We start from the raw sequence: 57,671 nt of genomic DNA, 5'->3' as shown, positions 1-57,671 counted from the left end.
CCTTCCGCCATCTTACGATAGTCCGTAATCTTACCACCAGCAAGGGTCAAGAGACCATTGTTATCACGTTCCAGACTGGAACCGCGGGACACGGCAGATGGATCCAAGTGTTTTTCAGACGTGCTGCTTTCGAGTTGCGTAACAGCCGCTTCAACATCCTCACGGGATTTTTCTTTAGCCAAATAGCTCTCAACAGTCGCAATCAGTGCATTGAAGCTTTCGTCGCTAATGGTACCGTTGTTTCCGCCATTGTAGTCAGAAGCGCTGTTTCCTGCAATCAGAGGACGCAGACCTGCCCAGCTGCTTTCGATGTCGTCAATTGTGATCTTTGCTTCTGGGAAGCGATTATTGACAATGCCCAAGAGGTAATCCACATCTTCTTGTGTTACTTTTGGATGCTCAAGGTCGCCAGTGTAGTCAGTGTCAGTCGTACCAAAGTAGGTTTTATTTTCACGTGGAAGAACAAAGACCATCCGGCCGTCTCCCAAGCCTGTATCAAAGTAGACTGGCTGAGAGACCTTGATCTTGCTAGAGTCAACAACCAAGTGAACACCCTTGGTTGGACGCATTTGAGAATATTGCTCACCGTCATTTGACAGATTGCGTACCTTGTCGCTCCAAGGTCCAGTTGTGTTGATAACTAGGCGAGCCTTGATTTCAAAGATTTCATCCGTCAAGAGATCACGCGCAATAACGCCTGTAATCTTTCCAGATTCATCAAAGAGGAAGCCTTCTGCCTTGACATGGTTGGCAATCAGGGCACCGTCTTGGTTGGCGCGTTTGATATTTTCAATTACGAGCCGAGCGTCGTTGTTGCGGAAGTCAAGATAGACACCGCCGCCGACCAGACCTTCCTTCTTGAGTTCAGGCTCCCGTTCTAGCACTTCTTCCTTGCTCAACACCTTGTTAGCAGCAGGAGTGTTGTTGACACCAGCCAAGAGGTCGTAGAGGTCCATAGCCACTTTGAGGCGGAAGAGGCTGAAAGTAGCGCCGTCTTCTTCGTAGACAGGAAGCAGCATAGGATCTGGTTTTGGAATATGGGGGGCAATTTGCTGTACCACAGCACGCTCAGAAACTGTATCTGAGACCACCTCTACGTCGAATTGCTTGAGGTAACGAAGGCCACCATGGACCAATTTGGTAGAGCGGCTAGAAGTTCCTTCTGCAAAGTCCTGCATTTCAATCAGACCGGTCTCCAGGCCACTAGCTGCAGCTTGCAAGGCTACCCCAGCACCGGTAATCCCACCGCCGATAATCAGGAGGTCCAAGGTGCGTTCCTGCATCTTTTTAATCGATAATTCACGTGTTTTCTTTGAAAATTCCATAATTACACACTTTCTAACTTAGTCATTTCATGTTTCTACTGACTTGATTATCAAAATCAGTCGTCGATTTCTGCAAAGACTTGAGTTGCCTTAACGGCTTTTTTCCATCCTTTGTAGAGTTGTTCCTTGCGGGATTCATTCATAGATGGTTCAAAGAGTTCTCCAGTTTCATTGAGGGTGCGGAGTTCGTCTAAGTCTTTCCAGTAGCCTACTGACAGTCCTGCCAAGAAGGCTGCACCAAGAGCAGTTGTTTCTAAGTTTTTAGCACGGGCAATATCGATTCCCAATATGTCAGCCTGGAACTGCATGAGGAAGTTGTTCATAGCAGCACCGCCATCGACTTTGAGGACTTGAATAGCAGTCTTGGCATCCACCTGCATGGTGTCGATGATGTCGCGTACTTGGTAAGCGATGGATTGCAGAGTAGCCTTGATAAAGTCTTCCTTGCTGGTTCCGCGGGTCAAGCCAAAGACAGAACCACGTGCATTTTGATCCCAGTAGGGAGCGCCCAGACCTGTAAATGCAGGTACGACATAGACTTCGTCATTGTTGTGAGAATTGAGAGCATATTTTTCAGATTCTGGTGAATTTTCAACCATCCGAAGACCGTCACGCAGCCATTGAATAGCACTTCCGGCAATGAAGATAGAACCTTCTAAGGCATAGTAAACCTTGCCATTAATTCCGTAGCCAATGGTTGTCAAGAGGTTGTTTTCAGACAGCTGCATCTCTTCACCAGTGTTCATGATGATGAAGGAACCAGTTCCGTAAGTATTCTTGACCATGCCAGGCTCAAAAGCTAGCTGTCCAAAGAGAGCTGCCTGCTGGTCACCAGCCATACCAGAGATTGGAACTTCTCCACCGTAGAAATGGAATGGAGCAGTCTTACCATAAATTTCTGAGTTAGATCGAACTTCTGGAAGCATAGCCTTTGGAATGTTGAGGATTTCCAAAATCTCATCGTCCCATTTGAGTTCCTTGATGTTATAGAGCATAGTACGGGCTGCGTTTGAGTAGTCGGTCACGTGAGCTGCGCCGTCAGTCAATTTCCAAACCAGCCAGGTATCAATGGTACCAAAGAGCAATTCGCCCTTTTCAGCTCTTTCTTGTGCTCCCTCTACATGATCCAAAATCCAGCGAACCTTGGTAGCAGAGAAGTAAGCGTCAATAATCAAACCAGTCTTTTCATGGAATTTTTCCACATAGCCTTGGCTTTTCAGCTGTTCAGCCAGAGGAGCTGTCTGACGAGATTGCCAAACGATAGCATTGTAGATAGGAAGACCTGTATTTTTATCCCAGACGACAGTTGTTTCACGCTGGTTGGTGATTCCGATAGCTTCGATTTGGTTAGGTTTGACTCCACTTTCGATGAAGGCACCGGCGATAACGGACTGCACAGAGTTCCAAATTTCATTGGCATTGTGCTCAACCCATCCAGCTTGAGGGAAAATCTGAGTAAATTCTTTTTGACTGGAGCTAACTTTTTCTCCTTTTTTGTTAAAGATGATGGCGCGTGAACTAGTAGTTCCTTGGTCGATGGCCATGATGTATTTTTCTTGTGACATGAACTGTCCTCCTGGTAAAAATCTTGAGGATGTTTCCTCTACAGTAACTAGTATATAAAATTAAACGCTTTCTTTTTTATCAACTTTTTTTAAATTTTAAAAAAATCTGAGGAGATTGTGCGAAAATCACAAAGAAACCTGGATTTCTCCAAGTTTCTTAATGAAATATCATGTGACGGATTTGAGCCAAATCTTCCAAATCCAAGTCATTTTTTAAATAATAGATAGGAACTTGCTGGGTCTGATGAATAGGATTGTTGGTGATGATGAGGTCATAATTTCTGGTAAGGTCGTAGGATTCAATCGTAATAAAACGATTGTACTCTAAATACCGTCTTAAAATGGCCGTCATCCTGGAAACAACGATAAAGCTATCTGTCAAGTCCATGCCTATCTTGATGACTTGACCGTCGTTTTCAGCAATGTACTCCATCAGCTGGAGCCATTCCCACAAAACCTTTTTATCCAGGGATGTTCCCTGTTGGAAAATAGGCAGTTTACTAAAAATAGTGTCTGCCACTTGTCGATAATCGTATTCGCTCCATAAGTAAGGATGGCGCAATTCCAGAGCGTGCTTGTATTTGTCTTGCAAGAGATGGCCTCGGAAAAGAAAGACATGAGCGCAGAGCTGACTGAGTTCGTAGGTCACTTGGTCTTCAATGTAGTCACCTAGCAAGTCCTGAGACTTCATCTCTTGGATCAGTTGCGTAATCAGACTGGCAATTTCACCGCCAAAGCCCAGTATATACTCCATGGTGTGCAGGGGTAAAATCCGATGGGAAAGCAGAAATGAAAAGAAAATCATCATTTCCCCGTCTTCCTGACTCAGGGTGATGTGCTGACCGGCAAAGAAATCATTTGTCCGGCGATGCAAGCGCTGGTAGAAGATACTTTCAAAATAGCCCTGCATTTTCTGCTCAATGTTTTGGAATTGACAGGCATTGACTCTTAGGCGCTGTTGGGTAATATGCGCCCAAAGGGCCAAGTCCAATCGCTGACCTTGAGAGAGTTGAGCTCCACAGAGTTCTTCTAAGACGGCAACTTCCTTCCTTCTTTCAGATTTTTGAAGTTCCTTTTCCCAATCTTGGCTGGACCAGACCTTGCGAAAGAGGCAGAAATAAAAATAGCGAATTTGATGCTCAGGCCCTTTTAAGCGGCCATTTTGGATAGAAATATCAAACTCTGATAAAATCTGATTTAGACCGGATATGTGACGGCCGAGTGTTGCTTCACTGATCATCAGCTCCTGAGCTAATTGATGAGCTAAAAACTGCTGATGATAGAGCAAATAGTTCAAGATCTGAAATTTAATAGCATTGCCCAAGAAAAGTCTGCGAATGTCCCGACCTTTGGTATCAGGTCCGACGGATAGTCTGAGCGTTTCGTCTTGAAGATGAATTGTTAAGTCTACCTTTTCTTCAATAGCTTTATCGTTGATCAGGCTAATGTACTTGGTCAAGGTTGCTTTCGAGAAGCCTGTTTCTGACATGACGGCCTTCAAACTGGATGTAGAATGCTGCTGTAAATAAGACAGGACAATAAACTGCCCCGCTTCACTCTTTTCCATTAAGTCTGCAAGATACATACGAAAACCCTCTCAATTCACTAATCTTAGCTTATCACAAAAGGAAAAAAAGTCGAAGCAATGTGCTTTATTTTTTCTTATCGTTGCCCGAGGCAATAATGGAAGTCAGAAATCTATCATCATGTCTATCTTAATTCGCTATTCCATTTCGTTTGAACAAGCGTAAGAGGAGCAGATACTCATGCTTTTTTGCTTTGAGGCAGATAGCTTTTTTATGGTATAATTATAGAAAAATGACGATGAGGGAGCAGCTATGGATAATGTAATTGATTTGTCTATCCCAGTGGCAGAAGTGATTGAGAAGCAGCCAGAAGTTTTGGATGTTTTGGTCGAGTTGGGCTTTAAGCCTCTGGCCAATCCTGTCATGCGCAATACAGTAGGGCGCGTGGTTTCTATCAAAAAAGGAGCTGCCATGAATGGAATTGACCTGAATAAAATCAAGCAAACTCTGGAATTAAACGGCTATGAAGTGGTGGGGATTTAGGCATGGCTACTGAACGCATTGAAGTCCTCAAGTCTATCTTGCTGGATCTACATAACGGAGCTTCTGCAGAATCTGTTCAGGAGCTTTTCAATGAGCATTTTGCTGGTGTGTCTGCTATTGAGATCAGCCTGATGGAGCATGAGCTAATGAACTCAGATACGGGAGTGACCTTTGAAGATGTCATGTCCCTCTGCAATGTCCATGCCAACCTCTTTAAAGGTGCCATTCAGAATGTGGAGGTGGCTGATACCGACCATCCAGGCCATCCGGTTCAGATCTTCAAGCAGGAAAATCTAGCGCTGCGGGCAGCCCTCATGCGGGTTCGTAGGCTCCTATCTACCTATGAAAGCACAGAAGATGAGGAGCTTCTACCTGAAATCCGCAAGGGACTCCAGCGTCAGCTGGGTTTGGTGGGGCAGTTTGATATCCACTATCAGCGCAAGGAAGAGCTTATGTTTCCTATCATGGAGAGCTACGGCCACGATTCGCCGCCAAAGGTCATGTGGGGAGTAGACGACCAGATTCGAGACCTTTTCCAAGAGGCTAAGTCTGCTGCAGAGCAGCTGCCGGATACTTCGATTGAGGAAGTTAAGGACAAGTTTGAGACTTTTGCTGCTGAGTTTGAAGCTATGATTTTCAAGGAAGAGTCCATCCTTCTCATGATACTCCTCGAGTCCTTTACTCAGGATGACTGGCTTAAGATTGCTGAGGAGAGCGATGCTTATGGCTATGCCATCATCAAGCCGACAGAGAAATGGATTCCTGCGCGTCACTCATTCTCGGAGGAGGAAGCTGGGGATGCTGCTGATGAAGGAAGCGAAGTGCCAGCAAGCACAGAGCAGACTAGTGATGGCAGATTTCAGCAGGTCATTGATACGCCAGATGGTCAGGTCACTATTTCTTTTAAGCCTAAGGAAAAGAAGGAGCAAGCCTTTAATCGGGAGTCCCAGCAGCCTTTTGGTCATGGCTATCTGTCGGTGACGGAGGCCAATCTGATTTTGGACCATCTGCCCATGGAGATTACCTTTGTCAATAAGGACGATATTTTCCAGTATTATAATGACAGCGTGCCGGCAGACGAGATGATTTTCAAGAGGACACCGTCCCAGATAGGGCGCAATGTCGAGCTCTGTCACCCGCCCAAGTTTTTGGATAAGGTGCGGCGGATTTTCAAGGCTTTGCGTGAGGGAGAGCGGGACAAGTTTGAGATGTGGTTCAAGTCGGAATCGCGGGGCAAGTTTGTCCATGTGACTTATGCAGCGGTGCGGGATGAGGCCGGTGAATTTCAGGGGGTGCTGGAGTATGTACAGGACATTCAGCCCTTCCGTGATATTGACAGTGATTTCTACCGAGATTTGGACTAGGTATTTGCAGTTAGAAAGTGAGAAACATGAGTTACGAACAGGAATTTTTGCAGGAGTTTGAAGCTTGGGTCAAGACCCAGGTCATGATTAACGAGATGGCGCTCAAGGAGAGCCAGGCGGTCTATGAGGCGGACCAGGATGAGCGTGCTAAGGAAGCAGCCATTCGTTATGAAAGTCGTCTCGATGCCTACCAGTTCCTTTTAGGGAAATTCGCCAACTATCAGGCGGGCAAGGGATTTCATGACCTGCCAGACGGATTTTTGGGTGAGAGAAATTATTGATTTTTCGCTGGAAAGGTGATAGAATAGGTTCATCAGAGGTGTTTTGAGTCAAGCATTTTACAGAAAGTGGCGGTGCTGAGAAGTCCATAAGTGTGTCAAAACTGGTTGCTGATGGATAAAAAATGAAATAATTTTGTCTTTTTATTATAAAGACGAGAGTTGCGGGCTTTGCCCGAAATTGGGTGGTACCGCGGATAAACTCATTCGTCCCTGTCATGTAGATGGCAGGGGCTTTTTTATGGAAAGTGAGGTAGGAAGATGAAGCAAGCACAATTACCAGAACGATTAGAAACGGAGCGCCTCATCTTACGAGTCCGTACAGTGGCAGATGCCGAAGATATCCATGCCTACGCCAGTCTGCCAGAAGTCTCCTACCCAGCAGGCTTTCCGCCCGTCAAGACCTTGGGAGATGAGATTTACTATCTGGAGCATATTCTACCTGAGCGCAATCAAAAGGAAAATCTCCCAGCAGGCTACGGGATTGTCGTCAAAGGAACGGATACGATCATCGGATCTGTGGATTTCAACCATCGGCACGAAGATGATGTCTTAGAAATCGGCTATACCTTACACCCAGACTATTGGGGGCGAGGATATGTACCAGAAGCCGCGCGAGCTTTGATAGATGTGGCTTTTAAAGAATTGGATCTTCACAAGATAGAACTGACTTGCTTTGGCTATAACATTCAAAGTCAACGAGTTGCAGAGAAGCTTGACTTCACCCTCGAAGCTCGCATTCGAGACCGCAAAGATTCTCAGGGCAATCGTTGTGATGATTTGAGGTATGGCTTGCTGAAGAGTGAGTGGGAAATAGAAAGGTAAATAGATAAAATGAATAAATTAAAAACGATGTTGAAATCAGAAAAACTTCACTCGACGGAACGGTATTATGTAACAAAAGCAGATGAGTTTTCACATGTAGTAAATAGTGCTTTATTTTTATCATCTAAGAAAACTAAACGTAATATTGCTTACAGTTTACGATATTTAGAATTTTTGAAAATTCAATTAGACGAAATGGTCTTAGATGATTTAATAAAAAAAATGATATGGAAGAATTTCATTATTACTTCTATATCTATAATTGAAGTAATAATGCAGGATAGAACTAACAACAATAAATTTGGTGAAAAATTATTAAAAGAATTTAAAGAAAAAAATCCATTAGATCTTAGTGAGAAAGACTTAGATAAATTAGATGATTTCAGAAAGTTAAGGAATCGAGTGCATATTGAAATTAAATATGATGATGATGACACAGATTGGTTCATGTTTGGAGAAAAAGAATATTTGGAAATGAAAAATTTACTGTATAATTTTTTAACAAGTAAAAAAATGTTTAATTCTGCGTACATAAAGAACATAGATTTCTTAAAATCATAAAGGAGAACACAGATGTCTAAACAACTTTCACCTAAATACAATCCAGCTGAGGTTGAGGCTGGTCGCTACCAAAAATGGCTTGATGCGGATGTTTTCAAGCCTTCAGGAGATCAAAAGGCCAAGCCTTATTCGATCGTCATTCCACCACCAAACGTTACTGGGAAACTTCACCTTGGTCACGCTTGGGATACGACTCTTCAGGATATCATCATCCGTCAGAAACGCATGCAAGGTTTTGATACGCTTTGGCTGCCTGGGATGGACCACGCGGGAATTGCGACTCAAGCTAAGGTCGAGGAGCGCTTGCGGGAGCAAGGCATTTCCCGCTATGACCTCGGTCGTGAGTCTTTCTTGACTAGGGTCTGGGAATGGAAGGACGAATATGCGACGACTATCAAGGAGCAATGGGGCAAGATGGGCCTCTCTGTGGACTATTCTCGTGAGCGCTTCACGCTAGATGAAGGTCTGTCAAAAGCTGTCCGCAAGGTCTTTGTCGAGCTTTACAAGAAAGGCTGGATCTACCGTGGTGAGTTTATCATCAACTGGGACCCAGCAGCACGCACAGCCCTGTCTGATATCGAGGTCATCCATAAGGACGTGGAAGGTGCCTTCTACCACATGAACTACATGCTGGAAGATGGTTCACGCGCCCTTGAAGTGGCGACCACTCGTCCTGAGACTATGTTTGGGGACGTTGCCGTTGCGGTCAATCCAGAAGACCCACGCTACAAGGATTTGATTGGTCAAAACGTTATTCTGCCAATCGCTAATAAACTAATCCCAATCGTGGCTGATGAACATGCGGATCCTGAGTTTGGGACAGGTGTCGTGAAAATCACGCCGGCTCACGATCCAAACGACTTCTTGGTTGGTCAACGTCATAACTTGCCACAAGTTAATGTGATGAACGACGACGGAACTATGAACGATCTAGCCTTCGAATTTGCGGGTATGGACCGCTTTGAAGCTCGCAAAGCTGTTGTCAAGAAACTGGAAGAAATCGGTGCCCTCGTTAAAATCGAAAAACGTGTCCACAGCGTTGGTCACTCAGAGCGGACTGGCGTTATGGTTGAGCCGCGTCTGTCTACCCAGTGGTTCGTCAAGATGGACCAATTGGCTAAGAATGCCATTGCCAACCAAGCTACAGATGACAAGGTAGAATTCTACCCGCCACGCTTCAACGATACCTTCCTCCAATGGATGGAAAATGTCCACGACTGGGTAATTTCCCGTCAGCTCTGGTGGGGTCACCAAATCCCAGCTTGGTACAATGCTGAAGGTGAAATCTATGTGGGCGAAGAAGCGCCGGAAGGCGATGGTTGGACTCAGGACGAAGACGTCTTGGATACTTGGTTCAGCTCTGCCCTTTGGCCATTCTCAACCATGGGTTGGCCGGATATAGACTCAGCAGACTTCAAGCGTTATTATCCAACATCAACCTTGGTAACTGGTTATGATATTATCCCGTTCTGGGTATCTCGGATGATTTTCCAAGGTTTGGAATTTACTGGCAAGTCGCCATTCAAAAATGCATTGATTCACGGTCTCATTCGGGATGAGGAAGGTCGCAAGATGTCCAAGTCTCTCGGTAACGGGATTGATCCGATGGATGTCATTGACAAATACGGTGCTGATGCCCTGCGTTGGTTCCTGTCAAACGGCTCTGCCCCTGGCCAAGACGTCCGCTTCAGCTATGAAAAGATGGATGCTTCTTGGAACTTCATTAACAAGATTTGGAACATTTCCCGCTATATCCTCATGAACAATGAAGGCTTGACGCTGGATGTAGCGCGTGAGAATGTCGCTCAGGTAGCGGCTGGTCAAGCTGGTAATGTTACTGACCGCTGGATTCTCCACAACCTCAACGAAACCATTGGCAAGGTCACTGAGAACTTTGACAAGTTTGAGTTTGGTGTGGCTGGCCACATCCTCTACAACTTCATTTGGGATGAATTTGCTGACTGGTATGTGGAGCTGACCAAGGAAGTGCTTTACAGCGACAATGACGACGAGAAAGTCATCACTCGCTCCGTCCTCCTTTACACGCTGGACCAAATCCTGCGCCTGCTTCACCCAATCATGCCTTTCGTGACTGAGGAAATCTTTGGACAAATCTCAGAAGGCACCATTGTGACAGCGGCTTATCCAGTGGTTCGTCCAGAGTTTGAAAATGCCGAGGCAGCAGCTGGTGTGGAAGCCCTCAAGGACCTGATCCGTTCGGTGCGCAATAGCAGAGCTGAGGTCAATGTGGCGCCAAGCAAGCCAATTACCATCTTGATTAAGACGACAGACAGCGCGCTGGAAACCTTCTTCAAGGATAATGTCAACTACATCAAGCGCTTCACCAATCCTGAGCATTTGGAAATTGCGGCAGATCTTGCCGTGCCAGAGCTGGTCATGTCTAGTATCATTACAGGCGCAGAAATCTATCTGCCGCTGGCAGACCTCCTCAATATCGAAGAAGAACTGGCTCGTCTCGAAAAAGAACTAGCTAAGTGGCAAAAAGAACTGGATATGGTCGGCAAGAAACTCTCTAACGAGCGCTTCGTAGCCAACGCCAAACCAGAAGTCGTCCAAAAAGAACGAGACAAACAAGCCGACTACCAAGCTAAGTACGACGCGACCGTAGCGCGGATTGATGAGATGAAGAAACTTGTGAAATAATACCTAAAACCTAACCCTTAGGGTTGGGTTTTAGGTATGAGAATGTTATAATAAGAAGCAAGAAATTTTAGGAGTATGCTATGGGGAAAATTGTTGCTATTGATTTGTTTAGTGGTGCAGGTGGAACTACAAGTGGACTTAAAAAATCAGGTATAAATGTTCAAGTTGCTATTGAAATAGATCCTGTAGCAGTTAAAACATATAAGTTAAACAATCCTGAAGTGTATGTAATAGATAGAGATATCAAATTAGTATCAGGGGATGAAATAAAACAGCACCTTAAAATTGGTTCAGACGATAAGGTAATGCTTGTGGCGTGTCCACCTTGTCAAGGTTTTTCAACTATTGGGACTAATAATGAAAACGATGAGAGAAATCAACTTGTTTTTCAATTTCTACGTTTGATTAATGAATTGAACCCAGATTTTTTATTAATGGAAAATGTTGTAGGTATGATTAGAGCAAAAAATAAGAATATCTTTAAAAGTTTTTTGACATCAATCAATAATGCTTATAATGTTAACTATGATATTGTAAATACAGCTGACTATGGAGTTCCTCAATTAAGAAAAAGGTTAGTATTACATGGGATAAAAAAAGAACTTCTAGATCAAACAACACTGACTTTAAATTTACCTCCTAAGACACATTCAAATATACCAGAGTTAAATCTTCTGCCATGGGTTAATGCAGACGTTATAATGGATTTACCACCAATTAACGGGGGTGAAGAGTTTATTGGTGAGGGTATCTACAATCATGTTGCTAATAAATTATCAGATTTAAACATTGAAAGAATTATTCATATTAGAAATAATGGTGGTAACAGGAGCTCGTTACCAGAATCATTAGTGTTAAATTGTCATAAAAATATTTCAGGGCATAAGGATGTGTACGGAATCTTAGATATTACAAAACCCTCTATTACAATTACTGGTGGATGTATGACATATTCGAAAGGTAGATTTGGCCACCCGACTCAAAATAGAGCTTTGAGTGCGAGGGAAGCTGCAAGATTACAATCTTTTGATGATGACTATATTTTTGTTGGAAATAGAGGTCAATTAGCTAAGCAAATTGGTAATGCAGTTCCAGTGAAATTAGCTCAAGCTAGCGGAAGTTACTTTATGTCAGTTTTTAGGGAGTTGAATGAATGAGTAAAGATACGATTGAATTGTTAGAGAATTTATCTAAGAAGTTTACTCTTAATAAAGAGTCATTTTATCCTTTTATCGAGCATATTAGATTTCCAAAGTATAAGTCGTTAGTACCAAATTCTAGGATTGATTTTACTTATCCAATAACACTATTAGTTGGTCAGAATGGAGGAAATAAAACCTCAATTTTACAGGCTCTATATGGTTCTACTGATGGCAAAAGTATAGGAGATTACTGGTTTAGTACGGATGTTGACAAAATACAGTCTGGATATGGTGTAGACAGGCAGTGTTTTATCTACGGGTATTATTTTGAACCTGCAAATAAAGTTGTTGAGATTTTGAAGACCAGAATTCTTAGAGAAAATAATCCTGACTATTGGGAACCTGCAAGACCTCAAAGAAGCTATGATATGGTAATTGAAAAGGATTATAAAGCATTAGGTAGCTCATCAGCTACTCGTTGGGATGTACTGAAAAAAGAGGTGGTTTATTGTGACTGTAAAGAATATGTTTCGGCTTTTGATCTTTTCTTTTATCATTATGATTTTCAACCTACACTTAGACAAAGAAGTAAGCAGGATTTTATTAGATTAAGATCTAAAAAGCTAGCTGAAGTAATTGAAAACAACTTAGATGAATATGAGTATCAGAAAAAAGATAGAGTGCAGTTAAATGAAGTTGTATCAGAAGAAGTATGTTTAGCGGTCAGTAAAATAATGGGGGAAACGTATGACGAAATAAAAATAATTACTCACGATTTTTACTCTAAGCAATCGGGAAATAAACCTTCTAAGACGATATGGGTTCGAAAAAACGGTCAGGCTTATTCAGAAGCATTTGCAGGAACTGGAGAAGCACGAGTCATTCTTTTGGTAAATGATATAATTAAAGCTCCTAAAAATTCATTACTGTTAATCGATGAACCTGAAATATCGTTACATCCAAGCGCGGTGTATCGCTTTAAAGATTTTTTAATTGAAATTACTTTAAGGAATAATCACCAGGTCGTCATCACCACTCACTCAACTCAACTATTAAAAGATTTTCCTAAAGAGGCAATAAAAACCGTTTCAAGAGTTGATGAACAAATTAAAATAACTGAGAATATTGACTATCAAGATGCCTTTTTTGAGCTTGGTGATATATATCGGGATAAGAAAATGGTTTATGTTGAAGATAAGTTAGCTAAATATATTTTAGATTTTGTTATTAATAAATCAGATAGTGATAATTTAAAACAAAACTTAGTTGTTAACTATATTCCAGGTGGAGCGAATCAGATAATTTGTAATAATATTTTAAACTCTTCGTATTTAGATTCTGATAACCATTATTTTTGGCTTGATGGGGACCAAGATACGAAAGTAAAAGAGTCAGCTGATTTACAGCAGTATCTTGAAAATGGGTTTGTTATATCAGATAAAATTCCTGAGGCAGATAATAAAAATCTTGATGAAATTATCCAAGAGATAACAGGATGTTCAATTAAATTCAAAGTTTCAGGTAGCCAAGGTCAAAGAAATTATACTGAATTGATTGAAAAACAAAGAAGATTTATAAATTATTGGTCTAAATATGTTTCCTACCTTCCTTTTCAAACTCCAGAACTTTATTTGGCTAAGCTATGCGACAGCGTAGATAGTGAGGATTATGACTTTTCTACGGATGAAAACGGAAAAGAATATTTTAGAATAAAAACTAAAGAAGCATTGGGAATAGAAGATATAACTTCTGAAGATGTTTTTCAGGAGCAGAGAAGAGCTGTTTCAAAATTACAATCGGATCCAGAAATGTTTCAGTGTATCAAAGAAAAATTAGAGGCATTGTTTAATTCCTTAGATTAAGTAACTACATGACAAATTCTGTAAGTTCGAACCGACCTGAGAAGTACAAAATTCCAGCTTTCTTCTCAGGTGTTTGGGGAATTGAGTTGAGATTTGGATAGATCAACGAGTTATGGATGACGTAAATTAATTAGTTTATTAGTGTTTCACATCAGACTTATTAATAAAATTATCTAGATACCTATTTTGGTAGTCGTGATATTCATGCTGTTCAGCAAGAAGGTATTTCCAACAAGGCATTTTGAAACTACTATTAAAGCTTCTGCTTTAATTAAACTCCCACAACCAAGTTCAGTTAGATCTGTACTTGGTTTTTCTATCCCTTCCTCTTTCATCCCTCACCGACTTAATACTTTCTTTTAAGTCTTAAAAATGATAAAATAAGACAAACAAACTATAGGAGAACATAATGACTAAAGCAAATTTTGGTGTTGTTGGTATGGCTGTTATGGGCCGTAACCTTGCTCTAAATATCGAATCTCGTGGCTATACAGTTGCCATCTATAACCGCTCAGCAAACAAGACAGAGGATGTTGTTGCCTCTCATCCTGAGAAAAACTTTGTACCAAGCTATGATGTGGAGTCTTTTGTGAACTCTATCGAAAAGCCACGTCGGATTATGCTGATGGTTCAAGCTGGTCCTGGTACAGATGCGACTATTCAGGCGCTGCTCCCTCACTTGGATAAGGGTGATATCCTGATTGACGGTGGGAATACTTTCTACAAAGATACCATTCGCCGCAATGAAGAGTTGGCTAACTCTGGCATCAACTTCATCGGTACAGGTGTTTCCGGTGGTGAAAAGGGCGCATTAGAAGGGCCGTCTATCATGCCAGGTGGTCAAAAAGAAGCTTATGAGTTGGTAGCGGATGTCTTGGAAGAAATCTCTGCCAAAGCTCCTGAAGACGGTGCCCCATGTGTGACCTATATCGGTCCTGATGGCGCTGGTCACTATGTAAAAATGGTCCATAACGGGATTGAATATGGAGATATGCAGCTGATTGCTGAAAGTTATGACCTGATGCAGCACTTGCTGGGGCTTTCAGCTAGTGAAATGGCTGACATCTTCACAGAGTGGAACAAAGGCGAGCTAGACAGCTATCTGATTGAGATTACAGCAGATATCTTGACACGCAAGGACGATGAAGGTCAAGATGGTCCAATCGTTGACTACATTCTGGATGCCGCTGGCAATAAAGGGACTGGTAAATGGACCAGTCAATCTTCACTGGATTTAGGTGTGCCGCTGCCCTTGATTACTGAGTCAGTCTTTGCGCGTTACATTTCTACCTACAAAGATGAGCGCGTGGCTGCCAGCAAGGTATTGCCAAAACCAGCTGCTTTCACCTTTGAAGGAGACAAGGCAGAGTTGATTGAGAAGATCCGCCAGGCTCTTTACTTCTCAAAAATCATGTCTTATGCTCAAGGATTTGCTCAATTGCGTGTAGCTTCTAAGGAAAATAATTGGAATCTGCCGTTCGGAGAGATTGCTTCTATCTGGCGTGCTGGCTGTATCATCCGTGCCCGCTTCCTTCAGAAAATTACAGATGCTTATGGTCGTGATGCTGACCTTGCAAACCTACTCTTAGATGAATACTTCATGGATATTACGGCTAAGTATCAGCAGGCGGTCCGTGATGTTGTCAGCTTGGCTGTGCAAGCGGGAGTACCAGTGCCAACCTTCTCTAGTGCCATTGCTTACTTTGATAGCTACCGTGCGGAAAATCTGCCGGCAAACCTGATTCAGGCTCAGCGTGATTACTTTGGTGCTCATACATACAACCGTAAAGACAAAGAGGGTACCTACCACTATTCTTGGTACGACGAAAAATAGGATAGGCCTATGGCAAAGCGAATTTTACTAGTAGAAAATGAAAAAAATCTTGCCCGATTTGTGAGTTTGGAATTGCAAAAGGAAGGCTTTCTTGTAGATTTAGCTGAGACTGGTCAAAAGGGACTGGCTCTGGCTAAAGATGTGGACTATGACTTGCTCTTGCTCAACTACAATCTTCAAGATATGACTGCCAGCGATTTTGCTAAGCAGCTGAGCTTGATTAAGCCAGCGTCCGTCATTATTGTTCTGGCTAGTCGCGAAGAGATTGCAGAGCAGCAGGAAGCAATCCAGCATTTTGCTGTTTCCTACGTAGTCAAGCCCTTCATTATCAGTGATTTAGTGGAGCGTGTCTCTATTATTTTCCGCGGGCGCGACTTTATCGACCAGCACTGCAGCCTCTTGAAAATTCCGACCTCTTACCGCAATCTGCGAGTGGATATTAAAAATCATACGGTTTACCGTGGTGAGGAAGTCATTGCGCTGACGCGGCGGGAGTATGATCTGCTGGTGACCCTGATGGGCAGCAATAAGGTCATGAGCCGTGAGCAACTGCTGGAGCGTGTCTGGAAGTACGAGAGTGCAACCGAGACCAACGTTGTAGATGTTTATATTCGTTATCTGCGCAGTAAAATTGATGTGGAAGGGCAGCCAAGCTATATCAAAACCGTTCGCGGTGTTGGTTATGCCATGCAGGAATAGAAAATTAAAGACTCTGTTCTCTTTAGGAGATGGAGTTTTTTATGCGCTTGTTACAGTATTGATAGGAGAATTAATGCGAATTTTTAAGTTTTTCTATGCAATCGTTTTCGTTAAGATATAGCAAGAATATGGCTGGTAAAGAGAAATTTTAGCCTTTGGGATGCAAAAAAAGAGAAAATATTTTTATAAAAGCCTTTACAAAATAAAAAATCGTGCTATAATAGATGTATCTAAATGCAAACGATTTCACAAAAACGAACTGGTTTGCAAAAAATATAAGGAGGTCTGAATGATGAAAGATTCATTCAAGAACATTTTTAGCTTTGAATTTTGGCAAAAATTCGGTAAAGCTTTGATGGTGGTCGTTGCTGTTATGCCGGCAGCAGGACTGATGATTAGTATCGGTAAGTCTATCCCGATGATTAATCCAAATCTAGGTGTTTTAGTCACTATCGGTGGTGTTTTAGAGCAGATTGGTTGGGGGGGTTATTGGTAACCTGCATATCCTCTTTGCTTTGGCTATCGGTGGAAGCTGGGCAAAAGAACGCGCTGGCGGTGCCTTTGCTGCAGGTCTGTCCTTTATCCTGATTAACCGTATTACTGGTGTCATGTTTGGTGTTACCAGCGATATGCTCTCAGATAAAACAGCTGTAGTTAAAACAATGTTTGGCGCATCTATTAAGGTTTCTGATTATTTCATCAGTGTTCTGGAGTCACCAGCTCTGAATATGGGTGTCTTTGTCGGAATTATCGCAGGTTTTGTCGGAGCAACAGCTTACAACAAATACTATAACTTCCGTAAATTGCCAGATGCCTTGTCATTCTTCAATGGTAAGCGTTTTGTACCTTTCGTTGTTATCTTGCGTTCAGCTATCGTAGCAATTATTTTGTCATTTGTATGGCCAGTTGTTCAATCAGGTATCAACAGCTTTGGTGTTTGGATTGCTAACTCACAAGATACTGCGCCAGTTTTGGCACCATTCATCTATGGTACTTTGGAACGTCTCTTGCTTCCATTTGGTTTGCACCACATGTTGACCATCCCAATGAACTACACAGAACTAGGTGGTGTTTACCACGTTATTACTGGTTCTGGTGCGGGAACAACTGTAGCTGGTCAAGATCCACTTTGGTTGGCTTGGGTAACTGACTTGGTTGGTACGAAATCAGCTGATCCTTCTACTTACCAACACTTACTTGAGACTGTTCACCCTGCTCGCTTCAAAGTTGGTCAGATGATTGGTTCTTTCGGTATCCTTATGGGGGTAGCAGCAGCTATCTATCACAATGTGGATGCTGACAAGAAACACAAATACAAAGGTATGATGATTGCGACTGCTTTAGCAACCTTCTTGACAGGGGTTACTGAGCCAATCGAGTACATGTTCATGTTTGTAGCAACTCCTCTTTACCTGATTTACTCAGTTGTTCAGGGTGCTGCTTTTGCAATGGCTGACATCGTCAACCTTCGCGTACACTCATTCGGTTCTATCGAATTCTTGACCCGTACTCCAATGGCAATCAATGCTGGCTTGGGGATGGATATCATAAACTTCATCTGGGTAACGATTCTCTTTGGTGTTGTGATGTACTTCATTTCTAACTTCATGATTAAGAAGTTCAACTACGCAACTCCAGGACGTAACGGCAACTATGAAACTGCTGAAGGTTCAGATGAAGCTTCTTCATCAGAGTCAACTGGCGGTAAAGTTGCTGCAGCTTCTCAAGCGGTAAATGTTATCAATCTTCTTGGTGGCCGTGCTAACATCGTTGATGTAGATGCATGTATGACTCGTCTGCGTGTAACTGTCAAAGATGCTGAAAAAGTTGGAACAGAAGAACAGTGGAAAGCTGAAGGCGCTATGGGCTTGGTTATGAAAGGCCAAGGTGTTCAAGCTATCTACGGACCAAAAGCCGACGTTCTCAAATCTGATATCCAAGACTTGCTGGACTCTGGTGAAGTGATTCCTGAAACACTTCCTAGCCAAAAAGCAGAATCAGCGGCTGCCGAAGTTTCTTACAAAGGTGTGACTGAGGAAGTTGAAACTGTTGCGGACGGTCAAGTCATTGACTTGGCAGATGTTAAAGATCCAGTTTTCTCACAAAAAATGATGGGTGACGGATTTGCAGTTGAGCCTGAAAACGGTAAGATTTATTCACCAGTTGCTGGTACAGTAACTAGCGTCTTCCCTAGCAAGCATGCTATCGGTCTTGTGACAGATAACGGCTTGGAAGTCTTAGTACATATTGGTTTGGAAACTGTTAGCCTTGAAGGTAAACCTTTCGAAGTTCATGTTTCAGAAGGTCAAAAAGTTGCAGCTGGAGATCTTCTTGTAACGGCTGACTTGGAAGCAATCAAGGAAGCAGGACGTGAAACTTCAACAATCGTAGTCTTCACAAATGCAGCAGCTATCAAGTCTGTAACAGTAGAAAAACTTGGTCAAGCATCTGCTAAGACAGTTGTTGCTAAGGTTGAATTGTAATATAGAAAAGAGAAATCATGGCAAAATTCCTGACATTAAATACTCATAGTTGGATGGAAGAAGAGCAAGAAACCAAGCTTAATCAGCTTGCAGAGCGCATTCTTCAAGAAAAATATGATGTCATTTGCCTGCAGGAAGTCAATCAATTAACGGAGTCTGAACAGGTTGTTCAGGCTCCTTTCTATCAGGCGGTTGAAGGAGCGATTGCGATTCATCAAGACAACTTTGCTCTATGTCTGGTAGAAAAGTTGGCTGAGGCAGGACTGGACTATCATTGGTCCTGGGCCTATAATCATATTGGGTTTGATATTTACAACGAAGGAGTGGCAATTCTATCTAGAAATCCTATGACTCCTAGAGAAGTCCTGGTATCAGAGGCTAATGATCCTACGGATTACCATACCCGCAAGGTCTTGCTAGCCGAGACTGAGGTAGAAGGTCAATTGCTGACAATTGCCTCCTGCCATCTGTCTTGGTGGGACAAAGGCTTTCAGGGGGAATGGGCTAAGCTTGAAGCAGATCTGCTAAAAGCAGAAAGTCCTCTGGTCCTGATGGGGGACTTCAACAACCCGGTTGGCCAGCAAGGCTACCAGACCATCTTAGCTAGTCCGCTGAAGCTGCAGGATAGTCATACCGTTGCAAAAGAAGCTAGCGGAGAGGCGACAGTAGAAGGGACTATCGCAGGCTGGGATGATAATAAGCATGCTCTGAAGATAGACTATGTTTTCACTAGCCAAGGGATGGACGTTGAGCGCTCCGCTGTCGTTTTTGACGGGAAAGCAACACCTGTTGTCAGTGACCATTTTGGTATAGAAGTGCAAGTGACATGTTAGTATAATTAAAAGCAGTTCAATCTGAACTGCTTTTAATTATTTCTCACATCCGATACCATCACCATCTCTATCAAGGTGACGACCATATCCAGGTTGTCCTTGGTAAACGGGCGCAGCACCAGCTGCTCTTACTTCGGAGCAGTTTTTGTAATAAACATTAGGTTGGGGCTGTTCTTGAGCTACTTGAGCATCTGCTTCCTCTTGTTGCTTTTGAACCTCAGCGGCAGCTTCTTCTTGCTGCCTTTGAACTTCCGCAACTTTTTGAGCTTCTTCTTGCGCTATTCTTTCCTGTTCAGCTTTTGCAGCAGCTTCTTTTTCTTCTTGGTCAGTCTTGGCTTTTTCTGCTTTCTCTATTTTGGCTGAATCATTTTGTGTAGATGAACTACTACTTGATGAGCTAATACTTGAAGAAGATGACGAGAGGCTAGGAAGAGCTTCTGTATTATCTGTGTCTGAAGAGCAAGCAGCAAGAGATGCGCAAGCTAGCAAGATGCAAAAGTAGGCGACGATTCTCTTATTTATTAATATCATAAAAATCTCCTTTATGTATAATGATAGCGTTTCCAAATCTATTGTATAAAAATTTATATAGAAAAAGAATAACAGATTGCTATTAATTGTCTAATTTCTATCAAAATAACTTACAAAAAAAGATTTTCTCAATTGTTATTACATCAAACGGCTGTCTTTTGTTATTCTTGAAAACGTGTTATAATGAAGTATTAGGATTCTAGGAGGAAATGGTATGCGTTGTCCGAAATGTGGTGGGAATAAATCAAGTGTAGTTGATAGCAGACAGGCAGAAGATGGAAATACAATCCGCCGTCGTCGTGAGTGTGAGGAATGTCAGCACCGCTTCACGACCTACGAGCGCGTCGAAGAGAGAACCCTAGTGGTTGTCAAAAAGGACGGGACACGTGAGCAATTTTCTCGAGATAAGATTTTTAACGGTATTATTCGCTCGGCTCAAAAGCGGCCAGTATCTAGTGACGAAATAGAGGAGATTGTCAATCGAATCGAGCAAAAGGTCCGCAGTCAGAGCGATAATGAAATCAATAGTGAATATATTGGATCCTTAGTCATGGATGAACTGGCCGAGCTGGATGAAATCACCTACGTTCGTTTCGCCAGTGTTTATCGGAGTTTCAAGGATGTGGGAGAGCTAGAAAGCCTGCTCAAGCAGATTACCAAGGGGTCCAAGAAGAAAAAGGACAAATAAATGAAACCAAACCATCAGTTTTCTTTCTTGCGCAATAATGCAGTCAGCCCTGATATTGCTATCTTGACCAAGCTCTATCTGCCGATTTTGGGGAGAGAAGCGGTAACACTTTATCTTTATCTGCTGTCTTTTGTGGATAATGGGCAAAAACAGCACCTCTTCAGTCAGATTCTCAATCATTTAAATTTTGGACTTAATATTTTAGAAGAAAGTTTTGAGCGTTTGGCGGCGATTAAGCTAGTGGACCTTTATCAAACAGATGACCATTATCTGATTCAACTCTACCCGACCTTAACGGCGGAGGAATTTTTCAGCCATAATGTGTACAGCCGGCTCTTGGAAAAGAAAATCGGCGAAGCTGCTGCAGATGCCCTGCGACCAGAAAATCCTAGTGGAGAGAAATTGGTCAAGCCTTTTATGCAGGTGTTTGGTATGGAAGCTGAGCAGCCAAGGGCAGTGCGAAAGTCCAATGATTTTGACTTGGAGTATTTCAAGCAACGGATGGCTCAGGACAATCTTCGTTTTGCCAATGAAAAGGAAGATTTATTAGAATTGTTTGCAATTGCTGAGCAGAAAAAGTGGACTTGGTATGAGACCTACGTCTTGGCGAGAGAAACTGCTGTTTCTCAGGTCATTTCTACCAAGCGGATGAAGCAAAAGCTAGCTCAGAAGCCGGCAGAAGGCCAATTTTCTAAGCAGGAGCTGTCTATTATCCAAGAAGCGAAACGAACATCGCCAATGGTCTTCCTGGCAGAAATCAAAAAAACCCGTCAGGCTGCCATTACGCGGACGGAGAGAAAGCTTTTGCTGGATTTAGCTGAATTAGGCCTTTTGGACGAGGTTATCAACGTAATCTTGCTCTTGACCTTTAATAAGGTGGATTCAGCCAATCTCAATGAAAAGTATGCTCTCAAGGTAGCCAATGATTTTTCTTATCAAAAGGTGACGACAGCTGAGGAAGCTGTCTTGAAAATCCGTGAGCGCAACCAGCAGCCCCAGAGTCGTCCAGCTAAATCTGGACAAGGTTCTACCAAGAGCAACGTACCTGACTGGAGTCAGCCAGATTATAAAAATGAAACGAGTGCAGAGAAGCAGGCCGAGCTAGAAGAGCAGAAACGTCGGCTCTTAGCCAAACTTGAAGGAGGAGGCGAATAAATGGAGAAAATAGGACAGAATATGCCTCATATGAATAGGGTGCGGCAGTTTGATTATCAGGAGCTAGTCAAGCAAATCATGGCGGACCCAGATGTAGCAGCCTTTATCCAGCAGGAAAAGCTGACCCAAGCTGAGATTCAGCGCAGTGTCTCCAAGTTTAACCAGTATATTACGGAGCGCAACCGCTTTTTGCTGGGGGACGAGACCTATATTGCCAAGGGTTATAAGCCAATCTTGGTGAAAAATGAAGGTTATGCGGATGTTGCCTATGAAGAGACGCCTGAGTTGATTGAGCAGGAGAGACAGGAGGCCATTAGAAGCCGTCTCAATCTTATCAGTCTACCAGCCAGTCTTAAGGAGGCCAGTCTAGCTCAGGTGGATTTGGATGATGTTGGTCGCTACAAGGCTTTTGAACTGTTGACCAACTTTGTTGCGGAGTTTCCTCATTATCAGAAGGCTGTTTATCTCTACGGGGATTTTGGAGTCGGAAAAAGCTACATGATGGCTGCTCTGGCGCATGATTTGTCAGAAAAACGCAGTGTTTCAACGACTTTGCTCCATTATCCAAGCTTTGTTTTGGATGTTAAGAATGCGATTAGTTCCGGCTTGGTCAAGGAGAAGATTGACCAGGTCAAGACATCTCAAGTGCTGATTTTGGACGATATCGGTGCAGAGCAGTCTAGCCCCTGGATGCGCGATGAGATTTTGCAGGTCATTCTCCAGCACCGTATGCAGGAAAATCTGCCAACTTTCTTTACTTCTAACTTTAGTTTTGCGGATTTGGAGCGTCACTTTGCCAGCTCTAAGAATGGCGATGAGACTTGGCAGGCCAAGCGGGTTATGGAGCGAATTAAGTTTCTGGCTCAGGAGGTGCGACTAGAAGGAGAGAACCGCCGATGAATGAAACGATTAACTTAATGAAATCTCATACGTCTGTTCGCCGCTTTACGGAGGAGCAGATTTCGGATAAGGAATTACGGACGATCATTGATGCCGGACGGGCTGCGTCCAGCTGGAAGAATTTCCAGTCCTATTCGATCATTGTGGTGCGAAGCAAAGAGAAAAAAGAAGCCCTCTTTGACTTGGTCCCCCAAGAAGCCATTCGGCAGTCTTCGGCTTTCCTGCTTTTTGTTGGCGGCCTCAATCGTGCTCAAAAGGGCGTTCACATGCATACGGAAGACTTTTATCCTGAGGGACCGGAGAATCTCCTGATTAGCTCGGTAGATGCTGCTTTAGCAGGTCAAAATACTCTCTTAGCGGCTGAAAGTTTAGGCTACGGAGGGGTAATCATTGGACTGGTTCGTTATGCTGCTAGTCAAATAGCAGAGCTTTTCAAGCTGCCGGACTACACCTATCCGGTCTTTGGGATTGCTCTGGGAACTCCTAATCAGAACCATGCAGTCAAACCGCGCCTGCCTTATGAAGCAGTAGTCTTTGAGGAAGAATATCGTGAACAGGATCGTTCAACTATCCAAGCTTATGACCGCGTACAGACTGAATATGCAGGCGAGCGAGCTAAGGAAACCTGGAGTCAGCGCCTAGCTGCCCAATTTGGTCAGGAGCCTAATCAGGCTATTGCCAAATTGTTCAAAGAAAAGAAATTAGAAAAATAGGGCGGAGTTTGGTTCTGTCCTAAAGAATGAAAGAGGAAAAACATGGCCTTACCAACTATTGCCATTGTCGGCCGTCCCAATGTCGGCAAGTCAACGCTCTTCAATCGGATTGCCGGTGAGCGGATTTCTATTGTGGAAGATGTCGAAGGGGTGACCCGCGACCGAATCTATGCAACCGCAAACTGGCTCAACCGTAAGTTTAGTATCATTGATACGGGCGGAATTGATGATGTTGACGCACCTTTTATGGAGCAAATCAAACACCAAGCTGAGATTGCCATGGACGAAGCGGATGTCATCGTTTTTGTCGTGTCTGGCAAGGAAGGTATCACGGACGCGGACGAGTATGTGGCTCGCATGCTCTATAAGACTCATAAGCCGATTATTTTAGCGGTCAATAAGGTCGACAATCCTGAAATGCGCAATGAGATTTTTGATTTCTATGCGCTGGGCTTGGGTGATCCATTCCCGGTTTCCTCAGTCCACGGGATTGGTACAGGGGATGTTCTTGACGCTATTGTTGAAAACCTGCCAAATGAAGAAGTGGCTGAAAATCCTGATATGATTAAGTTTAGCTTGATTGGCCGTCCTAATGTCGGAAAATCTAGCTTGATCAATGCTATCTTGGGGGAAGACCGAGTCATTGCTAGTCCAGTGGCTGGTACAACGCGTGACGCTATTGATACGGTCTTTACAGACAGTGAAGGTCAGGAATTTACCATGATCGACACGGCTGGTATGCGCAAGTCAGGCAAGGTCTATGAAAATACGGAAAAATACTCTGTCATGCGGGCTATGCGGGCGATCGATCGCTCAGATGTCGTTCTCATGGTGCTGAATGCTGAAGAAGGAATTCGTGAGTACGACAAACGAATCGCTGGCTTTGCCCATGAAGCAGGAAAAGGTATTGTTATCGTTGTCAATAAGTGGGATACACTGGAAAAAGACAATCATACCATGAAAGACTGGGAAGAGGATATCCGAGACCAGTTCCAGTACTTGTCTTATGTCCCGATTATCTTTGTTTCTGCCCTGACCAAGCAGCGTCTCCATAAGCTGCCGGACATGATTAAGCAAATCAGTCAGAGTCAGAATACCCGTATTCCATCAGCAGTGCTCAATGATGTCATCATGGATGCCATTGCGATTAATCCGACACCAACCGATAAGGGTAAACGTCTCAAGATTTTCTATGCGACTCAGGTAGCAACTAAACCTCCGACCTTTGTCATCTTTGTCAACGAAGAAGAACTCATGCACTTCTCTTACCTGCGTTTCTTGGAAAATCAAATCCGCAAGGCCTTTGTCTTTGAAGGAACCCCGATTCACTTGATTGCAAGGAAGCGGAAATAGAGTTGGAAAATAGCAATTTGACAAACATACGTTTATATGTAAAAATGAAAGTAAGCATAAGAGCTTGCTTTTCTTTTTTTATGTCGAAAGTATGGTATAATGGTGAGATAAATGTAAGGTGGTAATTATGGCAAAATTAATTCCTGGTAAGATTAGGACAGAAGGAATTGCCCTGGTTGAAAACAATAAGGTAGTAATCCTTGAGGTCAGTGATTCACTTTTATATGCTCGTGTGGATGAGTGCAATCTGCGCTATAGCTTGGATGATGATGTCATCTTTTGTTATTGCGACTTTTTTTAGAAGAAAAAATATTGTGCCCATCTGGCAGCCTTAGAGTATTATCTGAAAAATGCCCCATCGGGAAAAGATGTGCTAAAGAGTATGGAAGAAGAGGAGTTGACTAGTCAGGAGACCCAAGAGCTGGTTTCTTTCGGAAGCTTGTTCTTGGATAAGGTCTTGCCGGAGAAATCCGATCAACAGGTTCGTTATGAGCTTTCAGCTACTGGTCAAGAGGATTCTTATACAGGACAGTTTCTCTGGAGTCTTCGGATCAGTCGCTTGCCGGACGAGCGCTCTTATGTTGTCCGAGATGTTCTTTCCTTCCTTCGGACCTTGGAAAAGGGCGGGCATTATCAGATTGGTAAGAGTTACTATGAGGCTATTCATTTGGAGGATTTTGATGAAGCCAGTCAAGATTTGCTCGTTTTCCTGCAGGGGCTAGTGCCCGACTATCAGGGGCAAGATTCTTCTTTGGTTTTCCCAAATGCTGGGCGCAATCTTTTCTTCCCAGCCAGCATCTTTGAAGAGGGAGTTATCTTCCTGATGAATCTGTCTTCTTTCCGCTTAGAGTACAGCCTTTACGACTACAGTGAAGTCTTTTTCCAAGATTTACATGAAGAGGCAGAAGTTTATACTTTCCAAGTAGAAGAGCATGAAGAGCATTTTGAGCTAGTCATTGCTGAGAAGAATTATAAGCTGCTTTATGATGGCCAGTTTATCTTTTATGGAGATACTTTCTACCAGCTTAATCCTCAGCAGATTAGACTGATGAAGTCTTTACGGGAGCTGCCTATAGAGCATGATCGGTTGAAGCGCCTGCAATTTGACTTGTCAGAGAGAACGAAGCTGGCTTCCAGTTTGTCTGAGTTTAAAAAAGTTGGCCGGGTAGAAGCACCTGAAAGTATGATGATTCATGACTTTACAGCCAAGTTTGACTTTGACATCGGTCCTGATAAGCGTCTGATTTTGGACACTGTCTTTGATTATGGAGACAGGAAGGTGACGACTCGCAAAGATCTGGAACGTCTGCCTTTTGCGGGTAATTTTGAGCATGAGCAGCAAGTCTTTAAGCAAATGCTGCAAGCAGGTTTTGTGGCAGACTTTTACAGTCAGCGACCGCCTCTGAAGCCGGAAGAAATTTATCATTTCTTCTCAGAAGTCATTCCCAACTTTGAGGCTTTGGGCCGTGTCAGCATGACAGAAGAGTTAGAGGCGTTGGCACAGACAGAAAGTCCAAGGATCTCTGTCAAGATGAAGGGCGGCCTCTTAGATGTTGGTTTCGATTTTGCCGGCATTGAGCAGTCAGAGATAGACGCAGTGCTTGATTCGCTCTTTAAGGAGCAGGACTTCTTTATCAGCAAGTCCGGCCAGGTCTTGATTTTCGATGAAGAGACCAAGGAGATGAGTCGGACTTTGCAGCAGCTGCGGAGTAAGCGGACTAAAAATGGCTTCATTCAGACCAGCAGTCTGGCGGCTTATCAGCTGGCTGAATTTTTCAAGGGCAAGGATAGGGTACAGTTTTCAAAAGATGTGCAGCAACTGGCCTTTGACCTGACTCACCCAGAGGAATTCCCTCTTCCTGAGCTGCAAGTCAAGGCTGACCTTCGGGATTACCAAGAGACGGGTGTCAAGTGGTTATCTATGCTGGATAAGTATGGATTTGGTGGAATTCTGGCTGACGATATGGGACTAGGGAAGACCCTGCAGACGATTTCTTTTCTGAGTTCGCGTATAGATGATTCTAAGAAAGTTTTAATCTTGGCACCATCCAGCCTGATTTACAACTGGAGCGATGAGTTCGCTAAATTTGCTCCGCATTTGGATGTGGCGGTGGTGTATGGTCTGAAAAATGTTCGTGATGAGCTGATTGCGGAGAAACATCAGATTACCATTACCAGCTATGCTTCTTTCAGGCAGGATGTGGAAGAATACCGGGACAACCACTTCCAGTATCTGATTTTGGATGAGGCTCAGGTAATGAAGAATGACCAGACCAAGATTGCCCAGTATTTGCGGGATTTTGAAGTGGAGCATACCTATGCCCTTTCTGGAACACCGATTGAAAATAATCTGGGGGAACTTTGGTCTATTTTCCAGATTGTCATGCCAGGACTTTTGCCAAGCAAAAAGGAATTTTTAAAACTGCCGGCTGAGAAAGTCGCCCGCTATATCAAACCATTTGTTATGCGGCGCAAGAAAGAAGATGTGCTGCAGGAATTGCCTGATTTGATTGAAGTTGCCTATCGCAATGAGTTGGCAGATAGTCAGAAGACTATTTATCTGGCTCTGCTCAAGCAGATGCAGGACAGAATTATCCATGCGACAGAAGATGAAATCAATCGCAGCAAGATAGAGATTCTGTCAGGTCTTATGCGTCTCCGACAGATCTGTGACACTCCGAAGCTGTTTATGGAAGATTACGAGGGCGAGAGCGGTAAGCTGGAAAGTTTGCGGGAATTACTTGAACAGATACAAGATGGTAATCGCCGTGTCCTCATATTTTCACAATTTCGTGGTATGCTGGATATTATTGAGAGTGAGCTGGACAAGATGGGCATGGAGTCCTTTAAGATTACTGGCTCTACTCCAGCCAAGGAGCGTCAGGACATGACAACAGCCTTCAATGAGGGCCGGCGTTCGGCCTTTCTGATCTCCCTTAAGGCTGGTGGTGTTGGTCTCAATCTGACCGGTGCTGACACAGTCATCTTGGTTGACCTCTGGTGGAATCCAGCAGTTGAGGCTCAGGCCATCGGCCGTGCCCACCGTATCGGTCAGGAGCGCAATGTCGAAGTCTATCGGATGATTACACGGGGCACGATTGAGGAAAAGATACAGGAGTTGCAGGAGAGCAAGCGCAATCTGGTTTCGACCATTCTTGATGGAGCAGAAGCCAAATCCAGTCTCTCTGTGGAGGAAATTCGAGAAATTCTGGGAATTTCGGCAGAATAGCTTGAAAAATAGCCTGAATAGTTTATAATAATGAAGGGTTGAAAGGAAAAAGATATGACTGATAAACAATTTCCTCTGGTGTCAGATGATGAAATCATGCTGACGGAAATGCCGCATATGAATCTTTATGATGAACTGGATCTCATTAGCAACATTACCGGAGACTATACAGACCGTAATTATTTGGAATGGATGCCGATTGTGGACTCCAGCAGGCATGCTCCTATCGCTGCCAGTCAGGCTATCAGAAGACCGCTGCAAAAGCAATCTGCTTTCAAGGATTTTAAAAAGCCGATTGATAAGAAAGATCCGGCCATTCGTTATGCTGAGCAGGCACGCGAGGAAGCTCGGGCAGATTTGAAAAAGAAGCGTTCAGCTCCTTATCTGACCAGCGACCTTCCGACTAAGGTCCGCAGCAGAAAGCTTCCAACAGCTTCTAATGCGGAAAGACCGAAACCAACAGCTCCTTTTCAGAAGAATACATCAGGGGAATTTACGAAGTTTGGCGATAGGCTTCAGCAGGATAACTATATTTTGGCGGATATTCAGCCTGAGTATAGCCCTCAGCCGCAGGAGCCGGAAGAAAAGCCTAAGAAGAACAATTATGATTTTTTAAAAACCAGTCAGATCTATAATCAGGATAGAGCTAAGGAGGAGCAGTTGAAGCATTCTAAGGCTCAAGAGCTGAACTTGACAGGCTTGGACAGCGATTAAAGCTGGCTTGCTCAAGTCTTTTCTGCCTGCAATTTTCTGATGTTTATAAGGAAAATTGCTAGTTGATTATGTAAATGTAAAATTTATCTGCATATAACATCCATCATCGGTTGAAGAAAATCGATGCTAGAAGCTGGGACTTACTGATTGGTCCGGCTTCTTTGGTGTTTTGGTGGTGCCTAAAAGCTTGTAAAGAAAGAAAATCCCTGCGGGCTAATTAGGGTCTGCGGAGATTTTCCTCTTTGGACTTGCTTTTATGGCCTTGTATCTTAAGGAGTAATCATGACGAAAACCTATCATTTTATCGGGATTAAGGGCTCTGGTATGAGCGCTTTGGCTTTGATGCTGCACCAGATGGGCCATAAGGTTCAGGGCAGTGACGTTGATAAATATTATTTCACTCAGCGAGGTCTGGAGCAAGCTGGCATTTCCATCCTGCCTTTTGATGAAAAGAACATCCAGCCAGACTATGAAATCATTGCCGGCAATGCCTTTCGTCCAGATAACAATGTAGAAATTGCCTATGCAGACGCAAACGGTATTGGCTATAAACGCTACCATGAATTTTTAGGTGGCTTTATGCGTGACTTTGTCAGCTTGGGAGTGGCTGGTGCCCACGGGAAGACTTCTACAACGGGTATTCTTTCCCACGTTCTCTCCAATATCACGGATACTAGCTATCTGATTGGGGATGGTACTGGCCGCGGTTCTGCCAATGCCAAGTACTTTGTCTTTGAGTCAGACGAGTACGAGCGTCATTTCATGCCTTATCATCCAGAATATTCGATCATTACCAATATCGACTTTGACCATCCGGATTATTTCACGAGCCTGGAAGATGTCTTTAACGCTTTCAATGACTATGCCAAGCAGATTACCAAAGGACTCTTCATTTATGGAGAAGATGAGCAATTGCGCCGGATTACGTCCAATGTCCCGATTTACTACTATGGCTTCAAGGAAGAGGGCAATGACTTTGTGGCTCACGACCTCTTGCGTTCTACCAGCGGTTCAGGCTTTAAAGTTTCTTTCCGAGGGCAAGAGCTGGGTGAGTTCCAGATTCCAAGCTTTGGTCGCCACAACATCATGAATGCAACAGCAGTAATCGGTCTCTTGTATACTGCAGGTCTTGATTTGAATCTAGTTCGGGAGCATCTCAAGACTTTTGGCGGAGTTAAGCGCCGCTTTACTGAAAAGATTGTTAACGAAACAGTTATCATTGATGACTTTGCTCACCATCCGACGGAAATTATTGCGACCCTGGATGCAGCCCGTCAGAAGTATCCAAACAAGGAAATCGTGGCAATCTTCCAGCCACATACCTTCACTCGGACCATTGCTCTCTTGGACGAATTTGCGGAAGCCCTCAATCAGGCTGACTCAGTTTATTTAGCTCAGATTTACGGATCTGCGCGTGAGGTGGACAATGGCGATGTCAAGGTTGAAGATTTGGCTGAAAAGATTGTGAAGCGGGCCAAGGTCATTGACGTGGATAATGTTTCTCCGCTTCTTGACCACGATAATGCTGTTTACGTCTTTATGGGAGCTGGAGATATCCAGACCTATGAATATTCCTTTGAACGTCTCCTGTCCAATCTTACCAGCAACGTTCAGTAGGAGGAGACTTGATGGAAGCACCGATTCGAATCAGACAGGCTGACTTGGGCGACCGGGAAGAAATTCTTGCAATCGAGCAGCTGAATTTTCCAGCAGAAGAAGCAGCCAGTTCAGAAGTTCTCAAAGATTGGATTGAGCAGATTCCAGCTACTTTTTTGCTAGCAGAGCTGCATGGTCAGCTTGCAGGCTATATTGTTGGACCAGCTGTTCTGGAGCGATATCTGACAGATGATCTCTTTAGCAAGGTGGGGGCTAATCCTCCAGAAGGTGGCTTCATTGCTGTCCAAAGTCTGTCCATCCATCCTGATTTTCAGAGGCAGGGGGTCGGAACCTTGTTGCTTGCAGCTCTCAAGGAGACAGCTGTTCAGCAAAATCGACAGGGCATTAGCCTAACCTGTCATGATGAGTTGATACCTTATTATGAGATGAATGGTTTCGTTCACGAAAGGATTTCTGACTCAACTCATGGTGGAGCTATCTGGTCTGATATGGTGTGGGAAAATCCTAATTTTAAGGAGAAGTGATGATTATCCGTCAAGCTCAAATGGCTGACTTAGATGCCATTTATGCTATCGAATTGGAAAATTTCAGTCCAGAAGAGGCTGTTAGCCGTGAAAGTCTAGCAGCACATATCCAAACCCTATCTTCAACTTTTTTGGTGGCAGAAAAGGACGGTAAGATTTTGGGCTATCTGGAGGGACCTGTCCGTCCAGAACGTTATTTAAAGGACATTTCCTTTACAGAGGAGATTGAAGATTATGGTCATCTGGACGGTGGCTTTATCTCTCTGACCAGCCTTTCTATCTCGAAGGATGCTCAGGAGATGGGAGTCGGTCGCAAGCTACTGGAAGCTATGAAAGAAATTGCTATAGCAGATGAACGCCACGGCATCAATCTGACTTGCCACGACTACCTCACCGCTTACTACGAGAAGCATGCCTTTGTAAATGAAGGTTTGTCACAATCAACTTATGCAGGCGCTACTTGGTTTGATATGGTCTGGGAAAATCCTAGACTCAAACTGCAAAAAAACCAATAATAAGCTAGAAAATCCTACTCTTATTGCATTTATCTGACTTTTAAGATATAATGTTAGGGATTATGATGAAGGAGGTCAAATTTTTGACTGAAAAATCACAAGACAAAGAGAAGAATCTGAGCTTTAAAGAGCAGATTTTGAAAGACTTAGCTGGAGAAAAGGAAGAACAAACTCCCTCTTCAACTAGCCAATCAGAAGCGGACTCTGCTTCTGCAAAAGAAACAGCAGCTGCGGCTGACTTTGAAGCTAGACCGGCATCGGTAGATGTTTCCTACAAGGTTGCAGAGAATGAAAAGGCTCACCCTCAGGTCTATGGCCGAGTGGATGAGGAAGATAAGAAGCCCAATGAGGTTCTATCTCGGGCTAATCGGGCCAACAACACGGTCAAGAAAAAACGTCAAAACACATTAGCCCGCAGGATTATGACAACGGTTCTGCTGATTGTCCTGCTGGGACTTGTGGTCACAGGAGTTGTCGGCTACACTTATGTATCTTCAGCTCTTAAACCTGTTGATGCAAACGCAACAGAGTATGTGACGGTTGAAGTACCAGAAGGTTCAAGCTCTAAGCAGATTGGAGAAATCCTCGAGAAAAAGGGGCTGATTAAAAATGCCCAAGTTTTTAGTCTCTATTCTAAGATTAAAAGCTTTAACAATTACCAGTCTGGCTATTACAATCTCCAGAAGAGTATGGACCTTGATACCATTGCTCGGCAGCTTCAGGAAGGCGGAACAGATACGCCGCAACCACCAGTTGTTGGCAAGGTTACTATTCCTGAAGGCTATACACTGGAGCAGATTGCAGAGGCTGTGACGGTTAATGCAGCTGCAACTTCTAAGAAGACTAGCAAGACACCTTTTAGTAAGGACGATTTCCTAGCTAAAGTACAGGATGAAGCTTTCATTTCCAAGATGGCGGCTAAGTATCCACAGCTGCTGGGCACATTGCCAAGCAAGGACAGCGGAGTCAAGTACCGCTTAGAAGGCTATCTCTTCCCTGCCACTTATAACTATGGTGAGGATGCGGATTTGGAAAGCTTGATTGACCAGATGTTGGGCGCAATGAATACCAATCTGTCTTCTTACTACTCTACTATTGAATCAAAGAACTTGACGGTTAATGAAGTTCTGACACTTGCTTCTCTGGTAGAAAAAGAAGGTTCGACAGATCAGGACCGCAAAGATATTGCCAGCGTCTTTTACAATCGTCTCAATCAAGCGATGCCGCTTCAGAGTAATATTGCTATCCTTTATGCTCAAGGCAAGCTAGGAAAGAAAACGACTCTGAAAGAGGACGCTGAGATTGATACTAATATCGACTCGCCTTTCAATGTCTATAAAAAAGAAGGGCTTATGCCTGGGCCAGTTGATAGTCCGAGCCTATCTGCTCTGGAGGCTACCATTAATCCAAGTAAGACGGACTACCTCTACTTTGTGGCAAATGTTGAAACAGGCGCTGTTTACTTCGCCAATACTTATGAGGAACACGCTAAAAATGTTGAGGAGCATGTCAATAGTAAGCTCACTCAATCCAGCAGCAGTTCTAATTAGACTGCTGTCATTGCAGACGAGAGAAAGCTAGCGCATTTTGTTCTAGCTTTCTCAGTCCTGCTATATAAAAAAGGGACTGATACAGACTTGTCTCAGCCTCTTGTTTTAGTTTTAAAATAAAAGAAAATAAAAGAAAAGAGAAAAAATGGCTGAAAAAACTTATCCTATGACCCTAGAGGAAAAGGAAAAACTAGAAAAAGAATTAGAAGAATTGAAATTGGTGCGTCGTCCAGAAGTGGTAGAGCGTATTAAGATTGCTCGCTCCTACGGCGATTTGTCAGAAAACAGTGAATACGAAGCTGCTAAGGACGAGCAGGCTTTTGTGGAAGGTCAGATTTCTAGTCTGGAAACCAAGATTCGCTACGCTGAGATTGTAAACAGTGACGCTGTAGCCAAGGATGAAGTAGCTATCGGAAAAACAGTTACAATTCAAGAAGTAGGCGAAAGCGAAGAGGAAGTTTATATTATCGTTGGTTCTGCAGGTGCAGATGCTTTCGCAGGCAAGGTATCCAATGAAAGCCCGATTGGTCAAGCTTTGATTGGCAAGAAAACAGGTGATACTGCAACAGTCGAAACACCGGTTGGCAGCTACGATGTTAAAATTCTCAAGGTTGAAAAAACCGTTTAATAAATACCAAAAGGAACTGGCTAGAAGACTAGTTCTTTTTTCGTTTCTTTTAAGACAGAGAGTGTAGGCTAGATAAGAAGAGCAGGGGAAAAATAGAGAAAAGACAGATGGTTATGCTATAATGAGAATAAGCTAGAAAAGTAGGAGAACTGTATGCAAGAGCAAGATATTTATGGGAAATACGGCGTCTACCTGCCAAAGATTTTAGATGATCTTAGTCAGCGTATTCAAGAGGCTAATGATCGAGTCAAGCAGGAAACGGGGCAGAAGCTTTTTGAGCATTTTAATGCACGAGTTAAGCAGGCAGCCAGTATGGAAGAGAAATGTCAACGCAAGAATTTGCCTAGGGCGCCAGAGTCAGCTCTGAAAGAAATTCGTGATGCGATTGGGATTCGGATTGTTTGCGGTTTTATTGAGGACATCTATCAGACTATTGAGGTGCTTCGTCAGCTGGAGGGTTGTGAGATTGTTCTGGAAAAGGACTATATCCGAGCTGCCAAGCCCAATGGGTATCGTTCCTACCACTTGATATTAGAGGTGGAGACTCCTTACGAGGACTGCCATGGTCAAAATCCCGGCCGCTATTTTGTAGAAATCCAGCTTCGGACCATTGCTATGGATTCTTGGGCCAGCTTAGAGCATCAGATGAAGTACAAGCATGAGATTAAAGACAGCAAGCGGATTGTTCGCGAGCTGAAACGCTGTGCAGATGAGCTGGCGTCCTGTGATGTGACCATGCAGACCATCCGCAATTTGATTCGAGAAAGTGAGTGAGATGATGAAGATTTTATTAGCTGAAGATGAGCAACAGCTGTCCCGTGTCTTGGAAACAGCGATGACCCATGAAGGCTATCAGGTTGATATAGCCTTTGATGGGCAAGAAGCTGTGGACTTGGCCAAGGAAAATGCTTATGATTTGATGATTCTGGATATCATGATGCCGGTCAAGACAGGCATTGAAGCATTGAAAGAAATCCGCCAAACCGGCAATACGACCCATGTCATCATGCTGACAGCTATGTCTGAGGTAGATGACAAGGTCACAGGGCTGGATGCCGGTGCAGATGATTATCTGACCAAGCCCTTCTCTCTGAAAGAGCTTCTGGCTCGCCTGCGGTCTATGTCAAGACGGGTAGCGACATTCACCCCCAATTTGCTGCAGATTGGCCAAACCAGTCTCAATGTCGGAGAACATGAACTCATTAGCTCCAACTCTATTCGACTAGCCGGTAAGGAATCTAAAATGATGGAATTTCTCATGCTTAATGCCCAGAAGAGTCTTTCTACTCAGGAAATCTTCCGCCATGTTTGGTCCAAAGACGAGGATGAGGATTTGGACGAAGGCTTCGTCTGGATTTATATTTCCTATTTGCGTCAGAAGCTGAAGGCTATTCATGCTGATCTTGCTATCTTGGGTGAGGAAGGTGGCAGTTTCACTTTGGTGCCGCTGGAAGGAGATAGCCATGTTTCGGAAGCTTAAAATTCGGTTCATTCTGCTGGCTTCGGCGGCTATTGTCTGTATTTTGCTGACCATGATTGCTGTCTTAAACTCCGTTCGCTTTCTGCAGACCAACGGAGAAATCCAAGCCGTTCTCAATATTCTATCTGCCAATAATGGAGATTTTCCCAGCGTAGAAGAAACGGCAGAGAGCTTGCAAAACGACCGTATAACCATTGACACGATCTACCAATACCGCTATTTTAGCGTGGTCTATAACGAGGACAAAACACTTTACTCCTCTAACTTGGACCATCTGTCCAATCTATCGAAGGAACAGGCGCTCAGTTATGCAAATAAAGCGATCAAAGACAGCCGCAGCAGTGGCGTTTTTAGAGTAGGGAGTCAGTTTTATTCCTACCAGATAACGCAGGATTCCAAGACCAAGCGCTATTTACTGGTGGTCTTAGATTCGACTAATTATCTCGAAAGCCGCAATGACTTTTTCTGGCTGTCTATCCAGTTGTGTTTCTATAGCTTTATTTTCTTTGTCTTAGTCGTGTCTGGATTTTCCAACTTTGCCATCCGTCCCTATATCAAAAACTATGAAAACCAAAAACGTTTTATCACTAATGCGGGACATGAACTGAAGACGCCATTGGCAATCATCTCAGCCAATACGGAGCTGCAAGAGCTGATGACTGGCGAAAATGAATGGACAGAAAGCACCAAGGACCAGGTCAAGCGTCTCAGTAATCTAATCAATCAAATGGTCGTTCTGGCCCGTCTGGAAGAGCAGCCAGATGTTACCTTGGTAGATGTGAATTTCTCAGAAGTTGTCAAAAAAGTGGCTGGGAACTTCAAGTCTGTCATCGATAAGGCAGGCAAGAAGTACGAGATCAAGCTGCAGGAAGATATCCATGTCAAGGCAACTGAAGATGAACTTTATGAATTGGTTAGTATCCTGATTGACAATGCCTGCAAGTATTGTGACGAAGATGGGCAAATTTTTGTCACTCTGACCAAGGCTAAGCGGGGGAAACGAGCCCGTTTGACGGTAGCTAATAGTTACGCGGACGGCAAAAATGTTGATTACAGTCGTTTCTTTGACCGTTTTTATCGCGAGGATGAATCGCACAATCAGAAGCAGCCTGGCTACGGAATTGGTCTATCCATGGCAGAAAGTCTGGTGCGGATTTTCAAGGGCAGGATTTGGGTTTCATATAAGAAGGGCTTGATTGGCTTTACCGTTTTACTGTGATAGAGTCACCTCGTTCATCAGTTATTGCTTTGTTTGCTGAGTTTTTTGTATCGATTACGCTGATCCTTACTCGAGATTAAAAAAATTCTTCTAGTATTAGCTAGAAGAATTTTTCTTTATCTTGACCGTTGCTTACCAGCATTGCGGTTCTTTTTCTTTTTGTTCTTTTGCTCAATAGCCGGCTGAGCTTTTGGAGTAACATCTTTAGCCCGGCTAGCTTTTTTCAAACCTTTAGGAGGATTTTTTTCAAATTCCTCTGCTACCTGTTTTCTCAGGCGAGGTCGAATGATATAGTTGATGATAAATTGCTGGATGATTTGGATAAATCCACCGACTACCCAGTAGAGAGTGACTGCGGCAGGTGAGAAGAAAGAGAAACCGACAATCATGATAGGACTCATATAAGAAGCCTGTTTCATGCTGTTTCTTTGAGTTTCATCTTCAATACCATGCAGAGAGAGCACCGACTGGATATAGTAGAGGATACCGACAATGGCAGTCAAAGCCAAGTCGCTTTTGGCTAGGTCTTTAATCCAGAGGAAGGAACTGCCTGCAACTCCTTGAGTATACTGGGCTGCAAAGAAGAGGGCTGAGAAGAAAGGCATTTGGATGAGCAGAGGCAGACAGCCTATACCGCCAAACATGCTGAGTCCATTTTCTTTTTGAGCAGCCATCAGTTCTTGCTGAGCCTGCATTTTCTCTTCCTGAGTCTCAGCATTTTTGATTCGCTCTTGGATTGGGGCAAAAATCGGCTTAAAGTAGTTCATCTTTTCAGACTGAAGCGTTGCCTTCCAAGACTGATAGATTCCCAGCGGAAGAATGATAATTCGCACGATAAGCGTAACGATGATAATCGCCAGACCATAGCCTAGGCCTGAATTCTTGGCGAAAAATTGGATACCATCCGCCATAGGCTGACCAATCACGTCCCAGATTAGACCAGAAGGATTACCAGCCTTGTCACGGCCTACACAGCCGGACAGGAAAAGAAGGGCAGCCAGTCCCATACCGGAGAATAAAAAGCGTTTGAAATGTTTCACGAGTTCATATCCTTTGTTTCTAAAAAATAATACCTATCTATTCTACTGTTTTTTTGCAAAATATACAATAGTTCTGCAGACCTAATTTGAAATTTTAAAGTCAGGATAGGAGTCGAAATTAGCCATGGTTACGTCCAAATAACTGACCTTAGAAAAAGGTGTCGGTCCCTTTCGGATTTCCTGGATAAATTTGGCCATCAAAGCTGGGTCATCAGCCTGAGCCAGAATGCCAACAGTGCCGTCGTCGTTGTTCCAGACACGGCCGGTAATACCTCCGATTTCCAGCGCTAGAGAATAGACTCCCCAGCGGAATCCAACCCCTTGTACCCGTCCTTGGGCTGTCATTTTCACTTTTTGCATGGCATCCTCCTTTAGTGAGCGGACCGAGGGGATTTAAGCCCTCAGTATGAGTGCAAGTCTGCTAAATTGTGGTATAATGTTCTTATGAATATTATAACCTCAAAAGCCAATAATGTGGTAAAAAAAGCTAAGAAACTTCATCACAAAAAATACCGCAAGGATTCTTATTTGATCGAGGGCTGGCATTTATTTGAGGAAGCTGTCAGCAGTGGGGCAGAGCTGATTCGGATTTTTGCTTTAGCGGAATACGCAGAGCGATTAGCTGATTTTTCTCAGGTGATTTTTGTTAGTCCAGAGATTTTATCAGATTTGGCTGATAGTAAGACGCCACAGGGGATTGTCGCAGAAGTGGCTTTTGAAAGGGAAGAGATACCGGCGGAGTTAAGTGGACGCTATCTTTTCTTGGAGGACGTTCAGGATCCGGGTAATGTCGGTACCATCATTCGGACAGCTGATGCAGCTGGCTTTGATGGAGTCTTCATCTCTAGCTCGTCAGCGGACATCTATAACCTAAAAACGCTGCGCTCTATGCAGGGGAGCCATTTTCACCTACCAGTTTATCGGATAGATACAGCTGATTTTATTAGGCTGGCTCGTTCTTCCAGTCTGCCAATTCTGGCGTCAACCTTGTCGTCAACATCTATCGATTACAGAGAGGTGGATAGTAAAGAGAGCTTTGCTCTAGTCATGGGCAATGAAGGACAGGGAATTAGTCCAGAAATGACAGAAGCAGCTGATGTTCTGGTCCATATTTCCATGAAGGGACAGGCAGAAAGTCTCAATGTTGCCGTCGCAGCTGGTATTTTAATCTTTCATTTAAGCTAAAAATCAGAAAAAGAGATATAATAGTGACAAGGGAGGTGATTCTATGCCTTACAAAAAGGACGAGGAATTTATGGCCTATGTTGGGCACTTGATTGAAAAGCCCAATGTTCAGCGCCTGAAAGAAATTCCCCATCATATTCATTCCAATAGACTTGAACATTCCATCAATGTAAGTTATACTAGTTACAGAATTGCCAAAAAATTTGGCTGGAATGCCCGCAGTACGGCACGCGGTGCCCTGCTTCATGACTTATTCTACTATGACTGGCGTGTGACCAAGTTTAAGAAGAGTCATGCTTGGGTTCATCCCAGGCTGGCAGTTCGCAATGCTCGCAAGATTACCAAGCTCAATAAGGTCGAAGAGGACATTATCGTCAAGCATATGTGGGGCCTGACTTTGGCACCGCCTCGCTACAAAGAATCATTCGTTGTGACGATGGTGGACAAGTATTGGGCCGTCAAAGAAGCGACGGCACCTTGGAGACGCAAGGGCGGTAATCGCAAGCTCTTTCATCGAAAGATGCTGAAATCGTAAATGTTTTATTATAAAAGGAGTAACTATGAATCATTCTATTATTCAAGATCAATCAGATATTAATTCTTTCTATGCCAAGATTTATTCTATCGTTGGTGTTGGTATTGGAATCTCAGCAATCGTGTCTCTCTTGATGCTAAACTTCTTTCAGGACATTATTATCTCTGTTCTGACAGGCTCCACCTGGATTTTCTATGCGGCTATTGCAGTTGAGTTTATCCTTGTGTTGGTAGCATCTGGAACTGCTCGGAGCAATAGTCCGGCGGCGTTGCCTATGTTTTTAGGATACTCAGCCATCAATGGTTTTACCTTAAGTATTATCATGGCGCTGTATCTTCAGTCAACTGTTCTCTTAGCCTTTCTGACAACGACCGTTATGTTCTTTGCTATGGGCTTCATCGGCAAGGTGACCAAGAAGGATCTTTCTGGAATGGGCAGAGCTTGTATGGCCGGTTTGATTGGTATTATCGCTGCTAGCGTCCTTAATATCTTCTTGAGAAGCAGTGGCTTGGACTTTATCATCAGTATCGTTGGTGTCCTTATTTTCTCAGGGCTTATCGCTTGGGACAATCAGAAAATCCGCTATGTCTATGAGCAGACCAATGGCAATCCAGGGAATGGCTGGGCAATTTCTCTGGCTCTGCATCTATATCTGGACTTCATTAATCTCTTCCTCAGCTTGCTGCGTATTTTTGGAAGAAACAAATAACTCAGCTAAATAAGACTCAAGCATTGGACGTTTGCTCCAGTGCTTTTTGTTTCTCCTATGGATTTATGGTATAATAAATCCAGCAAATAGAAAGCGAGAATAGTATGAAAACTCCTTTTGTTAGTCGTGAAAAGTTAGCCGAGATTACGGCGCAGTTTCCAACACCTTTCCATCTTTATGATGAGAAGGGGATTCGGGAAAGAGCGCGTGCCTTGCATAAGGCCTTTTCTTGGAATCCAGGTTTTAAAGAGTATTTTGCCGTTAAGGCCACTCCCAATCCTGCTATTTTAAAAATCCTCAAAGAAGAAGGCTGTGGGGTAGATTGTGCCAGTTATGTCGAACTGCTCATGAGCCAAAAGCTGGGCTTTGCTGGACAGGATATCATGTTTTCGTCCAATAACACACCAGCTGAGGAATTTCAGTTTGCGCGTGACCTTGGAGCGACTATCAATCTGGATGCCTATGAAGATGTGGCTTTTCTAAAGGAAGCCGCTGGTATTCCCAAGGTCATTTCCTGCCGTTACAACCCTGGTGGTGTCTTTGAGCTGGGAACTAGCATTATGGATAATCCAGAAGAAGCCAAGTTTGGTATGACCAAGGACCAGCTGATTCAAGCTTTCAAAGAGCTCAAGGACTTGGGAGCTGAGAAGTTTGGGATTCATGCCTTCTTGGCCTCTAATACTGTCAGTAATGACTACTATCCCGAACTGGCCCGTCAGCTTTTTGAGCTGGCTGTGGAAGTAGTGGTTGAGACAGGAGTTGAACTGGACTTTATCAATCTCTCTGGCGGTGTCGGTATTAATTATCAGCCTGAAGGTGAGGAAAATGACATTGCGGTCATAGGTCAAGGAGTTCGTCGGGCCCATGAAGCTATTCTGGCACCTGCTGGTCTAGGACAGGTCAAGATTTATACGGAGCTGGGTCGCTTTATGCTGGCGCCTTATGGCCTGCTGGTCACCAAGGTTACCCATAAGAAGCAGACCTACCGAACCTATCTAGGGGTGGATGCCTCTGCAGTTAATCTGCTGCGTCCTGCTATGTATGGCTCTTACCACCATATTACCAATATGGATCGACCTGAGGGTGAGACAGAGGTTGTGGATGTTGTCGGCAGTCTCTGTGAGAATAATGATAAATTCGCCATTAATCGCCCGCTGCCTGTCAGCCAAATCGGTGATACTTTGGTGATTCACGATACGGGTGCTCATGGTTTTGCTATGGGTTATCAGTACAATGCCAAGCTCCGCTCCAGCGAAATTCTCTTGGAACAAGATGGCAATGTTCGCATGATTCGTCGGGCTGAAAAACCAGAAGATTATTTTGCGACACTATATGGCTTTGATTTTGAAAAATAAAGAAAATTTGATATAATGAAGAGCAATGTAAAAATGGAAATAGAGGAGTTCTCGATATGAATTTAGTTTTAGCAATTTTCTTGATTATGGCAGCATTTGCTGGAGGCGTGATTTTGGGTATGTATTTGCTTCGTCGGCAAGTTGAGAAGGAATTTGCAGAAAATCCGCGTCTGAATGTAGAAGCAGTTCGGACCTTGCTGAGCGCTAGCGGCCAACGGCCAAATGAAGCGAAAGTGCAGCAAGTCTATCGTCAAATTATCAGCCAGCAGAAAGCTGCGCTTGCTAAGAGCAAAAAGAAAAAATAATTTTCTAGTGGCTGGCTGTTAATACCAGTAGAGAAAATCTATAAAAAAATGGGGATTTGGAATCTGCTTCCAGTCCCTTGTTTTAGAAAGAAGACCTTATGGATAATCGACCAATCGGTTTTTTAGACTCAGGAGTGGGCGGTTTGACTGTAGTCCGTGAGCTCATGCGGCAGCTCCCCCACGAAGAGGTCATTTATATCGGAGATTCAGCGCGGGCTCCTTACGGTCCTAGGCCTGCTGAGCAGATTCGCGCTTATACCTGGCAGTTGGTCAACTTCCTCCTGACCAAGGATGTTAAGATGATTGTTATCGCCTGCAATACTGCGACTGCCGTTGTCTGGGAAGAAGTGAAGGAAAAGCTGGATATTCCAGTACTGGGCGTGATTCTGCCGGGGGCTAGTGCAGCTATTAAGTCAACTGCCAGTGGCCGCATCGGTGTTATTGGAACGCCAATGACTGTTTCTTCTGATATTTATCGTCAGAAGATTGAAGCGCTCTCGCCGGAGATGCAGGTGGAAAGTTTGGCCTGCCCTAAGTTTGTACCTTTGGTAGAGTCCAATGAACTTCATTCCAGTCTTACCAAAAAAGTGGTCTATGAAACCCTGCAGCCTCTGGCTGGCCGGGTAGATACCCTGGTCTTGGGCTGCACCCACTATCCCTTGCTCCGGCCTATTATTCAAAATAGGATGGGACCAAATGTGAAGCTGATTGACAGCGGTGCAGAGTGTGTACGGGATATTTCTGTCCTGCTCAATTACTTTGAAATCAACCGCAGCCGGGAAAAACAGGAGCTCAATCACCAATTTTACACAACTGCCAATGCCAAAAGCTTTTCGGAGATTGCAGAAAGCTGGCTGGGCCTGAAAGTGAATGTGGAGCATGTAAGCTTATGACAAATAAAATTTATGAATACATTGACGAGAACAATTGGTATATCGGAGAATGGACCCGCTTTCGCAAGACTGGCTATCATTTCAACGACATCCCTTACAGGCTCTTGGAGCATATTGATGCAGAGTTGTGTGAGCTGATTGAGCGGGATTTGGATGAAGAATACAATGCTTTTACCACAGTTGTAGTCAAATACGGCTCGCCTATGTCCTATATTCAGTTTGTCCTCAATATGATTAACGACCGTCAGGAGCGAGAGTTTAAGGCGACCAGTCATAAGGGAGCTATTCTGATTACAGAAAAGGACTTGCTGCGCAAGGTCTTCTTCCTGTCTAAGGATGGGGTTAAGATGACCGACTTTTTTGGTCAGGAGCAAGAGTCCGAGATAACTGTCGGAGATACCATCTTGATTGCGACTCGCAACGAAGGAAAGACAGCAGAGTTTCGCGAACTCTTTGAAAAGCTGGGCTATAAGGTTGAAAATCTCAATGATTATCCTGACTTGCCAGAAGTGCAAGAGACAGGAACTACCTTTGAGGAAAATGCGCGGCTCAAGGCGGAGACAATCAGTAAGCTGACCGGTAAAATGGTGCTAGCTGACGACTCGGGTCTGCAGGTCGATGTTTTAGGCGGCTTGCCTGGCGTCTGGTCGGCTCGCTTCGCTGGAGTAGGGGCGACAGATGATGAAAACAACATCAAGCTCTTGCATGAGTTAGCTATGGTGTTTGATGTCAAGGACCGCTCTGCCCATTTTCATACAACCCTAGTGGTGGCTAGTCCTGACAGGGAGTCACTGGTAGTTGAAGCGGATTGGCCGGGCTACATTGCCCATGAGCCAAAAGGGGAAAATGGCTTTGGCTATGATCCCTTGTTCTTAGTGGGAGAAACAGGAAAAACGTCTGCCGAACTGACGATGGAAGAAAAAAATGCGCAATCCCATCGGGCTCAGGCAGTTAAGAAATTAGTGGAGGTATTTCCAGCATGGCAAAGCAAACCATTATAGTCATGAGTGATTCTCATGGCGACCGTGCTATTGTTGAAGAGATTAGGAATCATTATATTGGAAAGGTAGATGCGATTTTCCATAACGGAGACTCTGAGCTTCCTTCTGATGATGAGGTATGGCAAGGGATTCAGGTTGTTGCAGGGAATATGGACTTTTACGACGGCTATCCAGAACGCTTGGTGACGGATTTGGCAGGGACCATTATTGCCCAGACTCACGGGCATCTCTTCCATATCAACTTTTCTTTTCAAAAGCTGGATTTGTGGGCGCAAGAGGTTAATGCAGACATCTGTCTCTATGGTCACCTGCATATCCCAGATGCTCGAATGGAGGGCAAAACGCTCTTTCTGAATCCGGGCTCCATCAGCCAGCCACGCGGCCTGATCAACGAACGCCTCTACGCTAAGGTAGAGATTGATAAGGACCGCTTTAAAGTTGATTTCTATACACGAAATCATGAACTTTATCCAAGCTTGTCCAAGGAGTTTAGCCGATGATTGCTAAGGAATTTGAAGACTATCTGCTGCAACATGAAGAAACTTTTTTGACGCCTGGGGAAAATTTGGCGGTTATGATTGACACCCACAATGTGGATCATGCTATCCTACTATTGAGCCAGATGACATACTCACGTGTACCAGTCGTGACAGCAGATAAAAAGTTTGTTGGTACGATTTCCCTGACCGACATCATGTCCTATCGCATGCGCCATGATTTGCCAGAAGAGGAATTCATGATGACAGATATCGTCCACATGACCAAAATGGACGATTTGACAGTTGGGCCAGATTATACTGTATCAGATGTGCTTCATAAGCTGGTCGACGAGTCATTCCTGCCGGTTGTGGGCGAGGATCAGCATTTTTACGGAATTATTACTAGAAAGTCCATTTTGAAAGCTGTCAATTCTTTGTTGCACGGCTTTAGCAAGAAGTACGAAATTCGCAAAAAATGAAAGAATACATTAGACCGTTTTTAAATCAAAAAAACATCTCAGAAAATTCTAAAATTGCCTATTCTTATGATTTGGAGCAGTTTATCGAGGAAGTGCATGGCCGGATTACCGAGACCAATCTGCGGATTTATCAGGCCTCTATCAAGGATTTTAAGGCAGCTGTTCAGAAGCGGAAGCTCTCAGCAGTCAATCAATTTCTCTACTTCCTTTATCAGCAGCAGCTTATTGAGGAGTTTCACCGCTTGGTCCTGCCCAAGGTCTCCATATCGAAGGAGCAGGAAAATGAACTATTAGACCTGTCTGCTTTTTGGCAGGAATCAAGCGTTCCCAGGGGGCGTCTGATGGCTCTTCTTATTTTGGAAATGGGCTTGCTGCCCAGCGAGATTCTGCAGGTCAGAGTGGCAGATGTTAATCTGGACTTTCAGGTTTTGAAGATTGAAAAGGCCGGTCAGAAGCGGGTTATCAAGATTCCTGAGAGCCTGACGGGTGAGTTAGAAGACTATCTGACGGGGACGTATTTATTTGAGAAAAACGGCAAATCCTATTCTCGTCAATGGGGTTTCCGTCAGCTAGAGGCCTTCTTGATTGAGCAGGGACAAGCCAGTCTATCTGCCCAAAGCCTGCGTGAGCAGTTTATTTTACGCCAGCGGGAGAAGGGGATTGGTCTCTATGATATTGCCCAAGATTTGGGCTTGAAAACCATGATTACACTAGAAAAATATAGATAAAATGGATATCAAACTAAAAGATTTTGAAGGCCCGTTGGACCTGCTGCTCCACCTCGTATCTAAGTACCAGGTGGATATTTATGATGTGCCCATTACGGAGGTCATCGAGCAGTATCTGGCTTATGTGGCCACCTTGCAGGCCATGAAGCTGGAAGTGACGGGCGAGTACATGGTCATGGCAAGCCAGCTCATGCTGATTAAGAGCCGCAAGCTTTTGCCTAAGGTAGCAGATAATGCTGAGCTGGAAGATGATTTGGAGCAAGACCTCTTGAGCCAGATTGAGGAATACCGCAGGTTCAAGCTCTTAGGTGAGAAAATGTCGCTCCAGCATGATGACCGAGCGCTTTATTATTCTAAGCCTAAGCTAGAGCTGGTTTATGAGGATGCTGAGCTCCTGCATGACAAGTCAACGATTGATCTTTTCTTGGCTTTTTCCAAGGTTATAGCCAAGAAGCAAGAGGAGTTTTCTAAGAGCCATACAACCATTGTGCGAGACGAGTACAAGATTGAGGACATGATGGAAGTGGTGCGTCAGCGTTGTGCTGGTAAGAGCCGTCTGGCTCTGCAGGAGATTTTTGCAGAGACCAAGGATATGAATGAAATTATCACTCTCTTTCTGGCGACATTGGAATTGGTCAAGGTGCAGGAAGTGCAAGTCATTCAGGAAGAAAATTTTGGAAATATTTATTTAGTAGGAAGAGGAAATGAGTAAGTTAGCAGAGATTGAAGCCCTGCTTTTTGTGGCGGGAGAAGATGGACTCAAGGTTCATCAATTGGCAGAAATCCTTTCTTTGCCGCCGACCGGGGTTATTCAGAGTTTGGAGAAGTTGGCTGAGCAATATGAAGCCAATCCAGACTCTAGCCTGACCCTACTGGAAACCTCAAAGACTTATAAACTAGTCACTAAGCCAGAGTTTGCTGAGATTCTGCGGGCCTATTCACGGGCGCCGATCAATCAAAGTCTGTCGCGGGCGGCCCTTGAGACCTTGTCTATCATTGCCTATAAGCAGCCGATTACAAGGGTAGAAATAGATGACATCCGCGGGGTTAATTCCAGCGGTGCTTTGGCCAAGCTCTTGGCTTTTGAATTGGTTCGAGAGGATGGCAAAAAAGAGGTCATTGGCCGGCCAAATCTCTATGTGACAACGGATTATTTCTTAGACTATATGGGGATCAATCACCTAGATGAGCTACCGATTGTCGAAGAAACAGAGCTAGTTGCTGAAGAAAGCCAGCTCTTTATTGAAAGGACAGATATCGATGAGAATCAATAAATACATCGCTCATGCTGGGATAGCCAGCCGCCGTAAGGCAGAAGAGCTAATCAGGCAGGGGAAGGTCAGTATAAACGGCCAAGTGGTACGTGAGCTGGCGACGAACGTCAAGTCTGGCGACCGCGTGGAAGTAGAAGGCCAACCTATCTACAACGAAGAGAAGGTTTATTACCTCCTCAATAAGCCGCGTGGGGTCATTTCCTCTGTCAGTGATGACAAGGGACGTAAGACAGTCGTGGAGCTCTTGCCTCAGGTCAAGGAGCGAATTTATCCGGTCGGTCGTTTGGACTGGGATACTTCTGGTATTCTCATTCTGACCAATGACGGAGATTTTACCGACGAGATGATTCATCCCCGCAATGAGATTGACAAGGTCTATGTGGCCCGTGTCAAAGGATTGGCCAATAAAGAAGTTCTTCGTCCTCTGACTCGCGGTATTGAGATAGAGGGGCGCAAAACCAAGCCAGCGGTTTATGAGATTATCAAGGTTGATCCGGCGAAAAATCGCTCGGTCGTTCAGCTGACAATCCACGAAGGTCGTAACCATCAGGTCAAGAAGATGTTCCAGGCGGTCGGATTGCAAGTAGATAAGCTTTCACGAACTCGATTTGGTCATTTGGACTTAACTGGCCTCAAGCCTGGTGAGTATCGTAAGCTCAATAAAAAAGAAGTCAGCCAGCTGCATACACTGGCTGTAACCAAGACCAAGAAATGATAAAGAAACTGCTTATTGCTCCTGTCCGCTTTTATCAACGCTTCATATCGCCTGCTTTCCCTCCATCTTGCCGCTTTCGGCCCACCTGCTCTAACTATATGATAGAAGCTATCCAGAAGCATGGAGCCAAGGGAGTTTTGATGGGTTTGGCTCGAATTCTCCGTTGCCATCCTTGGTCTCAGCCGGGCGAAGACCCTGTACCAGAACATTTCAGTTTGAGAAGAAATAATTCAAGAAAAAGAGAGTGGGACAGAAATCGGTAATTCGTTAGAATTCGATTTCGTCGTCCCACCTCCGCACAGTTGAGTAGGGCTGTAAAAGCTGATTAAATCAGCGTAGTAGAGCCCACTCAACCACTGCGTCTTGCTCGACAATCCAAAGACAATTGAGAGGCTAGGACTTTTGTCCCAGCCTCTTTTATATATATCTATATTTTCCGAATGTTTCCTATCTTCTAGACCAAGTCTTAGGCAGGAAGAGCAGGAGAATCGGGTAGATTTCCAAGCGACCGCCAATCATAGCAAAGGCTAGCAGCAGTTTAGAAAAAGGACTAAAGATAGAAAAATTATCTGTCGTCCCAATCATGGGGCCAATATTGTTGAAGCAAGAGAGAACCCCGCTGACAACCGTCATGAAATTATCATTATCCAAGCTGACAATGAAAATGAGAGCTAGAACAATCAAGATATAAACAGCTAAGTATTTCAGTACCTTATGCTGGGTATCCTTGTCAATGACCGCACCATTGACATGCAAGGTCAGGACGCGATTAGGTGATAAGGTAGATAGAATCTGATTTTTAGCAATGCGGGAAATAATAATCCCCCGAATAACCTTGAATCCCCCAGCAGTTGATCCAGCTGAGCCCCCGATACACATGAGCAGGAGCAGGATAACCTGAGAAAAGAGCGGCCATTTGACTGTATCGCCATAGCCAAATCCAGTTGTTGTGATGACATTGGCTACCTGGAAGAAGGAAATCTCCACGCTCTTGGCAAAGCCTTGATAGAGATGGAAGACATTAAAGGCAATCAAGGCTGTGGAAAGAAATACAATCCAGAGATAGCCCTTGAGCTCCTCATCTTCAAAGCAAGTTTTAAACTTACGAATCAGCAAGTAATAGTAGAGATTGAAGTTGACCCCGAAAGCTAAAACTCCAAAGCTGACCAGATAAGTAATCAGTGAGCTATTATAGTGGGCGATACCGTCATTATAAACGGTGAATCCTCCTGTGCCAGCAGTTCCCATGGCAATGACGAGACTGTCAAAGAGGGGCATGCCAGCTAGGAAGTAGAGCAAGGCGAAAATAGCAAAGAGAGCTAGATAGATGATGTAAAGAATCTGAGCCGTACTCTTGAGCTTGGACACAACCTTGCCAAAGACTGGTCCAGGTACCTCTGCTTTCATGACCTCCAAGTGACCATTTTTAGCATTGTCCATAATAGCTAGGGCAAAGACCAGCACTCCCATTCCTCCGATTAAGTGGGTAAAACTGCGCCAGAAGAGCAGCGAATGGGAGAGAACGCCGACATCGTTAAGGATAGTCGCTCCCGTGGTGGTAAAGCCAGAGCTGATCTCAAAGAAAGCATCAATAACGTCTGGAATCTGCCCGGAAAAAACAAAGGGCAGGGCTCCGAAGAAGGACCAGAGAATCCAGCAAAGGGCTACAATTAGTACACCTTCCTTGGCGTAGATATGTAGGTCCTTGGGCTTAAAATAAGAGCCTATGCCACCTAAAACTAGCAGGATGGCCATGGTCGCCCCGATAGAGAGAAAGATTTTTAAGGGCTCACCGTAGATTAGAGCTACGATAATGGGCACAATCAGCAGTGCCGCCTCAATCAGTAGTAATTTTGCCAGCAGGTAGCGAATCATAGATCTATTCATGGGCCTACCTCGCTAACAGATCATAAATCTGCGTGATATTTTGCAGCAGAGTGGTAACGATAATCTTATCTCCGACTTGCAGGTTGTCATCACCGGTAGGGAAGATGGCTTTGCCTTGACGGATAATGGCCGCAATCAGGACATCTTTCTTCAGATGAAGCTGAGACAGAGGAATACCAGTCATCTTGTTTTCTTCTTTGATTTGGAACTGCAAGGTTTCGATTTGGCCATTGGCTACATGGTGCAGAGCTTCTAGGTTAGAGAATTGAGCATTGTAGCGACCGCGGATAAAGTGCATAATGGTATCAACAGCGATACCTTTAGGCGTCACGATGCTGGCAAAATCTTGGTTATCAATGATTTCCAACAAACTAGTCCGGTTAATCTTGGTGATGTTTTTCTGTACACCTAGATTATTAAGGAACATGGAAGTGATGATATTTTCTTCATCCACACCAGTCAAGGTAGCGATAGCATCAAAGTTGTTGGCGCGTTCCTCCAGCAGGATGTCCTTGGCAGTACCATCTCCATGGACTACATAGAGATCAGGAAATTCCTGACTGAAAAAGTTTGCCCGCTCACGGTTGGATTCAATGATTTTAAGCTCAATTTTACTGTTTTTGAGAATGTTGAGCAGGTAATAAGCGATCTTGCCTGCCCCGATAATCATCAGGCTCTTAACCACTCTAGGGCGTACCATATTGTGGAATTGAACAATGTCTAGGCGGTTACCTGTTACATAGATCTTGTCTCCGGCCTCCAAAGTGAAGTCACCGTCAGGAATTTCCAAGTGCCCTTTTCTCTCAATAGCACAGACAATGATATTTCCAAATTTCTTACGGAACTGGGAAATATTCATCTGGCAGAGATTGCTGTCTTCCTTGAGTTTGAACTCCATCAGTGCTACTCGCCCATTGGCAAAGTGCTCTACTGACAGAGCATTAGGGAAGTCAATGTTATTAGCAATATAGCGAGCAGTTAGGAGCTCAGGATTGACCACCAACGAGAAGCCCAGAATGTTCTTCTCTTTAAAGTAAGGGTTGGAATACTCAGGATTGCGCACTCGGACGATAGTTTCTTTAGCCCCCATCCGCTTGGCTAGAACCGCTGAAACCATGTTGACCTCATCATGCTCGGTCATAGAGATGAAAATGTCACAGTGCCCAACATCTGCCTGTTCTAGGATTTTAAAGTTGGCACCATTGCCAGCAATACCGATAATATCATAGCGTTTGGTAATCTGGTTGAGAACAGCCTCATCCTGCTCAATCAGGATAACATCATGTTTTTCAGCCACTAAGGAGCGACAGAGGGCCGTTCCGACCTTCCCGCCGCCAACAACGATAATTTTCATAAGTTTAGATTCCTCCAAAGTATGTATCTATCATACTCTTTTTTCATTTAAATTTCATCTATATAATACAGAATAGTCTAGTTATTTATAGAATTCCGAATATTTTTTTACAAAAATGGTATCTTCCTATGAAAATTTAAAAAAAACTAGAATTTTTTGAGCCGTTTTTATTGACTTGTAGGCTGAAAGTGTTATACTAAATGAGTACCTTCATTGGTTTACCTCAAACCTGTTGTGATGTAAGTTAATGAAGCCTTAACCACGCTGTTTGCTGAGCTTGACTCCGGGCAGTGTGGCTATTTTTTTATCTAAAGAAAAATACTAGGAAAAATATTTTTATTATGAAAAATCATATCGTTCTTTTTGAGCCTCAGATTCCGCAGAATACCGGCAATATTGCCCGTACTTGCGCCGCGACTAATTCACCGCTTCACATCATCAAGCCCATGGGTTTTCCCATTGATGATCGCAAGATGAAGCGGGCGGGGCTGGACTATTGGGATAAGCTGGATATCACCTATTATGAGAGTTTAGACGATTTTATGGAGCAGATGGACGGCCGTCTTTACCTAATTTCTAAGTTTGCGGAGAAGGTTTATTCTGAGGAAAACTTTGCAGCAGAAGGTTCGCACTATTTTATGTTTGGTCGTGAGGACAAGGGGCTGCCAGAAGAATTTATGCGTCGCCATCCAGAAAAAGGCTCTGCGTATTCCTATGAACGACCAGCATGTCCGCAGCCTTAATGTATCGAATGCTGTCTGCATGATTGCCTATGAAGCCCTGCGTCAGCAGAATTTTGCTGGCTTAGATTTGGTACATGAGTATGAAGTGGACAAGCTGAAGTAGCGGAATGAGTGTATCTAAGCAGTAAATTTTCCTGATTGATAGAACACTGCTGTTGAAACGCTTTTAATTACATCAATCAAGATGCTTGCTCTGGCAGGCTTTTTTTGTTATGATAATGATGTCTTCAGGGCAGGGTGAGATTCCCGACCGGCGGTAACTTTTGGCTGGAAAATGTTTTTTCTCAATGCCAAATCAAGTCCGCGAGCGCAAGCTGATGTGGTGAGATTCCACAACCGACAGTATAGTCTGGATGGGAGAAGACGAGAGGCAGTGAAGCAATCTTGCCGTTTAATCTTTATTTAAGGGCTGAGCCTTATACTAAATAATCATTAGCTGACAAGCTTTTTTCAGTGGCCTTTCCGGCTTCTCTAATTTTTATAAATTGGAGGAACCTGTGATGACAAATACTCGTAAATTGGCGATTGTAGCAGTTTTATCTGCTCTATCATTTCTACTCATGCTTTATGAGATTCCCTTGATAACCGAGTTTTTAAAGTTGGATTTTTCAATTATTCCGATTTTACTGGCTTTGGTCGTCTTGGATTTAAAAAGCTCTCTGGCAGTGCTCTTGATTCGCTCTGTCTTAAAGCTAGCTTTGAATAATCATGGTATAGGTACTCTAATCGGTCTACCCATGAATATACTAGCGGTAGCTGTCTTTGTTTCTGTTTTTTCACTTTTATGGAAAAAAAGGAAGAGCTTGTTTGACTATGTAAAGGCTTCTTTGGCAGCAACACTTGGTCTAACGATTACTATGATCGTTTTAAATGTTATTTATGCAGTTCCTCTCTATGCGAGGTTTGCTGGTTTTGATATTAATAAAGCATTTGGTCTTTCCAAGTATCTGCTGACTATGATTGTCCCTTTTAACCTATTAGAAGGAGTGATCTGGGCTGCTGTCTTTTGGCTAATTTACACGCTCTTGCAGCCCGTCCTAAAACGCTATGAAAAATAAACAATCTTATCTAACAAAGGGCTCTTTTGCCCTTTTACTTTTCGTCATGCTAGGCTACATGGTCAAGTTTTATCCTGAGCAGCTGGCCAGCTTTGACACCCCGATTCAGACCTGGCTTCGGGGAGACTTACCTGCAGCTTTGACGACTTTTTTCAAACTTGTAACCAGTGTGATTGATCCGATGGGGATTATCATCTGGGTTTCAGCTCTTGTCCTTTTTTTCCTTTACAAAAAATGGAAGCTGGAGGCTGCCTTGCTAGCGGGAAATCTGGTCTTACATGGGATTTTGATTAAGCTGATTAAACTCGTTTACCACAGAAGTCGGCCCAGTATTTCGCATTTGGTCGAAGAGGGTGGTTATTCTTTCCCGAGCGGACATTCCATGGCGACAGCCATTGTTCTTGGAACCTTGATTATTATCGCTCAGCAACGGATTCAAAACCAAAAAATCAAGCGCTTGGCACAAGGCCTGCTCCTGGTCTATATCTTCACTGTTATGGCATCCAGAGTCTATCTGGGCGTGCATTATCCGACAGATGTTATCGGAGGAGCCTTGATGGGCTTTGCCATCCTCAATATCGAATTTCCCTTTTATGACAAGCTGCGTTTTCAGTGGCGTTTCAAAGGAAAGCAGAAATAAATATAGATGAGAAAGGTTGGCTTTGCTGGCCTTTTTGTCCTGACAAAGAAAATCCCTTTCTTTAAGATAGGGGCAAACAAGATTAGGAGGTCAGAATGTCCAATTTGAATCAAGAAATCATAGATGCTGTTTTAGCATTAGTAGATAGCATTCCCTCTGGGCGCGTGGCGACCTATGGTCAGATTGCTCGTTTGATTGGTCGGCCAAAAAATGCCCGCTTGGTGGGAAAGATTCTCAGTCAATCGGAACTTTATGGTGGCAAACATCCTTGCCATCGGGTAGTCAATGCAGCAGGGCGCCTCGCACCTGGCTGGGAAGACCAGAGACACTTGCTCTGGGCGGAAGGAGTGGACTTGAAAGCCAATGGCTGTGTAGATCTCAAGCGTTATCAGTGGGAACGATGATTTCCTTCTTTCCTTGTGAAAGAGGGAATTTTTGTTGTTATAGCCCTTTTTGTGGTAGAATGAAAGGTATGAAATCTTACAATTCTTTGAATGATTATTATCGCAAACTTTTTGGAGAAAAGACTTTTAAGGTGCCTATTGATGCGGGCTTTGACTGTCCCAATCGGGATGGTACGGTAGCGCATGGAGGCTGTACTTTCTGTACCGTTTCGGGCTCTGGTGATGCTATTGTGGCGCCGGATGCGCCCATTCGCGAGCAGTTCTATAAGGAAATTGACTTTATGCACCGCAAGTGGCCTGATGTTCGCAAGTATCTGGTCTATTTCCAGAACTTCACCAATACCCATGAGAAGCTTGAAGTAATCCGTGAGCGCTATGAGCAAGCCATTAACGAGCCGGGTGTCGTTGGACTCAATATCGGAACTAGGCCGGATTGTTTGCCTGATGAGACCATAGCCTACTTGGCTGACTTATCCGAGCGTATGCATGTGACCGTGGAACTGGGGCTTCAGACTACCTATGAGGAGACTTCGGACCTCATCAATCGTGCCCATTCTTATGAGCTCTATGTGGAGACGGTCCAGCGAGTTCGTAAGCAAGCCCCCAAGGCGGAGATTGTCTCTCACTTGATCAATGGCCTGCCGGGCGAAACCCATGAGATGATGCTGGAGAATGTCCGCCGTTGCGTGACGGATAATGACATTCAGGGAATCAAGCTCCACCTGCTTCACTTGATGACTAATACCCGTATGCAGAGGGATTATCATGAGGGGCGGCTGCAGCTGCTCAGTCAAGAGGAATATGTCTCCATCGTCTGCGACCAACTGGAGATTATCCCCGAGCATATCGTCATCCACCGTATCACAGGCGATGCTCCAAGGGATATGTTGATTGGCCCCATGTGGAGCCTCAATAAATGGGAAGTTCTCAATGCCATTGAGGCAGAAATGCGTCGTCGTGGCAGCAAGCAAGGCTGTAAAGCAAAGGAGCAGAGATTCGTATGTTAAGACCATTGCAGATGGCCCATGCCTTTTTGGCAGAAGTGGTGACCAAGGAAGATATCGTGGTGGATGCTACTATGGGGAATGGGCATGACACCCTTTTTCTAGCTAAGTTGGCCAGGCAAATCTATGCCTTTGACATTCAGGAGCAGGCTGTGGAAAAGACCCGCCAGCGCTTGGCAGAAGCGGATTTGGACAATGCCCAGCTAATCTTGGCTGGCCATGAGACTCTAGACCAATACACAGACCATTTCAAGGCCGCTATTTTTAATCTTGGCTACCTGCCCTCGGCGGACAAGTCTGTCATTACCCGACCCGATACGACACTGGAAGCTTTGGAAAAGGTCTGCCGGGGCTTAGAAAAAGGAGGCCGCGCAGCTATCATGATTTACTACGGGCATGAAGGTGGCGAAGTTGAAAAAGATGCGGTGCTTGACTTTGTCACTCAGCTGCCCCAGCAGGACTTCACCGTTGCCCTCTACAAGACCATCAATCAGATTAACCATCCACCTTTCTTGGTCATGATTGAGAAGTTGAGAGAAGAAACTTGATATACAATAAGGATACAGAGAGAAAAGCCAGATAATAGAAGCTTTCAGTACTGTATCCTTATTTTTTAAATCGTGAAAATCAAATAATTAGGTCTAAAAGAAGGGAATTATGATGTGTGTAAATTTAAAGTCTTATATTTTCTTACAAAGAAGATATAAGACCTTTGACATTTTTCAGTTTATATGATAATCTATGACTGTAAAATCAAAAAATGTCACAGCGTTTTCAGGAGGAAGTTATGGCTACTGCTTTTACTAGCGAAGAAAAAGAAGTAATTAGAAAGAAATTACATACAGTTGCAAAGGAATGCCTTCAAAGATATGGGGTTAAGAAAACCACTGTAGACCAGATGGCAGCAATGGTAGATATTTCCAAAGGTTCTTTTTATAATTTTTATTCTTCAAAAGAAATGTTATTTTTTACGGTCTTAGAAGAATATCAAATAGATGTTATGAATCGCCTGACTGAACAATTAGGTATGGAAGTCAAGATAGATACAAATCGTCTGGTACAGTTACTTTATGATTTTTATCAAGATTTTCGCTATTCATTTATGTATACCATATTTAAAAATCATGAAATGGAATTACTCGTAAGAAAATTACCAAAAGAGGCGATAACAAATCATCATCTGATAGATGATAGGATGGTTAAAAAAATTGTATCCCGAATCAACATTAGAGAAAATGTATCGGTAGAAATCGTCTCTGCTTTATTTAGAACGATTGCTATGACTATATTACACATCGAGGAAATCGGTGAAGAACAATTTGATACTACATTGAAGTTAGTCATACAAGGAATTGTTGTGCAAATTACTAAGGAGGATAGGTAATGGTGAAAGAAGCAATTAGAACCGCAAACCTTTCTAAAAGATATGGAACAAAAAATGTTGTCAACAACTTGAATATATCAATAAAAAGTGGTGAAATAGTAGGTTTTTTAGGACTGAATGGTGCAGGGAAAACAACGACGATGAGAATGATGCTAGGATTGATAAAATCTACATCAGGAGAATGTTATATCCAAGGAAAAAAGTTAGACCTGAGTAATTTAGAACTTCGAAATGAAATAGGCTATATTATTGAGACACCTTATTCTTATCCAGACTTAACTGTGAGAGAAAATTTAGAAATCGTTAGTAAATTAAGAGGGGTTAATAAAGATAATATTGACTGGGTAATTGAAAAATTAAAACTAAAGCAATATGAACATAAACAGGAGAAGCATCTTTCTTTAGGAAATGTTGCGCGTTTAGGAATTGCAAAAGCGATTATTCATAAACCTAAAATCCTAATTCTTGATGAGCCAACAAATGGATTAGACCCTTTTGGAGTTATTGAAGTGAGAGAGCTATTAAAGGAATTGGCGAATAATCTAGGTACAACTGTTCTTATTTCAAGTCATAATCTGGAAGAAATATCTAAAATTGCTACTAGAATAGTCATTATACATGAGGGCAGACTTATAAGAGAAGTTGAAAGTAATGAATTAGAACAGTACTTAGAAAAGAAGTTACTAGTAAGTGGCTCTAATAATAAGGCCATGAAAGAAGTATTATCTAACCATGGCTATCAGGTGAGCATCCAATCAGACACAGAAAATAATATCAATTTCTTAGAACTAATTGATACAAAATCTGTGGAATATCCGGAAGAAATTGCTACATTGCTAGTTAATGCAGGTTATCCGCCCAAATCGCTGGCTGTTGAGAAAGAAGATTTAGAGCATTATTTCTTAAGAATACTGAATGACTATAATAGAGGTGTTTCGAATGAAAAAGCTTAGTTCCTGTATTTTAATTGAATGGAGAAAGTTAATAAAATCAAAACTTTCCATCGTAACTGCTTGTTCTATCTGTTTAGTTCCTTTTATTGTTGGGTTGTTTGCAACTATGATGAAATATCCAGAGAATTTCAAAAATCTTGGTTTGATTTCTGCAAAAATGGAAATGATGAGGATAACAGACTGGTCGTCATACTTAATGACCATATCACAAGTCATTTCTGTTGGGGGATTGCTCATTTTTGGATTTACAGCATCTTGGGTTTTTGGTAGAGAATATTCTGATAAAACTATGATAGACCTATTAGCACTCCCGATAAAAAGAGATACAATCGTATTATCCAAATTTATCGTTATCGCTCTATGGAGCTATATTCTATCAATTTTTGCACTTTTATTGGGATTATTAGCTGGCAATCTGATTGGACTTGATGGTGGGAACTTAACGGTGATTTTCAAAGGTATACTTACTTTTGGTTTTTGTACTACTCTTACGATCATACTCTCTACTCCAGTAGCATTTTTTGCTTGTTTAGGCCGGGGCTATTTGTCTCCATTGGCATTTATCATTTTTACTATTATTTTTTCTCAGCTTGGTTCTGCTCTTAACTTTGGGAAGTATATTCCATGGGCGATTCCTGCACTCGCAAGTGGTATTGCAGGAAAAGCATTATTGAATTTTGGGAGCATTGTCAGTTTATTTGGGGTAAGTATTCTAGGTCTTATCACAACAATAGCTTGGTGGAGGTATGCTGATTACGATTAAAATGAAGTGATGAAAATGCTAATAACACGAAACTAAGTCTTATTCATTTCCATTCAAAACAACCCCTCCTGTTCAGATTGAAAAACAAGAGGGGTTATATTATGACAATCGAAAGTTTTGGGGGAGAGGGGACTATGTGAATATCGTTGGCCTAAATGAAAAGATAGTTTCTAATATACGTGATTGGGAAAAAATGACCTTGTCTTTGATAAGTTAAGTGTCAAACCGTTCTCAGATGGCAGTTTTAGAATAAGATAAAAGCCTGTTTTTACGGGCATTAGTCAAACGAACATAGCATTGCCCCGAACAATGTTCAGCGAACTTCTTTAGATGTCGCTGGAGGGAAATTGCTTATAGCCGGTGTACAAGTCACTTGTTTTCACGGGTGGTTATGACTTCTCAAAATGAGCAAAAAACAGTAAACCTTTGTGATTTACTGTTTTAAAAATTCTTCTATTCAATT

The 57,671-nt window shown here is 43.5% G+C and carries 55 protein-coding genes, 3 pseudogenes and 1 riboswitch (1 of these 59 running past the window's edge); of the genes and pseudogenes, 50 read left to right on the top strand and 8 right to left on the bottom strand.

Annotated features, from left to right (window positions below; all coding sequences use genetic code 11):
• From glpO to RG608_RS08810, 3 genes are all read right to left on the bottom strand, one after another.
• Positions 1 to 1,325, bottom strand: partial view of a type 1 glycerol-3-phosphate oxidase gene (glpO, locus tag RG608_RS08820; RefSeq protein WP_308946854.1) — the 5' portion only. It extends 502 nt beyond the left edge of the window; 1,325 of the gene's 1,827 nt are visible here — the first part of the coding sequence; its start codon is at positions 1,323 to 1,325; its stop codon lies beyond the left edge, outside the window.
• 56 nt (positions 1,326 to 1,381) lie between these two features.
• Positions 1,382 to 2,890 (bottom strand): glycerol kinase GlpK, encoded by a 1,509-nt coding sequence (glpK, locus tag RG608_RS08815; protein ID WP_002905838.1) that lies wholly within the window; start codon positions 2,888 to 2,890, stop codon positions 1,382 to 1,384.
• A 157-nt stretch (positions 2,891 to 3,047) separates the two neighbouring features.
• Positions 3,048 to 4,475 (bottom strand): helix-turn-helix domain-containing protein, encoded by a 1,428-nt coding sequence (locus RG608_RS08810; protein ID WP_268687249.1) that lies wholly within the window; start codon positions 4,473 to 4,475, stop codon positions 3,048 to 3,050.
• Between the two features lie 253 nt (positions 4,476 to 4,728).
• Between RG608_RS08810 and RG608_RS08805 the strand changes: the two genes are divergently transcribed.
• The 12 genes and pseudogenes from RG608_RS08805 (at position 4,729) to RG608_RS08750 (ending at position 19,504) form a co-directional block, all read left to right on the top strand.
• Positions 4,729 to 4,959, top strand: a complete 231-nt coding sequence (locus tag RG608_RS08805; protein WP_015605542.1) for a DUF1858 domain-containing protein — start codon at positions 4,729 to 4,731, stop codon at positions 4,957 to 4,959.
• A 2-nt stretch (positions 4,960 to 4,961) separates the two neighbouring features.
• Positions 4,962 to 6,323, top strand: a complete 1,362-nt coding sequence (locus RG608_RS08800) for a DUF438 domain-containing protein (RefSeq protein ID WP_268687248.1) — start codon at positions 4,962 to 4,964, stop codon at positions 6,321 to 6,323.
• 26 nt (positions 6,324 to 6,349) lie between these two features.
• Positions 6,350 to 6,604, top strand: a complete 255-nt coding sequence (locus tag RG608_RS08795; RefSeq protein ID WP_268687247.1) for a DUF1912 family protein — start codon at positions 6,350 to 6,352, stop codon at positions 6,602 to 6,604.
• 258 nt (positions 6,605 to 6,862) lie between these two features.
• Complete coding sequence (locus tag RG608_RS08790) at positions 6,863 to 7,426, top strand: GNAT family N-acetyltransferase (RefSeq protein WP_268687246.1); 564 nt, start codon at positions 6,863 to 6,865, stop codon at positions 7,424 to 7,426.
• 9 nt (positions 7,427 to 7,435) lie between these two features.
• Positions 7,436 to 7,987: a hypothetical protein gene (locus RG608_RS08785; protein ID WP_268687245.1), complete on the top strand. Its 552-nt coding sequence runs from the start codon at positions 7,436 to 7,438 to the stop codon at positions 7,985 to 7,987.
• Between the two features lie 12 nt (positions 7,988 to 7,999).
• Entirely contained in the window at positions 8,000 to 10,651 is a 2,652-nt protein-coding gene (locus RG608_RS08780; protein WP_268687244.1) for a valine--tRNA ligase, read from the top strand.
• An 80-nt stretch (positions 10,652 to 10,731) separates the two neighbouring features.
• A complete protein-coding gene (locus RG608_RS08775; RefSeq protein ID WP_308946852.1) occupies positions 10,732 to 11,808 on the top strand; it encodes a DNA cytosine methyltransferase in 1,077 nt (358 codons plus the stop codon).
• Positions 11,805 to 13,655 (top strand): ATP-dependent endonuclease, encoded by a 1,851-nt coding sequence (locus RG608_RS08770; protein ID WP_002913168.1) that lies wholly within the window; start codon positions 11,805 to 11,807, stop codon positions 13,653 to 13,655. Before RG608_RS08775 ends, RG608_RS08770 begins: the two co-directional genes overlap by 4 nt.
• Before the next feature lie 409 nt (positions 13,656 to 14,064).
• Positions 14,065 to 15,489, top strand: coding sequence for an NADP-dependent phosphogluconate dehydrogenase (gene gndA, locus RG608_RS08765; protein ID WP_002896998.1), 1,425 nt, complete (start codon positions 14,065 to 14,067; stop codon positions 15,487 to 15,489).
• Positions 15,490 to 15,498: 9 nt separating this feature from the next.
• A complete protein-coding gene (locus RG608_RS08760; protein ID WP_268687243.1) occupies positions 15,499 to 16,188 on the top strand; it encodes a response regulator transcription factor in 690 nt (229 codons plus the stop codon).
• A gap of 289 nt (positions 16,189 to 16,477) precedes the next feature.
• Positions 16,478 to 18,671: pseudogene (locus RG608_RS08755) on the top strand (PTS transporter subunit IIBC).
• A gap of 17 nt (positions 18,672 to 18,688) precedes the next feature.
• Positions 18,689 to 19,504 (top strand): endonuclease/exonuclease/phosphatase family protein, encoded by an 816-nt coding sequence (locus tag RG608_RS08750; RefSeq protein ID WP_308946851.1) that lies wholly within the window; start codon positions 18,689 to 18,691, stop codon positions 19,502 to 19,504.
• Positions 19,505 to 19,540: 36 nt separating this feature from the next.
• Here RG608_RS08750 and RG608_RS08745 read toward each other — a convergent pair whose 3' ends face one another.
• Entirely contained in the window at positions 19,541 to 20,035 is a 495-nt protein-coding gene (locus tag RG608_RS08745; protein ID WP_308946850.1) for an excalibur calcium-binding domain-containing protein, read from the bottom strand.
• A 214-nt stretch (positions 20,036 to 20,249) separates the two neighbouring features.
• Here RG608_RS08745 and nrdR point away from each other — a divergent pair, with 214 nt between their 5' ends.
• From nrdR to RG608_RS08670, 15 genes and pseudogenes are all read left to right on the top strand, one after another.
• A complete protein-coding gene (nrdR, locus tag RG608_RS08740) occupies positions 20,250 to 20,723 on the top strand; it encodes a transcriptional regulator NrdR (RefSeq protein ID WP_002894570.1) in 474 nt (157 codons plus the stop codon).
• The gene (locus RG608_RS08735; RefSeq protein WP_308946848.1) at positions 20,724 to 21,878 is read left to right on the top strand and encodes a DnaD domain protein; all 1,155 of its coding nucleotides are present in this window, start codon (positions 20,724 to 20,726) and stop codon (positions 21,876 to 21,878) included.
• Entirely contained in the window at positions 21,879 to 22,778 is a 900-nt protein-coding gene (gene dnaI / locus RG608_RS08730; protein WP_308946847.1) for a primosomal protein DnaI, read from the top strand.
• A complete protein-coding gene (locus tag RG608_RS08725) occupies positions 22,775 to 23,491 on the top strand; it encodes an NADPH-dependent oxidoreductase (protein WP_308946846.1) in 717 nt (238 codons plus the stop codon). The genes dnaI and RG608_RS08725 overlap by 4 nt, the downstream gene beginning before the upstream one ends.
• A 42-nt stretch (positions 23,492 to 23,533) precedes the next feature.
• On the top strand, positions 23,534 to 24,844 hold the full coding sequence (gene der / locus RG608_RS08720) for a ribosome biogenesis GTPase Der (RefSeq protein ID WP_308946845.1): 1,311 nt from the start codon (positions 23,534 to 23,536) through the stop codon (positions 24,842 to 24,844).
• A gap of 127 nt (positions 24,845 to 24,971) precedes the next feature.
• Positions 24,972 to 28,073 (top strand): annotated as a pseudogene (locus RG608_RS08715) (DEAD/DEAH box helicase).
• A gap of 54 nt (positions 28,074 to 28,127) precedes the next feature.
• Positions 28,128 to 28,787, top strand: a complete 660-nt coding sequence (locus RG608_RS08710; protein WP_002914526.1) for a hypothetical protein — start codon at positions 28,128 to 28,130, stop codon at positions 28,785 to 28,787.
• A gap of 282 nt (positions 28,788 to 29,069) precedes the next feature.
• Complete coding sequence (gene murC / locus RG608_RS08705; protein ID WP_308946843.1) at positions 29,070 to 30,404, top strand: UDP-N-acetylmuramate--L-alanine ligase; 1,335 nt, start codon at positions 29,070 to 29,072, stop codon at positions 30,402 to 30,404.
• A gap of 11 nt (positions 30,405 to 30,415) precedes the next feature.
• Entirely contained in the window at positions 30,416 to 30,928 is a 513-nt protein-coding gene (locus RG608_RS08700; protein WP_268687234.1) for a GNAT family N-acetyltransferase, read from the top strand.
• Positions 30,928 to 31,443: a GNAT family N-acetyltransferase gene (locus tag RG608_RS08695; protein WP_308946841.1), complete on the top strand. Its 516-nt coding sequence runs from the start codon at positions 30,928 to 30,930 to the stop codon at positions 31,441 to 31,443. The genes RG608_RS08700 and RG608_RS08695 overlap by 1 nt, the downstream gene beginning before the upstream one ends.
• A gap of 50 nt (positions 31,444 to 31,493) precedes the next feature.
• On the top strand, positions 31,494 to 32,993 hold the full coding sequence (gene mltG / locus RG608_RS08690) for an endolytic transglycosylase MltG (RefSeq protein WP_308946839.1): 1,500 nt from the start codon (positions 31,494 to 31,496) through the stop codon (positions 32,991 to 32,993).
• A gap of 145 nt (positions 32,994 to 33,138) precedes the next feature.
• Positions 33,139 to 33,621 (top strand): transcription elongation factor GreA, encoded by a 483-nt coding sequence (gene greA / locus RG608_RS08685; RefSeq protein ID WP_002894584.1) that lies wholly within the window; start codon positions 33,139 to 33,141, stop codon positions 33,619 to 33,621.
• 153 nt (positions 33,622 to 33,774) lie between these two features.
• Positions 33,775 to 34,395 carry a GTP pyrophosphokinase family protein gene (locus RG608_RS08680; protein ID WP_002894585.1) on the top strand — a complete coding sequence of 207 codons (621 nt, stop codon included), beginning with the start codon at positions 33,775 to 33,777 and terminating at the stop codon, positions 34,393 to 34,395.
• Between the two features lie 4 nt (positions 34,396 to 34,399).
• Positions 34,400 to 35,101: a response regulator transcription factor gene (locus RG608_RS08675; protein ID WP_308946858.1), complete on the top strand. Its 702-nt coding sequence runs from the start codon at positions 34,400 to 34,402 to the stop codon at positions 35,099 to 35,101.
• Positions 35,085 to 36,320 (top strand): cell wall metabolism sensor histidine kinase WalK, encoded by a 1,236-nt coding sequence (locus RG608_RS08670; RefSeq protein WP_268687230.1) that lies wholly within the window; start codon positions 35,085 to 35,087, stop codon positions 36,318 to 36,320. The genes RG608_RS08675 and RG608_RS08670 overlap by 17 nt, the downstream gene beginning before the upstream one ends.
• Before the next feature lie 116 nt (positions 36,321 to 36,436).
• On the opposite strand, the gene yidC is transcribed toward RG608_RS08670, so the two are convergent.
• A complete protein-coding gene (yidC, locus tag RG608_RS08665; RefSeq protein ID WP_002897015.1) occupies positions 36,437 to 37,360 on the bottom strand; it encodes a membrane protein insertase YidC in 924 nt (307 codons plus the stop codon).
• An 81-nt stretch (positions 37,361 to 37,441) separates the two neighbouring features.
• Complete coding sequence (locus tag RG608_RS08660; RefSeq protein ID WP_049553182.1) at positions 37,442 to 37,720, bottom strand: acylphosphatase; 279 nt, start codon at positions 37,718 to 37,720, stop codon at positions 37,442 to 37,444.
• Between the two features lie 84 nt (positions 37,721 to 37,804).
• Here RG608_RS08660 and RG608_RS08655 point away from each other — a divergent pair, with 84 nt between their 5' ends.
• The 14 genes from RG608_RS08655 (at position 37,805) to yidD (ending at position 47,281) form a co-directional block, all read left to right on the top strand.
• Positions 37,805 to 38,545 carry an RNA methyltransferase gene (locus tag RG608_RS08655; RefSeq protein ID WP_268687229.1) on the top strand — a complete coding sequence of 247 codons (741 nt, stop codon included), beginning with the start codon at positions 37,805 to 37,807 and terminating at the stop codon, positions 38,543 to 38,545.
• A gap of 43 nt (positions 38,546 to 38,588) precedes the next feature.
• Positions 38,589 to 39,080 carry an HD domain-containing protein gene (locus RG608_RS08650; RefSeq protein ID WP_308946838.1) on the top strand — a complete coding sequence of 164 codons (492 nt, stop codon included), beginning with the start codon at positions 38,589 to 38,591 and terminating at the stop codon, positions 39,078 to 39,080.
• Positions 39,081 to 39,105: 25 nt separating this feature from the next.
• Positions 39,106 to 39,789, top strand: a complete 684-nt coding sequence (locus tag RG608_RS08645; RefSeq protein ID WP_268687227.1) for a Bax inhibitor-1/YccA family protein — start codon at positions 39,106 to 39,108, stop codon at positions 39,787 to 39,789.
• A 104-nt stretch (positions 39,790 to 39,893) separates the two neighbouring features.
• A complete protein-coding gene (locus tag RG608_RS08640; protein WP_308946837.1) occupies positions 39,894 to 41,144 on the top strand; it encodes a diaminopimelate decarboxylase in 1,251 nt (416 codons plus the stop codon).
• A 56-nt stretch (positions 41,145 to 41,200) separates the two neighbouring features.
• Positions 41,201 to 41,449, top strand: a complete 249-nt coding sequence (locus tag RG608_RS08635) for a YneF family protein (protein ID WP_002894600.1) — start codon at positions 41,201 to 41,203, stop codon at positions 41,447 to 41,449.
• A 98-nt stretch (positions 41,450 to 41,547) separates the two neighbouring features.
• Positions 41,548 to 42,342 carry a glutamate racemase gene (gene racE, locus RG608_RS08630; protein WP_002899734.1) on the top strand — a complete coding sequence of 265 codons (795 nt, stop codon included), beginning with the start codon at positions 41,548 to 41,550 and terminating at the stop codon, positions 42,340 to 42,342.
• Positions 42,339 to 43,343 carry a nucleoside-triphosphate diphosphatase gene (locus RG608_RS08625; RefSeq protein ID WP_268687225.1) on the top strand — a complete coding sequence of 335 codons (1,005 nt, stop codon included), beginning with the start codon at positions 42,339 to 42,341 and terminating at the stop codon, positions 43,341 to 43,343. The genes racE and RG608_RS08625 overlap by 4 nt, the downstream gene beginning before the upstream one ends.
• Positions 43,322 to 43,843 (top strand): metallophosphoesterase, encoded by a 522-nt coding sequence (locus RG608_RS08620; protein ID WP_002894605.1) that lies wholly within the window; start codon positions 43,322 to 43,324, stop codon positions 43,841 to 43,843. Before RG608_RS08625 ends, RG608_RS08620 begins: the two co-directional genes overlap by 22 nt.
• Positions 43,840 to 44,301, top strand: coding sequence for a cyclic-di-AMP-binding protein CbpB (gene cbpB / locus RG608_RS08615; RefSeq protein WP_002897025.1), 462 nt, complete (start codon positions 43,840 to 43,842; stop codon positions 44,299 to 44,301). The genes RG608_RS08620 and cbpB overlap by 4 nt, the downstream gene beginning before the upstream one ends.
• Complete coding sequence (xerD, locus tag RG608_RS08610) at positions 44,298 to 45,029, top strand: site-specific tyrosine recombinase XerD (protein WP_002894607.1); 732 nt, start codon at positions 44,298 to 44,300, stop codon at positions 45,027 to 45,029. Before cbpB ends, xerD begins: the two co-directional genes overlap by 4 nt.
• Position 45,030: 1 nt before the next feature.
• Entirely contained in the window at positions 45,031 to 45,741 is a 711-nt protein-coding gene (locus RG608_RS08605) for a segregation/condensation protein A (protein WP_268687224.1), read from the top strand.
• Entirely contained in the window at positions 45,734 to 46,303 is a 570-nt protein-coding gene (scpB, locus tag RG608_RS08600; protein ID WP_002894610.1) for an SMC-Scp complex subunit ScpB, read from the top strand. The genes RG608_RS08605 and scpB overlap by 8 nt, the downstream gene beginning before the upstream one ends.
• Positions 46,290 to 47,018, top strand: a complete 729-nt coding sequence (locus RG608_RS08595) for a pseudouridine synthase (protein ID WP_125353167.1) — start codon at positions 46,290 to 46,292, stop codon at positions 47,016 to 47,018. Before scpB ends, RG608_RS08595 begins: the two co-directional genes overlap by 14 nt.
• Positions 47,015 to 47,281 (top strand): membrane protein insertion efficiency factor YidD, encoded by a 267-nt coding sequence (gene yidD / locus RG608_RS08590; protein ID WP_268687223.1) that lies wholly within the window; start codon positions 47,015 to 47,017, stop codon positions 47,279 to 47,281. The genes RG608_RS08595 and yidD overlap by 4 nt, the downstream gene beginning before the upstream one ends.
• A 184-nt stretch (positions 47,282 to 47,465) precedes the next feature.
• Here the strand turns inward: yidD and RG608_RS08585 are convergent, their stop codons facing one another.
• Both RG608_RS08585 and trkA read right to left on the bottom strand, forming a co-directional pair.
• Positions 47,466 to 48,905: a TrkH family potassium uptake protein gene (locus RG608_RS08585; protein ID WP_268687222.1), complete on the bottom strand. Its 1,440-nt coding sequence runs from the start codon at positions 48,903 to 48,905 to the stop codon at positions 47,466 to 47,468.
• 4 nt (positions 48,906 to 48,909) lie between these two features.
• Positions 48,910 to 50,259, bottom strand: a complete 1,350-nt coding sequence (gene trkA, locus RG608_RS08580; protein ID WP_268687221.1) for a Trk system potassium transporter TrkA — start codon at positions 50,257 to 50,259, stop codon at positions 48,910 to 48,912.
• A gap of 341 nt (positions 50,260 to 50,600) precedes the next feature.
• On the opposite strand from trkA, the pseudogene RG608_RS08575 reads away from it, so the two are divergent.
• From RG608_RS08575 to RG608_RS08535, 9 genes and pseudogenes are all read left to right on the top strand, one after another.
• A pseudogene (locus RG608_RS08575) lies at positions 50,601 to 51,105 on the top strand (tRNA (cytidine(34)-2'-O)-methyltransferase).
• 116 nt (positions 51,106 to 51,221) lie between these two features.
• Positions 51,222 to 51,371, top strand: a riboswitch (FMN riboswitch).
• Between the two features lie 131 nt (positions 51,372 to 51,502).
• Complete coding sequence (locus RG608_RS08570) at positions 51,503 to 52,060, top strand: ECF transporter S component (protein ID WP_268687256.1); 558 nt, start codon at positions 51,503 to 51,505, stop codon at positions 52,058 to 52,060.
• Complete coding sequence (locus RG608_RS08565; RefSeq protein ID WP_268687219.1) at positions 52,050 to 52,700, top strand: phosphatase PAP2 family protein; 651 nt, start codon at positions 52,050 to 52,052, stop codon at positions 52,698 to 52,700. Before RG608_RS08570 ends, RG608_RS08565 begins: the two co-directional genes overlap by 11 nt.
• A 95-nt stretch (positions 52,701 to 52,795) precedes the next feature.
• Entirely contained in the window at positions 52,796 to 53,104 is a 309-nt protein-coding gene (locus RG608_RS08560; protein WP_268687218.1) for an MGMT family protein, read from the top strand.
• 59 nt (positions 53,105 to 53,163) lie between these two features.
• On the top strand, positions 53,164 to 54,111 hold the full coding sequence (locus tag RG608_RS08555; RefSeq protein ID WP_125402445.1) for a TIGR01212 family radical SAM protein: 948 nt from the start codon (positions 53,164 to 53,166) through the stop codon (positions 54,109 to 54,111).
• A complete protein-coding gene (locus tag RG608_RS08550) occupies positions 54,105 to 54,656 on the top strand; it encodes a class I SAM-dependent methyltransferase (protein ID WP_268687217.1) in 552 nt (183 codons plus the stop codon). Before RG608_RS08555 ends, RG608_RS08550 begins: the two co-directional genes overlap by 7 nt.
• 239 nt (positions 54,657 to 54,895) lie before the next feature.
• Positions 54,896 to 55,492 carry a TetR/AcrR family transcriptional regulator gene (locus RG608_RS08545; protein ID WP_374989836.1) on the top strand — a complete coding sequence of 199 codons (597 nt, stop codon included), beginning with the start codon at positions 54,896 to 54,898 and terminating at the stop codon, positions 55,490 to 55,492.
• On the top strand, positions 55,492 to 56,445 hold the full coding sequence (locus RG608_RS08540; protein ID WP_268687216.1) for an ABC transporter ATP-binding protein: 954 nt from the start codon (positions 55,492 to 55,494) through the stop codon (positions 56,443 to 56,445). The genes RG608_RS08545 and RG608_RS08540 overlap by 1 nt, the downstream gene beginning before the upstream one ends.
• Positions 56,432 to 57,208, top strand: a complete 777-nt coding sequence (locus RG608_RS08535) for an ABC transporter permease (RefSeq protein ID WP_268687215.1) — start codon at positions 56,432 to 56,434, stop codon at positions 57,206 to 57,208. Before RG608_RS08540 ends, RG608_RS08535 begins: the two co-directional genes overlap by 14 nt.
• The last annotated feature ends 463 nt before the right edge of the window (positions 57,209 to 57,671 follow it).

Origin of the sequence: Streptococcus sp. IsoGale022, assembly GCF_031142805.1 — a bacterium.
Classification (GTDB): Bacteria; Bacillota; Bacilli; order Lactobacillales; family Streptococcaceae; genus Streptococcus; species Streptococcus sanguinis_A.
The sequence above is the reverse complement of the archived record's forward strand: the minus strand, read 5'-3'. Positions and strand labels throughout refer to the sequence as shown.

Excerpts from the sequence above, each read along its gene's own strand:
- cbpB (WP_002897025.1), top strand. The coding sequence starts at position 43,840 with ATGATTGCTAAGGAATTTGAAGACTATCTGCTGCAACATGAAGAAACT.
- dnaI (WP_308946847.1), top strand. The coding sequence starts at position 21,879 with ATGGAGAAAATAGGACAGAATATGCCTCATATGAATAGGGTGCGGCAG.
- RG608_RS08700 (WP_268687234.1), top strand. The coding sequence starts at position 30,416 with ATGGAAGCACCGATTCGAATCAGACAGGCTGACTTGGGCGACCGGGAA.
- RG608_RS08585 (WP_268687222.1), bottom strand. The coding sequence starts at position 48,905 with ATGAATAGATCTATGATTCGCTACCTGCTGGCAAAATTACTACTGATT.
- RG608_RS08655 (WP_268687229.1), top strand. The coding sequence starts at position 37,805 with ATGAATATTATAACCTCAAAAGCCAATAATGTGGTAAAAAAAGCTAAG.
- RG608_RS08695 (WP_308946841.1), top strand. The coding sequence starts at position 30,928 with ATGATTATCCGTCAAGCTCAAATGGCTGACTTAGATGCCATTTATGCT.
- RG608_RS08795 (WP_268687247.1), top strand. The coding sequence starts at position 6,350 with ATGAGTTACGAACAGGAATTTTTGCAGGAGTTTGAAGCTTGGGTCAAG.
- RG608_RS08570 (WP_268687256.1), top strand. The coding sequence starts at position 51,503 with ATGACAAATACTCGTAAATTGGCGATTGTAGCAGTTTTATCTGCTCTA.
- xerD (WP_002894607.1), top strand. The coding sequence starts at position 44,298 with ATGAAAGAATACATTAGACCGTTTTTAAATCAAAAAAACATCTCAGAA.
- RG608_RS08805 (WP_015605542.1), top strand. The coding sequence starts at position 4,729 with ATGGATAATGTAATTGATTTGTCTATCCCAGTGGCAGAAGTGATTGAG.
- RG608_RS08790 (WP_268687246.1), top strand. The coding sequence starts at position 6,863 with ATGAAGCAAGCACAATTACCAGAACGATTAGAAACGGAGCGCCTCATC.
- mltG (WP_308946839.1), top strand. The coding sequence starts at position 31,494 with ATGTTAGGGATTATGATGAAGGAGGTCAAATTTTTGACTGAAAAATCA.
- RG608_RS08565 (WP_268687219.1), top strand. The coding sequence starts at position 52,050 with ATGAAAAATAAACAATCTTATCTAACAAAGGGCTCTTTTGCCCTTTTA.
- RG608_RS08545 (WP_374989836.1), top strand. The coding sequence starts at position 54,896 with ATGGCTACTGCTTTTACTAGCGAAGAAAAAGAAGTAATTAGAAAGAAA.
- RG608_RS08675 (WP_308946858.1), top strand. The coding sequence starts at position 34,400 with ATGAAGATTTTATTAGCTGAAGATGAGCAACAGCTGTCCCGTGTCTTG.
- RG608_RS08750 (WP_308946851.1), top strand. The coding sequence starts at position 18,689 with ATGGCAAAATTCCTGACATTAAATACTCATAGTTGGATGGAAGAAGAG.
- RG608_RS08710 (WP_002914526.1), top strand. The coding sequence starts at position 28,128 with ATGACTGATAAACAATTTCCTCTGGTGTCAGATGATGAAATCATGCTG.
- RG608_RS08725 (WP_308946846.1), top strand. The coding sequence starts at position 22,775 with ATGAATGAAACGATTAACTTAATGAAATCTCATACGTCTGTTCGCCGC.
- RG608_RS08770 (WP_002913168.1), top strand. The coding sequence starts at position 11,805 with ATGAGTAAAGATACGATTGAATTGTTAGAGAATTTATCTAAGAAGTTT.
- RG608_RS08645 (WP_268687227.1), top strand. The coding sequence starts at position 39,106 with ATGAATCATTCTATTATTCAAGATCAATCAGATATTAATTCTTTCTAT.
- RG608_RS08735 (WP_308946848.1), top strand. The coding sequence starts at position 20,724 with ATGAAACCAAACCATCAGTTTTCTTTCTTGCGCAATAATGCAGTCAGC.
- scpB (WP_002894610.1), top strand. The coding sequence starts at position 45,734 with ATGAGTAAGTTAGCAGAGATTGAAGCCCTGCTTTTTGTGGCGGGAGAA.
- RG608_RS08775 (WP_308946852.1), top strand. The coding sequence starts at position 10,732 with ATGGGGAAAATTGTTGCTATTGATTTGTTTAGTGGTGCAGGTGGAACT.
- racE (WP_002899734.1), top strand. The coding sequence starts at position 41,548 with ATGGATAATCGACCAATCGGTTTTTTAGACTCAGGAGTGGGCGGTTTG.
- greA (WP_002894584.1), top strand. The coding sequence starts at position 33,139 with ATGGCTGAAAAAACTTATCCTATGACCCTAGAGGAAAAGGAAAAACTA.
- RG608_RS08670 (WP_268687230.1), top strand. The coding sequence starts at position 35,085 with ATGTTTCGGAAGCTTAAAATTCGGTTCATTCTGCTGGCTTCGGCGGCT.
- RG608_RS08550 (WP_268687217.1), top strand. The coding sequence starts at position 54,105 with ATGTTAAGACCATTGCAGATGGCCCATGCCTTTTTGGCAGAAGTGGTG.
- RG608_RS08780 (WP_268687244.1), top strand. The coding sequence starts at position 8,000 with ATGTCTAAACAACTTTCACCTAAATACAATCCAGCTGAGGTTGAGGCT.
- glpK (WP_002905838.1), bottom strand. The coding sequence starts at position 2,890 with ATGTCACAAGAAAAATACATCATGGCCATCGACCAAGGAACTACTAGT.
- RG608_RS08620 (WP_002894605.1), top strand. The coding sequence starts at position 43,322 with ATGGCAAAGCAAACCATTATAGTCATGAGTGATTCTCATGGCGACCGT.
- RG608_RS08650 (WP_308946838.1), top strand. The coding sequence starts at position 38,589 with ATGCCTTACAAAAAGGACGAGGAATTTATGGCCTATGTTGGGCACTTG.
- trkA (WP_268687221.1), bottom strand. The coding sequence starts at position 50,259 with ATGAAAATTATCGTTGTTGGCGGCGGGAAGGTCGGAACGGCCCTCTGT.
- RG608_RS08635 (WP_002894600.1), top strand. The coding sequence starts at position 41,201 with ATGAATTTAGTTTTAGCAATTTTCTTGATTATGGCAGCATTTGCTGGA.
- gndA (WP_002896998.1), top strand. The coding sequence starts at position 14,065 with ATGACTAAAGCAAATTTTGGTGTTGTTGGTATGGCTGTTATGGGCCGT.
- RG608_RS08745 (WP_308946850.1), bottom strand. The coding sequence starts at position 20,035 with ATGATATTAATAAATAAGAGAATCGTCGCCTACTTTTGCATCTTGCTA.
- RG608_RS08810 (WP_268687249.1), bottom strand. The coding sequence starts at position 4,475 with ATGTATCTTGCAGACTTAATGGAAAAGAGTGAAGCGGGGCAGTTTATT.
- nrdR (WP_002894570.1), top strand. The coding sequence starts at position 20,250 with ATGCGTTGTCCGAAATGTGGTGGGAATAAATCAAGTGTAGTTGATAGC.
- RG608_RS08785 (WP_268687245.1), top strand. The coding sequence starts at position 7,436 with ATGAATAAATTAAAAACGATGTTGAAATCAGAAAAACTTCACTCGACG.
- RG608_RS08660 (WP_049553182.1), bottom strand. The coding sequence starts at position 37,720 with ATGCAAAAAGTGAAAATGACAGCCCAAGGACGGGTACAAGGGGTTGGA.
- RG608_RS08625 (WP_268687225.1), top strand. The coding sequence starts at position 42,339 with ATGACAAATAAAATTTATGAATACATTGACGAGAACAATTGGTATATC.
- RG608_RS08535 (WP_268687215.1), top strand. The coding sequence starts at position 56,432 with ATGAAAAAGCTTAGTTCCTGTATTTTAATTGAATGGAGAAAGTTAATA.
- RG608_RS08800 (WP_268687248.1), top strand. The coding sequence starts at position 4,962 with ATGGCTACTGAACGCATTGAAGTCCTCAAGTCTATCTTGCTGGATCTA.
- RG608_RS08540 (WP_268687216.1), top strand. The coding sequence starts at position 55,492 with ATGGTGAAAGAAGCAATTAGAACCGCAAACCTTTCTAAAAGATATGGA.
- murC (WP_308946843.1), top strand. The coding sequence starts at position 29,070 with ATGACGAAAACCTATCATTTTATCGGGATTAAGGGCTCTGGTATGAGC.
- RG608_RS08595 (WP_125353167.1), top strand. The coding sequence starts at position 46,290 with ATGAGAATCAATAAATACATCGCTCATGCTGGGATAGCCAGCCGCCGT.
- yidD (WP_268687223.1), top strand. The coding sequence starts at position 47,015 with ATGATAAAGAAACTGCTTATTGCTCCTGTCCGCTTTTATCAACGCTTC.
- RG608_RS08560 (WP_268687218.1), top strand. The coding sequence starts at position 52,796 with ATGTCCAATTTGAATCAAGAAATCATAGATGCTGTTTTAGCATTAGTA.
- RG608_RS08605 (WP_268687224.1), top strand. The coding sequence starts at position 45,031 with ATGGATATCAAACTAAAAGATTTTGAAGGCCCGTTGGACCTGCTGCTC.
- der (WP_308946845.1), top strand. The coding sequence starts at position 23,534 with ATGGCCTTACCAACTATTGCCATTGTCGGCCGTCCCAATGTCGGCAAG.
- RG608_RS08680 (WP_002894585.1), top strand. The coding sequence starts at position 33,775 with ATGCAAGAGCAAGATATTTATGGGAAATACGGCGTCTACCTGCCAAAG.
- RG608_RS08760 (WP_268687243.1), top strand. The coding sequence starts at position 15,499 with ATGGCAAAGCGAATTTTACTAGTAGAAAATGAAAAAAATCTTGCCCGA.
- RG608_RS08555 (WP_125402445.1), top strand. The coding sequence starts at position 53,164 with ATGAAAGGTATGAAATCTTACAATTCTTTGAATGATTATTATCGCAAA.
- RG608_RS08640 (WP_308946837.1), top strand. The coding sequence starts at position 39,894 with ATGAAAACTCCTTTTGTTAGTCGTGAAAAGTTAGCCGAGATTACGGCG.